The 57,671-nt window shown below is 50.1% G+C and carries 42 protein-coding genes and 2 pseudogenes (1 of these 44 running past the window's edge); 22 read left to right on the forward strand and 22 right to left on the reverse strand.

Annotated features, from left to right (window positions below; all coding sequences use genetic code 11):
- From FW767_RS08905 to FW767_RS08925, 5 genes are all read right to left on the reverse strand, one after another.
- A partial coding sequence (locus FW767_RS08905) for a DUF4906 domain-containing protein (RefSeq protein WP_150980531.1) occupies positions 1 to 1,363 on the reverse strand: 1,363 nt, incomplete at its 3' end.
- 62 nt (positions 1,364 to 1,425) lie between these two features.
- Complete coding sequence (locus tag FW767_RS08910) at positions 1,426 to 2,499, reverse strand: hypothetical protein (RefSeq protein WP_121699811.1); 1,074 nt, start codon at positions 2,497 to 2,499, stop codon at positions 1,426 to 1,428.
- A gap of 12 nt (positions 2,500 to 2,511) precedes the next feature.
- The gene (locus FW767_RS08915; RefSeq protein ID WP_121699810.1) at positions 2,512 to 3,384 is read right to left on the reverse strand and encodes a FimB/Mfa2 family fimbrial subunit; all 873 of its coding nucleotides are present in this window, start codon (positions 3,382 to 3,384) and stop codon (positions 2,512 to 2,514) included.
- 21 nt (positions 3,385 to 3,405) lie between these two features.
- Entirely contained in the window at positions 3,406 to 4,674 is a 1,269-nt protein-coding gene (locus FW767_RS08920) for a hypothetical protein (protein ID WP_147438802.1), read from the reverse strand.
- Between the two features lie 86 nt (positions 4,675 to 4,760).
- Positions 4,761 to 5,456, reverse strand: coding sequence for a DUF3575 domain-containing protein (locus FW767_RS08925; RefSeq protein WP_205523880.1), 696 nt, complete (start codon positions 5,454 to 5,456; stop codon positions 4,761 to 4,763).
- Between the two features lie 376 nt (positions 5,457 to 5,832).
- Between FW767_RS08925 and FW767_RS08930 the strand changes: the two genes are divergently transcribed.
- Positions 5,833 to 6,810, forward strand: a complete 978-nt coding sequence (locus FW767_RS08930; protein ID WP_121699807.1) for a DUF5106 domain-containing protein — start codon at positions 5,833 to 5,835, stop codon at positions 6,808 to 6,810.
- Between the two features lie 79 nt (positions 6,811 to 6,889).
- Positions 6,890 to 9,136 (forward strand): alpha-L-rhamnosidase-related protein, encoded by a 2,247-nt coding sequence (locus tag FW767_RS08935; RefSeq protein WP_121699806.1) that lies wholly within the window; start codon positions 6,890 to 6,892, stop codon positions 9,134 to 9,136.
- 173 nt (positions 9,137 to 9,309) lie between these two features.
- On the opposite strand, the gene FW767_RS08940 is transcribed toward FW767_RS08935, so the two are convergent.
- Both FW767_RS08940 and gap read right to left on the reverse strand, forming a co-directional pair.
- The gene (locus tag FW767_RS08940; RefSeq protein ID WP_121699805.1) at positions 9,310 to 9,753 is read right to left on the reverse strand and encodes a DUF6291 domain-containing protein; all 444 of its coding nucleotides are present in this window, start codon (positions 9,751 to 9,753) and stop codon (positions 9,310 to 9,312) included.
- Positions 9,754 to 10,273: 520 nt separating this feature from the next.
- On the reverse strand, positions 10,274 to 11,284 hold the full coding sequence (gap, locus tag FW767_RS08945; RefSeq protein WP_121699804.1) for a type I glyceraldehyde-3-phosphate dehydrogenase: 1,011 nt from the start codon (positions 11,282 to 11,284) through the stop codon (positions 10,274 to 10,276).
- 166 nt (positions 11,285 to 11,450) lie between these two features.
- On the opposite strand from gap, the gene mscL reads away from it, so the two are divergent.
- Positions 11,451 to 11,882, forward strand: a complete 432-nt coding sequence (mscL, locus tag FW767_RS08950; RefSeq protein ID WP_121699803.1) for a large-conductance mechanosensitive channel protein MscL — start codon at positions 11,451 to 11,453, stop codon at positions 11,880 to 11,882.
- A 42-nt stretch (positions 11,883 to 11,924) separates the two neighbouring features.
- The gene (locus tag FW767_RS08955; RefSeq protein ID WP_121699802.1) at positions 11,925 to 13,130 is read left to right on the forward strand and encodes a saccharopine dehydrogenase family protein; all 1,206 of its coding nucleotides are present in this window, start codon (positions 11,925 to 11,927) and stop codon (positions 13,128 to 13,130) included.
- A gap of 96 nt (positions 13,131 to 13,226) precedes the next feature.
- On the opposite strand, the gene FW767_RS08960 is transcribed toward FW767_RS08955, so the two are convergent.
- Both FW767_RS08960 and FW767_RS08965 read right to left on the reverse strand, forming a co-directional pair.
- Positions 13,227 to 14,624, reverse strand: coding sequence for a sialate O-acetylesterase (locus FW767_RS08960; RefSeq protein ID WP_121699801.1), 1,398 nt, complete (start codon positions 14,622 to 14,624; stop codon positions 13,227 to 13,229).
- 7 nt (positions 14,625 to 14,631) lie between these two features.
- Positions 14,632 to 18,357, reverse strand: coding sequence for a glycoside hydrolase family 2 protein (locus tag FW767_RS08965; RefSeq protein WP_121699800.1), 3,726 nt, complete (start codon positions 18,355 to 18,357; stop codon positions 14,632 to 14,634).
- Between the two features lie 313 nt (positions 18,358 to 18,670).
- Here FW767_RS08965 and FW767_RS08970 point away from each other — a divergent pair, with 313 nt between their 5' ends.
- The 8 genes from FW767_RS08970 to FW767_RS09005 all read left to right on the forward strand — a co-directional run bounded on the left by FW767_RS08970 (position 18,671) and on the right by FW767_RS09005 (position 33,487).
- Entirely contained in the window at positions 18,671 to 20,092 is a 1,422-nt protein-coding gene (locus FW767_RS08970) for an efflux transporter outer membrane subunit (protein WP_121699799.1), read from the forward strand.
- 11 nt (positions 20,093 to 20,103) lie between these two features.
- On the forward strand, positions 20,104 to 21,231 hold the full coding sequence (locus FW767_RS08975) for an efflux RND transporter periplasmic adaptor subunit (protein ID WP_121699798.1): 1,128 nt from the start codon (positions 20,104 to 20,106) through the stop codon (positions 21,229 to 21,231).
- Between the two features lie 28 nt (positions 21,232 to 21,259).
- Positions 21,260 to 24,427, forward strand: a complete 3,168-nt coding sequence (locus FW767_RS08980) for an efflux RND transporter permease subunit (RefSeq protein ID WP_121699797.1) — start codon at positions 21,260 to 21,262, stop codon at positions 24,425 to 24,427.
- Between the two features lie 583 nt (positions 24,428 to 25,010).
- Entirely contained in the window at positions 25,011 to 28,328 is a 3,318-nt protein-coding gene (locus FW767_RS08985; protein WP_121699796.1) for a SusC/RagA family TonB-linked outer membrane protein, read from the forward strand.
- Between the two features lie 21 nt (positions 28,329 to 28,349).
- Positions 28,350 to 29,945, forward strand: coding sequence for a RagB/SusD family nutrient uptake outer membrane protein (locus FW767_RS08990; protein ID WP_121699795.1), 1,596 nt, complete (start codon positions 28,350 to 28,352; stop codon positions 29,943 to 29,945).
- 45 nt (positions 29,946 to 29,990) lie between these two features.
- Positions 29,991 to 30,893: a zinc-binding metallopeptidase gene (locus FW767_RS08995; protein WP_121699794.1), complete on the forward strand. Its 903-nt coding sequence runs from the start codon at positions 29,991 to 29,993 to the stop codon at positions 30,891 to 30,893.
- 20 nt (positions 30,894 to 30,913) lie between these two features.
- Positions 30,914 to 32,242 carry a DUF4302 domain-containing protein gene (locus FW767_RS09000; protein WP_205523881.1) on the forward strand — a complete coding sequence of 443 codons (1,329 nt, stop codon included), beginning with the start codon at positions 30,914 to 30,916 and terminating at the stop codon, positions 32,240 to 32,242.
- A gap of 12 nt (positions 32,243 to 32,254) precedes the next feature.
- Positions 32,255 to 33,487: a BACON domain-containing protein gene (locus FW767_RS09005; RefSeq protein ID WP_121699792.1), complete on the forward strand. Its 1,233-nt coding sequence runs from the start codon at positions 32,255 to 32,257 to the stop codon at positions 33,485 to 33,487.
- A gap of 69 nt (positions 33,488 to 33,556) precedes the next feature.
- On the opposite strand, the gene FW767_RS09010 is transcribed toward FW767_RS09005, so the two are convergent.
- Complete coding sequence (locus tag FW767_RS09010) at positions 33,557 to 33,745, reverse strand: hypothetical protein (protein WP_121699791.1); 189 nt, start codon at positions 33,743 to 33,745, stop codon at positions 33,557 to 33,559.
- 1,083 nt (positions 33,746 to 34,828) lie between these two features.
- On the opposite strand from FW767_RS09010, the gene tnpA reads away from it, so the two are divergent.
- A complete protein-coding gene (gene tnpA, locus FW767_RS09015; protein WP_147438800.1) occupies positions 34,829 to 35,419 on the forward strand; it encodes an IS200/IS605 family transposase in 591 nt (196 codons plus the stop codon).
- Positions 35,420 to 35,934: 515 nt separating this feature from the next.
- Here the strand turns inward: tnpA and carB are convergent.
- The gene (carB, locus tag FW767_RS09020) at positions 35,935 to 39,138 is read right to left on the reverse strand and encodes a carbamoyl-phosphate synthase (glutamine-hydrolyzing) large subunit (protein WP_121699785.1); all 3,204 of its coding nucleotides are present in this window, start codon (positions 39,136 to 39,138) and stop codon (positions 35,935 to 35,937) included.
- A gap of 581 nt (positions 39,139 to 39,719) precedes the next feature.
- Between carB and FW767_RS09025 the strand changes: the two are divergent.
- The 3 genes and pseudogenes from FW767_RS09025 to FW767_RS13415 all read left to right on the forward strand — a co-directional run.
- Positions 39,720 to 40,646 (forward strand): annotated as a pseudogene (locus FW767_RS09025) (ammonium transporter); the annotation flags it as partial.
- 124 nt (positions 40,647 to 40,770) lie between these two features.
- A pseudogene (locus FW767_RS13410) lies at positions 40,771 to 40,836 on the forward strand (hypothetical protein); the annotation flags it as partial.
- Positions 40,837 to 40,842: 6 nt separating this feature from the next.
- Positions 40,843 to 40,977: a hypothetical protein gene (locus FW767_RS13415; protein ID WP_262714008.1), complete on the forward strand. Its 135-nt coding sequence runs from the start codon at positions 40,843 to 40,845 to the stop codon at positions 40,975 to 40,977.
- Between the two features lie 360 nt (positions 40,978 to 41,337).
- On the opposite strand, the gene FW767_RS09030 is transcribed toward FW767_RS13415, so the two are convergent.
- The 7 genes from FW767_RS09030 to FW767_RS09060 form a co-directional block, all read right to left on the reverse strand.
- Positions 41,338 to 41,892, reverse strand: coding sequence for a 4'-phosphopantetheinyl transferase family protein (locus FW767_RS09030; protein ID WP_121699783.1), 555 nt, complete (start codon positions 41,890 to 41,892; stop codon positions 41,338 to 41,340).
- Positions 41,889 to 42,470, reverse strand: a complete 582-nt coding sequence (locus FW767_RS09035; protein ID WP_147438799.1) for a hypothetical protein — start codon at positions 42,468 to 42,470, stop codon at positions 41,889 to 41,891. Before FW767_RS09035 ends, FW767_RS09030 begins: the two co-directional genes overlap by 4 nt.
- Entirely contained in the window at positions 42,467 to 43,771 is a 1,305-nt protein-coding gene (gene gldE, locus FW767_RS09040) for a gliding motility-associated protein GldE (RefSeq protein WP_205523882.1), read from the reverse strand. Before gldE ends, FW767_RS09035 begins: the two co-directional genes overlap by 4 nt.
- 171 nt (positions 43,772 to 43,942) lie before the next feature.
- Entirely contained in the window at positions 43,943 to 44,395 is a 453-nt protein-coding gene (rpiB, locus tag FW767_RS09045) for a ribose 5-phosphate isomerase B (protein WP_121699780.1), read from the reverse strand.
- A gap of 29 nt (positions 44,396 to 44,424) precedes the next feature.
- Positions 44,425 to 46,254, reverse strand: coding sequence for an ABC transporter ATP-binding protein (locus FW767_RS09050; protein WP_121699779.1), 1,830 nt, complete (start codon positions 46,252 to 46,254; stop codon positions 44,425 to 44,427).
- Positions 46,255 to 46,346: 92 nt separating this feature from the next.
- The gene (locus tag FW767_RS09055; RefSeq protein WP_121699778.1) at positions 46,347 to 47,897 is read right to left on the reverse strand and encodes a hypothetical protein; all 1,551 of its coding nucleotides are present in this window, start codon (positions 47,895 to 47,897) and stop codon (positions 46,347 to 46,349) included.
- A 21-nt stretch (positions 47,898 to 47,918) separates the two neighbouring features.
- On the reverse strand, positions 47,919 to 48,368 hold the full coding sequence (locus tag FW767_RS09060; RefSeq protein ID WP_121699777.1) for a hypothetical protein: 450 nt from the start codon (positions 48,366 to 48,368) through the stop codon (positions 47,919 to 47,921).
- 232 nt (positions 48,369 to 48,600) lie between these two features.
- Between FW767_RS09060 and FW767_RS09065 the strand changes: the two genes are divergently transcribed.
- From FW767_RS09065 to FW767_RS09080, 4 genes are read left to right on the forward strand one after another with little or no spacing between them, the layout of a single operon-like run.
- Positions 48,601 to 49,992, forward strand: coding sequence for a leucine-rich repeat protein (locus FW767_RS09065; RefSeq protein WP_148464299.1), 1,392 nt, complete (start codon positions 48,601 to 48,603; stop codon positions 49,990 to 49,992).
- 57 nt (positions 49,993 to 50,049) lie between these two features.
- Positions 50,050 to 51,006 carry a 4Fe-4S binding protein gene (locus FW767_RS09070; RefSeq protein WP_121699775.1) on the forward strand — a complete coding sequence of 319 codons (957 nt, stop codon included), beginning with the start codon at positions 50,050 to 50,052 and terminating at the stop codon, positions 51,004 to 51,006.
- On the forward strand, positions 50,990 to 51,784 hold the full coding sequence (locus FW767_RS09075) for a thymidylate synthase (RefSeq protein WP_121699774.1): 795 nt from the start codon (positions 50,990 to 50,992) through the stop codon (positions 51,782 to 51,784). Before FW767_RS09070 ends, FW767_RS09075 begins: the two co-directional genes overlap by 17 nt.
- The gene (locus FW767_RS09080; RefSeq protein WP_121699773.1) at positions 51,781 to 52,290 is read left to right on the forward strand and encodes a dihydrofolate reductase; all 510 of its coding nucleotides are present in this window, start codon (positions 51,781 to 51,783) and stop codon (positions 52,288 to 52,290) included. Before FW767_RS09075 ends, FW767_RS09080 begins: the two co-directional genes overlap by 4 nt.
- A 17-nt stretch (positions 52,291 to 52,307) precedes the next feature.
- On the opposite strand, the gene era is transcribed toward FW767_RS09080, so the two are convergent.
- Positions 52,308 to 53,198 carry a GTPase Era gene (gene era / locus FW767_RS09085; protein WP_121699772.1) on the reverse strand — a complete coding sequence of 297 codons (891 nt, stop codon included), beginning with the start codon at positions 53,196 to 53,198 and terminating at the stop codon, positions 52,308 to 52,310.
- Between the two features lie 281 nt (positions 53,199 to 53,479).
- Between era and FW767_RS09090 the strand changes: the two genes are divergently transcribed.
- Positions 53,480 to 54,190, forward strand: a complete 711-nt coding sequence (locus FW767_RS09090) for a response regulator transcription factor (protein ID WP_394349340.1) — start codon at positions 53,480 to 53,482, stop codon at positions 54,188 to 54,190.
- On the forward strand, positions 54,168 to 55,655 hold the full coding sequence (locus FW767_RS09095; RefSeq protein ID WP_121699770.1) for a sensor histidine kinase: 1,488 nt from the start codon (positions 54,168 to 54,170) through the stop codon (positions 55,653 to 55,655). Before FW767_RS09090 ends, FW767_RS09095 begins: the two co-directional genes overlap by 23 nt.
- A gap of 166 nt (positions 55,656 to 55,821) precedes the next feature.
- Here FW767_RS09095 and upp read toward each other — a convergent pair whose 3' ends face one another.
- From upp to FW767_RS09110, 3 genes are all read right to left on the reverse strand, one after another.
- On the reverse strand, positions 55,822 to 56,475 hold the full coding sequence (upp, locus tag FW767_RS09100) for a uracil phosphoribosyltransferase (protein WP_121699769.1): 654 nt from the start codon (positions 56,473 to 56,475) through the stop codon (positions 55,822 to 55,824).
- A 12-nt stretch (positions 56,476 to 56,487) separates the two neighbouring features.
- Positions 56,488 to 57,108, reverse strand: coding sequence for an HAD family hydrolase (locus FW767_RS09105; protein WP_121699768.1), 621 nt, complete (start codon positions 57,106 to 57,108; stop codon positions 56,488 to 56,490).
- A gap of 86 nt (positions 57,109 to 57,194) precedes the next feature.
- Positions 57,195 to 57,671, reverse strand: partial view of a SurA N-terminal domain-containing protein gene (locus tag FW767_RS09110; protein ID WP_121699767.1) — the final stretch only. It continues 1,596 nt past the right edge of the window; the window shows 477 of its 2,073 coding nt (coding positions 1,597-2,073); the start codon falls outside the window, past its right edge; it ends in the stop codon at positions 57,195 to 57,197.

Consider the following 57,671-nt stretch of genomic DNA (forward strand, 5'->3'; position numbering starts at 1 on the left):
TGTCATCGTTGACCCATATGTGCCATGACCATACAATTTCATTGGCCTCGTTGTAACCCGCTATCACGGCATTGCCGGCAGTAGTGAGCGACTTCACGTGCACACGGTTGTACTCGTCGAGCCACACGCGGCGGTCGTCAGGGTTGGTGTTGTCGCCTATGACGTTCTGCTCCTGCCACAGGACTTTGACTTGAGCTATTTTTTTTGCGGGGTCTTTCTTGTTCACATAGTCGGAGTATTTCCATCCGCCGCCGGTTTCGGTGCGGGTATACGGGTCAAACATGATTTCCTCTTTGAAGCCGAGCACGAAGCAGTTGGCGGGGGCTGCGAGCACACGGTCGTCGCGGTTTTCCGATTTTATATTTAGCGTTATGTTGTAGTTGTGGTTGCGGCGTAAGTTGAAGTCGTTATAGTCGTTCTCGCCGAGATATATGGTGTACAGATAGTTGGACCCGTTGGTTTTGGACGATACGAAGAGCTGTACATAGAGCGCTTTGTCGGGAGCGTCGTTGTTTTTCAGTTTCGGATCGGTGTTTGAGGTCTTTCCTCGTCGGTTGGCCGGCATGTAGAAGGTGTATACGCTGCCTGATACAAGCTGCTTGTCAAGAGTTACGGAGCGCGTGGCAAAATCATCGCCGATAGGATAATTCTCCTCCTTTGGCGTCTCTTCCATGCGCATGTCCTCGGGCATGTTGTTGATTATGACGCGGTTCACGACCAGTCCTTTTGCAGCTTCTGCCGTCACGTACTTGAAGCTTATCTTTGCCATCATTCGCGTCAGGTGTATGTCTATCGGGTCGAGGTCAGTCTCTTTGCGTATGGTGTCTTTTACGGAGCCTTCCATGAGCAGATACTCGTCTTCTCCCATCTCTACATTATCCTCTGTGAAGGGGTACTTGTAGTCTATGAATTTTTCCTGAGTGGATAGGTCCTTGTCCTTGGCCCATTCCGGGTCGCATGTGTTGGCGAGGACAAATACGCGGCTGTCGTTTCCTTCTGCCAGACGTATGTTCAGTTTTCTGATCTCTGTCGATGTCACTTCATAATATCGAGGGGCAATGAGCTGCTTTCCGTTGTCGTCGTACTGGAACACCCATATGTCGTGCAGCGCTTCCTCGGCCGCTTTTTCTGGGTCATCGGCAGTGTCATCGCCTTCGGCGCGCGACGGAATGTCGTTGACGAGGGGCTTGCCTATGAGGGTGGGCTTGTCGGTGTGTAGCCGCAGAGGTACCTCAAAAGTTGCGGCGTTGTCACCCGGCATAATGTCGGGCTGATCTGCAATATCAATAAGATTGTCATCGGTGCATGCTGACAGTGCCAGCACTCCTGCGGCAAGTATAAAAATACGATTGAGCATTTTCATTATGTAGTGATACAGGCAGTATAAAAAATATTCCGGGACCCGGAGGCCCCGGAATGTTGTTGTTATCCGATTGTAAAATCAAGGCTTGACGGTTCCCAAGGTTCGACTATGATGTGGCCGACCTTGTCAGGGTATACCGTGATGAATATCTGGTACAGGTGTCCGGCTTCGAGACCCTTGTAGTTGTCGGGTTTCATAAGCTCGGGCATGTCAAGCGGATACCAGTCGTAGTCAGCACTGCCTTTGAACCGGAGTCCCACTTCAAGACGTGCGTTGGTGTCGGTGTGGTATGTGTACAGGGTGGCCAGCGGAGTGTCCTCCTTCACGTTTTCCGCGACCCAGTCGCCGAATAGCTCGTCGTCTTCGGTCACAAGAGTCATTTTATCGGAAATATTGGTGAATGGGGCTAAGACCACGGTCTCCTCGGGAGGACGGGTAAAATCCCAGTTCAGCGACGGTGAAGCGTGGGTTACTCGTATGGCGGCATCAACCACGCGGGACTTCTCGGCAGGAAGACAGCGTGCATGTAAATCCACACGGGCTATGGGAGCGCTTAGAGGCAGCTCCACAGAATCGGTTTTGTCCTCGTTATCTTCTATGACCACGGTCTTGTTGTGAATAAGCAGCATCTTGCGGGAGTCCTGTACTCCTTTTAGACAGTTGCTGTCGAGCGTGATTGAAGATGCAAGGGCGGCATAGGTATCGTGTACGGGCTTGATGTAGCGCTTCACGGGTTCTCCCTTGTAGGTAACCTGATTGCCGTATTCGTCATATACATACTCATCGCAGTATGTGGCGATTTTGGAGCGGAATTCAACCGTGGGGTTTATTATGGCCACGATGCGCTTTTCGCCCGGTTCTACATGTACCGACAGCTTTTTTTTGGCCGGGTCGATTTTGTCGCCGGTCTCGTAATTGCCATTCTTATCGTAGATGAGCACTATGCCCTCACTGATCTCGAGGTCGGCATGCAGCTTGTTGGCATCATCTTCGCCGCGCGGACTACGCGCCTCGATGGTGACCGCCACAGGACCTGATGCTTTAACGGCAGGCTCGTCTGACGATGAACAACCTGTCGACAGGAGTGCCGATATGCCGCATAGCAAAGCCGTTATGTTATGCAATTTTCTGAACATTTCTTTTCAGTTTTAAATGCCCGGATAGACGGGTCTGGGTTTCCATCCGGGGAATTTGATTGCAACATTCGTGCCTGATATTGAGATCAGAACGTCTATCACAGCCTCTTCGACTCCGGTGATTTTGATACCGTTGGCCGATATGTAATCGGCCAGAGTCACCGAGGCCACACGGGTTCCTGACAGGGCGCTGAACACCTCGAGTATGGCCTCCGTGTTTTCATCGAAGCGTGGAAGCCATGTCGTAGACTCGATCATACCGTTCTGTCCGTTGACAAATTTTGGACTGTATACCTTTGCCGGACCCAGTATGTCGCCGTTGTTGGACACACCAGTGGCAAACTCGCCGATTCTTATAAAGTAGTCGGAGGCGTTCTCGTTGACAGTTGACTGTATGAAAGCATTGAGTGTGACGTGAACCGAGTGTAGCGTAGCCACCCACTCATGGCGTCCGTCAGTGCTTTCGAGGTCGAAGTCAAGAGTACCGAGGTACAGTCGGTCGAAAGTCACCGGCATCTCGGAGTTGACGACTACTTTACCGGTGGTAAGCTTGTTGTGGGCTTCAAGCACACAGTCGGTGCCGAAGTTTCCCCATGCTACAAGCCTGTAGGCTCCGGTGTTCCATAGACGTATCTTTAGTCCCTGAAATTCGTCGAGGCGCCCCTTGTCGAGTGTTGCCTGCGTCACAATCTTGCCTTCGCCGTCATAGATGCAGTAGGTGACGGAAGTGATATAGTCGGGGAAGACATCATCTTGACCGTCAGCAAGATATTCAAACCGTATCACGGTGTTGTTGCACGCTCCTACATCGACTTCCGTTATACACGCCTGACACAGCAGCGACAAAAATATCGGGATAAGGATTTTATATAATACTTTTGACATGAGGCAAAGTTGTCAGAAAGATTAAATCTGGGGATATACTTTTTTGATTGTCCAAGGCTTGATAGAGACGGTGAGAGTTACGTCAATGTCAGTGGGCATGATCTTGTCGGAAAGGTTCTGAGTGGTGATCTCGAAGTTCTGTACCTGATATACGTTACCGTTGTAGAACTTGATGGGGTCAGCCTGAGTGTTGTGGTACTCATCTACGAAGCCGTTGATATTGAGGTAGCGTATACCGGCTTTTTCGGCAGGCACCTTGTTGTCAAGGTCATACTGTTTTACGTCGCGCTCCACGCGGTTGCCGTGTGAGTCTACCATGTATACCTTGAGGCCCGATACCTTTACGATAAGGCGCAGTCCGTAGTGTTCTTGGTTTTCACGTTTTTCGTACAGTCCGAAGAAAGGATAAGCCCATACTTTGCCATCTTTTTCCGGATAATATGCAGTCACTTCTTTTGTAGTGGCGCTTTCGCCCTCGCCGACAGTCAGGTTTTCTTTTACGGCCTTGATGTCGGTATTACGCATGTAATCGTAGGCGGCATAGAAACTGTTGAGGGCTGCGTTGGGGTCTTCGGAGTCATAGTCGGGGGCTACCCAGTCGGTGCGCTCGCAAGTCTGCTCGATGAATGACTGCTTGTAGAAACCGGCGAGATAGATGCCTTCGACAGTGTATTCGATAATGTCGGGACCGGGGATGATCTTGGGTATTTCAAGGCGTGCGCACATGGGCTTCAGCTCAAGTGTGGCGCTCATGGTGCCGCCGTTGGCTGTACCTTTGAGTTCCTGCATGTCGTAAAGGGCCACGTGCGACATGTTGTCGCTGTATTGGTTGCGGATCTGGATTTTCTTGGCGAGCACTTCGTTGAACGAGCGGATAGTACCGTTGTGGAATTCTTCGGGATTAAGTTCGTCCTCGGTGACATTGGCTATGATCGATACGTTGGTCACGTCGCCGGGTATGCCTTCGAAAGTCTTGCCGCTGCGTAGTTCGTCAAGAAGCACCACATGGTCTGTCTTGTCGACAAGAGCGGGGTCTGATACTATCTCGTAATGTTTGCGTATAGCCGATTTGGGAGTACCGAAAATGATGAACCCGTTGCGGAGTTCGGTCACATCCTTGTCGGTCTTGGGGTCTTCGGTCATGCGTGAGCCGGGGCTTGCAACGTTTTCGAGTCGTACGAATACACGTCCTGATTGGTTGTTGTCATCAAAGTCATTGTTGTCAGATGAACATGCGCCTAATCCGAAGAGCATCGAACCGAGCGCCAGCATTGAAATGAAATTTCTCATAACTGTTGATTGCTACTGTTGATTGGTAAGTTTAGATATTTGATTTTTTTGTTTTGCGTGTTCAGGTACTACGTAATATGCCTGATTTAAAAACGCCAAGAGACATTCAGGGCGAAGCCGGTGAGTGCGAAGACATTCTTGTCTATGCGCTGGCACAAGCAGCGTGTGCCGGCATCGTTGTACACGTACTTTTTGATTTCCGTGGACCGGTAGCCTGCACGTACGTTGAACTCTAAGGCAAGTCCTCTCCATACGGGGTAGAGATATCCCGCCGACAGACCCGCACCCCAGAAGTGGCCGGTGTATTTGCGGTCGGGGTCGACGTCGTTGTAGTCGCCAAGCTGGCCGTAGATGCCGCCGAAGAAGCCTCGGAAAGTAGCATCTTTGCGCAGCCAGTAACGGGGCTCGACAACATATGACGTGAAGCCTTGGAATTTCTCTCCGTGAGAGTAGTGGTGCTCGCTGTAAGCGGCCGTAAGTCTTACGGAAAATTGTTTTTTGAAATAAAATTCACCATGTACGTTGGCTCCCCATGTCGTATACTTGAGGTCGGGCATCACGCCTATCCATTCAAGTATGTTGGTACCGACATTCCATTTCGGATGCTCTACAATACGGGTGGCTGTCGTGTCGACAGTAGCGATGGCATGCGTTGAGCCGTCAGGTAAGTCACCTTTGGCCGGTGTTTCATGTACCGGTCTGTTTTCGTTGTTAGGTTGCTCACAAGCCTCTGTATTTAACGGAGCGAGAACTATGTAAGCAAGACATGAGGCAATTGCCATTCTTTTTAGGAATGCACGCTTGGTTTGCATAATGTAATGTTACTTTTAATCTCATGATACAAGGCTACGCGCTTTCGTGGTAGTCGTTTGCACAATTTTCGGAGCGCAAAATTATAGTTTTTAATATATGTACGAATTTATTTTGTTAAATTTTTACAATTACCCCCCCTATTTAACTTATTTTAACTAAAGATTTGATTACGATAATACTTAACCAAATGCCGTCATGTAATGATTTAGCAGCTTTATAACGGCTGTACGACAGTGTTTGCAGGCCTCTGGACCTATTGGCGTGGATTGTTTAAATGTGTATGTAATCATTAAAATTAAAGTATATATGTTAAATTGATTCGATATTATTTATCTTTGCGGTATTATGAAAAACTATTCTCTTAAATATGTGGCGGCAACGATTTTCAGTGGGCTTGCTGTTGTATCATGTACCGGTAAAAAGGACGCTTCCGTAGCGAATGCTACTGTTGCGGAAGTAGATATATCGTCGGACGATTGTGTGTCAATATCTGATTATAGTCTGCAGCTACCCGATGTACCGGCGGCGATAACCGATGAGGAAGCTGCGGCTGCGTATATGGCCGTGCATTATTGGGATTACATGGACTTTAATGACACTGTTCTTGTGGCGAATGACGGTTTTATGGACCGTACATTTGCCGGATATTTTTCGATTTTCCCTTATATATCGCCGGCCGATGCCGCCCAAGCTGCCGATACGCTTATGAAGCGGGCCGAAGTCAACCGCTCTTCTTATAATAGTGTCATGGCTGTCGTGGAGCGTTTTCTTACAAGCCCTAATTCCGCTATGCGCGACGAGGAGACCTATTATCTATTTCTTCAGGCTGTCGACAAGTCTGATTTTATTGACGATGCAAGGCGCGAAAGAGTAAGGGCGCATATAAAGGATGTGCTTAAGAACAGGTGTGGCACTAAGGGTGCGGATTTTGCGGTGACCGACAGCCGCGGACGTCGTACGTCGCTTTACGGAGAGGCGGCTCCGGGACAGTATCGCGTGGTCATATTTTATGATCCCGAGTGTAGCCACTGCCACGATATAATAGAGACCCTTAAGGCTTCGGAAGAGCTTTCGGCGGCCGTGGCTTCGGGCCGGGTTAAGGTTATGGCGGTGTATGCCGACGGTGACAGCGAGGTGTGGGACAAGGCGCGTGGGTCGATGCCTGACACATGGCTTAACTGTGTGTCGCCCGGAGGTGAGGTTGCAAACCGCGACATATACTCTTTGCCGGCCATGCCGGTCATATATGTGATGGATTCAGACAATACGGTGGTGCTTAAGGATGCCTCGTTGCCGCAGCTGGTTGAATGGCTGTCATATTGAAGTATAAGTCGTTAAACTCTCTAAAATATGATACATATACATAATGTATAGTTAACTTTATTCGTTACTTTTGTAAGTTATGAAACAGATTATACCTTATGCTCTGGCTATGTGCGCGGCCGTGCCCGCACAAGCCGGCGAAATAGTGAGGACCGACGCCTATGTGTGGCACGGCGATACGGTTACCCAAGGCGAGTATATGGCCACCGCACCCAATGACTTCGAGCTTGTGTCGACGTACTCGGCGCAGCCCGGATACTTCATGCCCGTAGAGAAGTCTTGGAAGTTGAAAAACGACATATCGTCCTATCCCGGACTTAAATCGTCGAACCGCCTGCACAATGCCGTCTACAACATGGGCCTTGACGAGATGATCAATGCCGTGGAGCCTGACACAACCCTGCGTACCGGCAAGGAATGGTCGGGGGTATGGACCCGCGATGTCAGCTATTCGATACTTCTGTCGATGGCTTATCTTCAGCCCGAGGCATCCGAGATATCGCTGACGAAGAAGGTCAACCCCAACGGGCGCATAGTTCAGGATACAGGTTCGGGCGGAGCATGGCCTGTAAGCACTGACCGCATGATATGGGCCGTAGCCGCATATGAGCTTTACAAAGTGACGGGCGACCGCAAATGGCTTGAGTACATATATCCTGTCATAAAGAATTCTATTGACGATGACTTGGCCACCGTGTATGATGACCGGACCGGTCTGGTCAAAGGCGAGACTTCGTTTATAGACTGGCGCGAGCAGAGCTATCCCAAGTGGATGCAGACCGTAGACATATCACAGAGCGAGGCCCTCGGCACCTCTGTCGTGCATATGCAGGCCCTTAAGGTGCTTGCCGACATAGCCGGCGAGCTCGGCAAGAAGAAAGAGGCTGAATTTTATCGTGAGCGTTCGCTTGCTCTTGCCGAGGCTATCGACAGGGAGCTGTGGCTTGACGACAAGGGGTATTACGGCATGTATCTTTACGGACGCGACAATCTGATAATGAATCCCCGGGCCGAAACCCTCGGCGAGTCTTTGGCCATATTATGGGATGTGGCCTCGCCCGAGCGGGCTGCCAAGATTACCGAGAGCAATCCTACCACTCCGTTTGGTGCCGCCATATTCTATCCGCAGATTTCCGATATGCCCGCCTATCATAACAATGCCCTGTGGCCGTGGGTGGGGGCATGGTGGACCATAGCCAACGCCAAAGCCGGCAACGAGCAGGGTGTGCTTCAGGGCATAGGGTCGGTGTTCCGTCCGGCGGCTCTGTTCTGTACCAACAAGGAAAACTTCAATCTCGACAACGGCGACATAGCCACCGAGCTTAATTCGTCCAACATGCTGTGGTGTCTTGCCGGAAATATAGCATTAACCCACCGTGTGCTGTTCGGCATCGAATTTGAAAAAGACAGGCTTGTATTTCACCCGTTTGTGCCTGAAGCCATGGCCGATGTGCGTACTCTGACTGGTTTCAGATATCGTGATGCCGTTCTTGACATAACCGTTTCGGGATACGGTGATAGAATCAAGTCGTTTACTGTCAACGGCAAAGAGCATGCGCCGTTTATCCCCGCCGATGCCAAAGGACGATATGACGTGCAGATCGTCATGGCCGATAATGCCATAGAACCGTTGAAGGTCAACAATGTGCCCAATGTCAAGGCTCCGGTGACTCCGATCACATGGATTGAGGACGGTGTGCTCAACTGGAATCCCATAGAGTATATCAACCACTATGTGGTGCTTCGCGACGGAGAGCGTATAGCCGAAGTCAATACCACCACATATGATGTATCGCAGCCGGGTGAATATCAGGTTATCGGTGTGTCCGATGGCGGTGTGGAGTCATTTGGTTCCGAGCCGCGTTCGACCCGGGCCTCATTCTCGTTCGAGATGCCGGATGAGGGAGTGGCCATGACCTCTTCGGAGATTTCATATCAGCCGGCTCATCCTATAAAAGGCTATTCGGGAAAAGGCTTTGTCGAACTCGACCATAACACTCCGGCGCTCAAAATACCTGTCAGGGTAGCTGAAGGGGGTAGTTATGCGCTTACATTACGTTATGCCAACGGCAACGGTCCTGTAAATACGGAGAACAAGTGTGCGGTACGCTCGGTATTGGTTGACGGCAAGAAAGCAGGTGTGGCGGTTATGCCTCACCGTGGACGAGGCAACTGGGATGACTGGGGGCGCACCAACTCCATCGCTGTAGACCTTACTCCCGGCAGTCACGTGGTAACCGTGTTGTTTGAGCCTACCGATGAGAATATGAATCTCGGCACGAATCATGCCGTTGTAGACCGCCTTACTCTCACACGTATCCGTTAGATACAGTTGTTTCCGTATCCTCGCATATGCGAGGCACGTTTCTTCATATAAAGAGCCGCCGTTTTCCTGAAAAGCAGCGGCTCTGCTGCTATATGCTCAGGGAAAACAAACATATGTTGATGCGGTTAATGCTGAAAATCAGCGCATAAAAGGCAAAATACGGTTGCGGTGCCTTATGATGCGGCGAGGTGCTGTTCGAGGTATTCCTTGTATGTGCTGACGGGTATGCGGTCTATGCCGTTGTCGGCAAGCATGGCTGATACACGGTCAATCTCCGACTTGATGCGGCAGTGGACAAGGTTATAGCGCTTGGCTATGAGGCGTATGTACCTGCGGTCCTGCTTGACGAGGTGTCCGGTATCGGCGGTGGCGGGCGCTCGCTGCACTTGGGCCTCGGCCTCGCGGCGCCGGCGCTGATAGGAAGCGGCCTTGGCGCGACGGTCGATAACAGGCTTCAGCAGGTTGAACACACATTGAGCTGTCGGATGAAGCCCGGCCGGCTCTGTGCCGGTCGTCTGATACTCCTTGATGGCTTCGACGAGCGGTTGCCGGAGTTCTGCGGGAAGCATGGCTATGGACTCGCTCCATAGCTTGTCAAATTTCGGTCTGCGTTTCATAATACGATATAGGTTTGACTGTCGTTTCTCGCAAAGATAATATGTCACGATGGCGTTTTTATGTAGAATCGGGCATTAACAAATTCGTGTAATCCCCAACCCTCTGGCAATCTATCGCTTAATGCGCCATTTTATGAATGTTAATGAGAAAATGACATCAATGTTAAAATACACTCGTCCGGCATATGCAAACCATCGGTGCTATATAAGAGATTGCGGATGAGTCAGTGTAAACAACAGGTTAAATTATATCTGGATTAACTACCCGTAGGTATCGACATGTAGTATGTTATGTTTTTAAACCTGAAGGTGCGGCTTTCGGATGCAATCCTCTCCGGCGGCATGGAACAATTATATTTCCATCCGGTGATAACGCAGTCACTGCCGTACGGCCATATTTCAGTGCCTGAATTATGTATGGAGAGGTCGTGTTTCAGCCTGTTGTGTTGGATGGCTTTAGATAAAAAATCAGCGGCCCTCTGTGGAGGACCGCTGACGTTTATGAAAAATATGCGGTTTATTAGCCGTTTACTTTCTTCATGTGGGCGATGAGGTCGAGAACCTTGTTAGAGTAGCCGATTTCGTTGTCGTACCAAGATACAACCTTAACGAAAGTCGGAGTCAGCTGGATACCGGCCTTTGCGTCGAAGATAGAAGTGCGGGCGTCACCGAGGAAGTCGCTTGATACGACTGCATCTTCGGTGTAACCGAGGATACCCTTGAGTTCGCCTTCAGAAGCTTCCTTCATAGCGGCGCAGATTTCGTCGTAAGTAGCGGGCTTGGCGAGGTTAACGGTAAGGTCAACAACTGATACGTCGAGAGTGGGGACACGCATAGACATACCGGTAAGCTTGCCGTTGAGTTCGGGGATAACTTTACCTACAGCTTTGGCAGCACCTGTAGAAGAGGGGATGATGTTGCCTGAAGCGGCACGGCCACCACGCCAGTCCTTCATAGAGGGACCGTCAACTGTCTTCTGAGTGGCGGTAGTAGAGTGAACTGTAGTCATAAGGCCTTCAACAACGCCAAACTTGTCGTTGAGCACCTTGGTGATGGGAGCCAAGCAGTTGGTGGTGCAAGAAGCGTTTGACACGAACTGAGTGCCCTTTTCATATTTGTCGAGGTTAACGCCGCATACAAACATGGGGGTGTCGTCCTTAGAGGGAGCTGACATAACTACATATTTTGCTCCGGCTTCGATGTGAGCCTGTGCTTTTTCCTTGGTAAGGAAAAGACCGGTTGACTCAACAACGTATTCTGCGCCTACAGCACCCCAGTTGATTTCTTTCGGGTCGCGGCATGCGGTAACGCGGATTTCCTTGCCGTTTACGATAAGGATGTTCTTCTCGGTGCAGTAGTCAACAGTGCCGTCAAATTTGCCGTGCATTGTGTCATACTTAAGCATGTAAGCCATGTAGTCAACGGGAAGAAGGTCGTTGATAGCGACAACTTCGATGTCATCTCTCTTGGTGGAAGCACGGAATACGAAACGTCCGATGCGGCCAAAACCATTAATACCTACTTTAGTCATAGTTTTAATTAATTATTGGGTTATGTTAATCATCTACCTTTTGAGGCATACAAAATTACTACTTTTTTTTCAATAAACTCGTAATGCACATAAAATAAAGGAAAAAATTCTTTAATTTTGCGTGAAAATGCATCGTAAAGCGTTTTACAGAAAAAAAGAATAGACTATGGGTAAGTTTTTAGAAGACTTCAAGGCATTTGCCATGAAAGGCAATGTGGTTGACATGGCCGTCGGTGTTATTGTCGGCGGTGCGTTTGGTAAGATTGTTTCGTCGCTTGTCAACGATGTGATCATGCCGGTTATTTCAGTTTGTACCGGTGGCCTGTCGTTCAAGGACATGAAGTATGTCATCACGCCGGCTCAGGCTGCTGTCGAGGGGGTAAGCCCTGAAGTGGCCGAGGTAGCTGTGAATTATGGCATGTTTATTCAGAACATAGTTGATTTTCTTATAATAGCTTTAAGCATATTTGTGGCGCTTCGTGTCATCCTGAAGTTTAAGAAGCGCGAGGAAGAGGCCCCCGCAGCTCCCCCCGAGCCGACCAAAGAGGAAGTGCTTCTGACCGAGATCCGTGACCTGCTCAGGGACAAAAATAATTAAAACCGTTCTTGTCGTTAAAGATTCATTTTAAAAGATATTATAATGTCAAAAGTCATAATTATAGGAGCGGGCGGTGTCGGCACTGTCGTCGCTCATAAGTGTGCGCAGAATCCCGGGGTTTTTACCGAGATAGTGCTTGCTTCGCGTACTAAAAGCAAGTGTGACGCCATTGCTGATGCCATAGGTGCTTCCAACATAACCACCGACTGTGTTGACGCCGACAGCGTAGAGGAACTTGTGGCTCTTTTCCGCCGTCACAAGCCCGACTTGGTCATAAACGTGGCTCTGCCTTATCAGGATCTTACTATAATGGATGCCTGTCTGGAGTGTGGCGTAAACTATCTTGATACGGCCAACTATGAGCCTAAGGATGAGGCTCACTTCGAGTACTCTTGGCAGTGGGCTTATCGTGAGCGTTTTGAGAAAGCCGGCTTGACCGCGATACTCGGTTGTGGTTTCGACCCGGGAGTGTCGGGAGTGTTTACCGCTTACGCGGCCAAGCACTATTTTTCTGAAATGGAGTATCTTGATATTGTGGACTGCAACGCCGGCGACCATGGCAAGGCATTTGCCACCAATTTCAATCCCGAAATCAACATACGTGAGATTACCCAGAACGGACGCTATTATGAAGAGGGCAAGTGGGTGGTAACCAAGCCCCTCGAAATACATGCTCCGCTCAATTATCCTAATATAGGCCCGCGTGACTCTTATCTGCTTTATCATGAGGAACTTGAATCGCTGGTCATAAACTTCCCGACAATCAAGCGCGCACGCTTCTGGATGACTTTCGGACAAGAGTATCTGACACATCTGCGTGTCATTCAGAACATAGGCATGGCGCGTATAGACGAAGTCGAGTACAACGGTACTAAAATCATACCTCTGCAGTTCTTGAAGGCCGTGCTGCCCAACCCGCAGGATCTCGGCGAGAATTATCACGGCGAGACCTCGATAGGCTGCCGCATATCGGGCAAGGACAAGGAGGGCAAGGACCTGACGTATTATATATATAACAACTGCAGTCATGAGGCCGCCTATAAGGAGACCGGCATGCAGGCTGTCAGCTACACGACCGGTGTGCCGGCCATGGCAGGAGCCATGATGTTCCTTACCGGCAAGTGGGTGAAACCCGGCGTACACAATGTCGAGGAGTTTGACCCCGATCCGTTCCTCGAAGTCATAGCCGCACAGGGACTGCCGTGGCACGAAGTATTCAACGGCGACCTCGAAGTCGACAAAATCTAAATAAACATAGATTATAAAATAAATTATCTCCGCTTGGTAACTTAGGCAACGGTACCAAGCGGAGATAATTGTATATACACGCAGGATGATACTGCGTTACCGGTTGTCGGAGCGGAAGGAGGAGACGGGAAGACCCCAGAAGTTGAAGAGTGAGCCGTCGACGTAGTCCTTGAACCCGTAGCGTACGGCTACAGGGTGGGGCACTTCAGGGCTGGAGACTACGACAGTCTGTCTGCCGTTGCCGATGTATGCGTCGGCGGGATGAAACACATAGTCTTTACCCGCTACTTCAAACCCTGTGAGCGGTTTATGGAATGAGGTAAGGCCCTTGCCCACTCCGTCAAATGTTACTATAATTTTGTCGTCCTCGGTTACGGCCGATTTGTATACGGGTCCCGAAGAGGGGAAGCCCTCCAGTCCGTATGTGTCAGACAGTGCCAAATATGCGAAGCGGTTGCCTACAGTCAGCTTCTCCATAGGGTGTATGCTTACTGGGTCGCCTATGTCAAGCAGCACTATCATGCCCGACGAAGGGATGAGCCCGGTGCATTTCAGCTGTGCCTCGCGCAGGTATGCCGAGTTCTCGCCTTTGCCTTCGCCCTTGTTGTAGTTGTACGGTGCTATCTGTGCGTAGTAAAACGGAAATTCGCCCATATCCCAGCGTTTGCGCCAGTCGGTCACCATGGCGGGCAGCAGCTTTATGTAGTGGTCGGGTGCGTCCACGTTGGCCTCGCCCTGATACCATAAGCATCCTTTTATGCCGTAGCCGAGTATCGGAGCCAGCATGCCGTTGTACAGTATGGACTCGTCGTGCACTTCAGGCACTCCTTGGTAAGGCGCCACGCTTTCGGCACTCATCCATGCCTCGACTCTTGACCCTCCGTAGCTGGTGTGTATTATGCCTACGGGCATGTGCAGCACGTCATTGAGTTTGCGGGCAAAGAAGTAGGCGGCGGCTGAAAATTCGGGCACAGTTGCCGGCGATGCTTCTTCCCATTGTCCCTTGCAGTCGGTCTGTGGTTCGGAAATGAGTTTGTGGCCTACTGTAAACATCCTTATGTCGGGATTTTCGGAAGTCACAGTGGCTTCCAGCGCTCCTATGACCGGGTCGCCGTATTGGCCGTCGACACGCATGTCCATGTTGGATTGACCTGAACACAGCCATACTTCGCCGAGCATAACGTTATCTATTGTCACGGGGCTGCCGTCGCTGACGCTGACGGTATAGGGTCCTCCATAGTTTCCGGTTTTCACTTTGAGCCGCCAGTAGCCTTGTGCGTCGGGCATGACGGTGTAGGTGCTGTCGTTCCACGATGTCTTTACTTCAACAGCCTTGCCTTTTCTGTCGGTAGTGCCCCACAGAGCCACGCTGCTCTGCTGCTGTAGCACCATGCCGTCGGAAAATATGGCGGGCAATGTCACTTTGGCCGATGCCTGCGACGGCATAAGAGCGAGCAGCCCCGCGGCAGCGGCTATTTTTACGATGTTGTTCATGATAGGGTTATTTTGTCGTTATAAGTTCATTTATGAGGTTTACGAGAAGGCGTCCGGCTATGGGGTCGGTCGTGGCTTTTTCCGTACACATGGTCGATACGATGGCGTCGCCTTTGCCGTCACGAATGCCGAGCAGAGTAAGTCCGCGCATAGATTCTATGCGTTCGATCCTGTCTTCCGGTTTGCCGCCGTCTATGTAGGCGTGGATTTTCATCTGGCTTGCCAGTTCGGTGACATTCTGATGGCGTACCGCTTTTAGCGCGGCGTTGCAAACCAGCGGTATCTCGCGGCGGTTGTTGTTGAAGTATCGAAGTTCGAGTACGTCTATGTCATCGAATACACCGGCGTCAGGACGTTCCATGACGCTAATGTCGCCTTCGGTGGGTATGATCCATCCGGTTATGTATTCAGGATATATTTTGCGTGCGGTTTCTTTGCTGTCAAGTATCAGCAGTTTGCCCCCGGCCGACTGGTAAGCGCGTAGCGCTGCGGCCTCGGCATCGCTGCATTCGGCACCCCCCGATATTATGCACAATGATTTTTTGTGCTTCGACTTCAGAAGGTCGCTTGCCGAAGTTATCGGAGTCGTTTTTATGCCGAGATGGTTGAGCACATCGGTCATGCCGTTTCGGTCAAGTATGAGAATGGGGGTACTCTTGTCGGTCAGCACTTTGCCGGAGTTCCAGTCTTTTCGGGCGAGCAGAAGGTCATATTCGTTTTCAGAGAGTACGGAGTCTTTGCCTGTAAGTCTTAATTTGAGTTTGGATTTTACCTTGTCGGCCGGCAGGGTCTGCGGTAGTGCTATGTCGGGTTCTATGTATCGACGGCCGTAATAGGGTACTTCGGGAAATAGCTCCGTGCCGCTTGCAAGAGTACGGTCGTTATCGTCTGTTATGCGCCACTCGAGGGTGGTCGCGGGAAGGTCGCGTCCCTGTTCGTCGTCATTGACCGTATAGATGCGTACCGGAAGTCTTTCACCGGCGTACAGATTGCGGCCCCAGAGCTCTGCGCTGACAAGCACCGGCTGCAATGCGCGTTTAAGCGCGTGATATGTAGGCCACGGGGTTATGGCTTTGTGGTCGTAGCACTGACGGAACCATGTCATGTATGCGAAGTGCATGATGCCCGATACCTGATCGCCGGTACGGCGCAGCGCTTCGGCCAGTTCGCCGGTGATAAATGACTGTACTTTAAGGAAGGAGGCGGGGTCGGCCCAGTCATATGCTTCGTAACCGATAAGCGTATAGGGATTCTGATGAATAAGCTGGTATGAGCGGGTGGGGTGGCCTGTTTCGCCGTTTGGATAACCTGTGCTCATCTCCTGACTTATAAGCGGGCGTCCCGGAGTTTTGAATTGCTTCTGAAACTCTCCGTTGAAGAAGCGGAAGAGCGAGAAGTCGTACCAGTTGTAATAAGCGTGGTTGTCATCTATGTCGCCGTCATCGACCGTGGCCATGAAGTCGGATCCGAAGCGGTTGAGTCCGTTGCGGCGTATGTAGTTGGAGTCGAAACTGACGGGGCGCGTGGGGTCGAGTGCGCGCATTCGTTTTACCACATCCGAGATTATGCGGAATTTCTGCATGGCTCGCTCCTTGTCGGCATCAAGGTCGTAGAACTTCATTTCGTTGTTGACGGTCCATAGCACCAGTGACGGGTGATTTTTGTACTTGTTCATTACTTTAAGCCATTCGTCGGCCCATAATTCGAGAACACCTTTGTCCGGTATCGGTGTGGAGTGGATCATGAGCCATGACCATGTGCCCTCGAAGCTGACGGCTATGCCGTTGCGGTCGGCGGCGGCCATCCACATTTCGTTCCACGGAGTTGTGTGAGTTCGGGTAGAGTTGACGTTGCCTTCGCGCATGAGTTGCATGAATGTGTCGGCCAGTTTCTCGTCGTTGGGGCATATGGCAAACGGTATGTGGTTGCCTCCGCGCAACCAGTAGCGCCGTCCGTTGAGATACAGGAAGCCGTCATTGCGTGCCTCGAAGGTGCGGAAGCCCGATGTTATGGTCGTGCGGTCTATCTCCTTGCTTCCTCCATCAGATACAAGACTGAACGTGAAGTCATAAAGATTTGGAGTGGCGGGTTCCCACAGTTTCGGATTCAGACCGTCGACGCGGTATGTGTATGTGGCGCTCTGTCCTGCGCCGAGTGAAAGCCCGGAGTGTAGTGTCGCGCTGTACAGGGTGTCACGGCTCTGCCGGTCTACAATATCTGCCCTGACAGCAAATTTACGCTTTCCTTTCAGGCTGCTGTTTTTGACGGTTATGTCAAATTCCGCTCCGTCAAGAGCCGGTTTTATAAATACATCTTCTACTTTAAGCGGGTCGCTTATAGTTAGCTTGACCGGTTGCCATATGCCCGCCGGATTATCGCCATAGAAGCCGTGGGGTATGTCGGTGAGTACAGTTTTGTTGGCCTGAGCGTCGTCTTTGTTGTCCTCCACATCCTTGCGCACCGAAGAGTAGTAATTTTCCATCGCATCGCTTGTCTGTGCGGCGGTGTCGTTTATGTCGCGGGTCACCTTTACGGCGATGAGGTTGCGGCCCGGGTGCAGATATGGAGTGGCATCCAGTACAATTTCGCCGAACATGCCCACATGTGTGGCTGCCTGCCGGCCGTTTATATATATTTCAGCGGTTTTTGACACCGCATCGAAGGTCAGTGTCATCTGCCGGCCTTTCACGTCAGCCGGAAGTTCGAGCCATTGGCGGTACCAAGCGGCTCCGGTTTTGCGATAATCGAATGTGTAGTTCTCGCAGCGGTCGGTCTCGCGTTGGTAGTATGTGTCGCTGACTCCCTTGTGCTGCTGTCCGCGCGGCGAGGGCATTGTCTCGCCGTGGAGCCATATCCGTATCGGATTCCAAAAGTCAGGCACAGTCATCACGTGCCAGTTGCTGTCGTCGGCAGCGGGCGAGGCTGCCGATAGCTCGTCGTCACACTCGTAAACTGGCATGAACAGCCAGTTGCCGTCGAGTGATATATCGGTGCGGCTGCCGTTGAGTCTGCCGGCTTTTATGGGGTGGTAAGCGGCCCGCTGCTCCCGGCGCATATTCTCTTTCTGCACGGGGGTGAGCCGTTGGCAGTATTCTGTGTCGGCTATACCGTCCAAGGCATTGTCATTCAATGGCGTTATGACGAGGTCGTCAAACTCGGTCTCTATCCATGCGCCGCCGAGCGATACTTCTCCCGAAGGAGTGAGGGCTTCGCCGTTAGAATCTGTAACGTCGATGTAGGGCAGCGGTTCGTCGCCTACGAATACACGTATGCGGTTGCCGCATGCCTCTACTCGCAGAGTGTACCATTCCCCCGGTACGGGATGAAAATTCAACGGGCGCACACCCATGAACTCATCGGTGCCCATATAGCCGGTACGCATCAGATACACGTCATCCTGAAGGCCTCCTTTTATGCCGACCATGTAGCGGTCAAAGCGGTTGCTGTTACGGAACCCTCCCCATATCTGCACTTGCTCTGCTTCTTGTGGAGCACGTGCCTTGAACGAGAATGAATAATTTTTCATATCGGGTGAGCCAAACAACGCATAAGCTCCCTGAGAGCGTAACACTCCGTCGGTAACGCTGCACGAGCCGCGTCCTACGGTTGTAAGCGGTAGTGCGGAGTCTGAAAAGTCATAGCTGCGGCAGTTGTCGCCATTATTTCCCGAATAGACTGACTGTGCCGGTATGAGGGCGGCACATGCCAAAAGATACTTGATTGCCTGTGTCATGATGATTTTAGGTTACATCGTTTTATAACTACAAAAGTAGCGCTGTGCGGTTAAATTAATTATAACATGCCGCTTAATATCTGATTAATTTTTGAATTACATTATAAGATGGAGCTTAGGGTGTGTCATAATGATCTGTCCACTGCATCGGGCGCTAATTTCTTAGACTCCTTCGCTGATGATTGCGCCGTATTTATTTGCGTTGAATGTCTGCTTTCGCCATGCCGGGTTAAAAATGATTAAAATGTGATTATATAGCTAAACGCGGAGAGTCATTCAACGGTTATGAATAGATATAAACGTATTATTTGAGATGAGATCTAGTTTAGCCGTTTTTATGACACTGACGCTTTTTATAGCGTGTCCGTTTAGGATGCCGGCTGCGACTTTGCCCGGTGATCTGCTCAACGACTCGTTGCCTTCGCAATGGGTCTATGACGAGCATTTTGATCAGTCGCTACCTACCGATGACCGTTGGTGGAACTACTTTGACGATCCGGTGCTTGACTCTCTGATAGTCATGGGTGTGGAAAACAATTACAACGTGCTGATGGCAGCCCGCCGGATTGAAATGGCGCGTCAGTCGCTCAATAGTGCGAGGTCAGGTTATTTCCCTACGTTGAACTTGAGCGGCGGATGGAATAAAAACCGCACTTCGGGCATGATGGCCGATGACCATGGACATGCCTCGACGATAGACTACTTCTCTCTCGGTGTGAATATGAATTGGGAGATAGACGTATTCGGCAAGATCACCGCGCGGGCAAAACAGCAGAAAGCGTCGTTCAAGGCCACGCGAGCCGAGTATGCGGCTGTGATGACCTCTCTGTGCGGCAACATAGCCAAAGCCTATATAAACCTGCGTGTATATCAGGCCGAACTGGCGGTGGCCGGCGAGCACATAGCGTCGCAGGAGAAAATAGTGAAGATCACCGAGGCGCGTCATGAGGCGGGTCTTGCTTCGATGCTTGACGTGTCGCAGGCCAAAGTCGTATATTATTCCACGCAGGCTTCTGTTCCGGGACTCCGGTCGGCCATACACCGCACAATCAACGGCTTGGCTACGCTGGTAGGCGTATATCCCGAAGAACTGTATCCTAAACTCGATGTAGCGGCTCCGCTGCCTGACTATAATCAGATAGTGCCGGTGGGCATACCTGCAGAGCTGTTGCGCCGGCGTCCTGATATCGTGCAGGCCGAGTATGAACTTGCCGGCTATGCCGCCGCGCTCGGAATAGCGAAAAAAGAGTTTCTTCCCACCTTGTCGATCAGCGGTTCTATAGGTACATCGGCCCATCGTCCCGGAAGTCTGTTCAAGTCGGAGTCACTGACCTACAGCATAGCTCCCACGCTTTCATGGACTATATTTGACGGTATGGCCCGAAAATACAATGCAGCCATAGCCCGGCAGCAGATGGAGATAGGCATAGACAACTACAATCTTGCGGTGATGACGGCTGTACAGGAGGTGGACGATGCGATATCGGCCTATGTAAGCACTCTGAAAAACATTGATGTGCTTGAAGAGGTGATAACGCACAGCGACAAATCGCTGGAACTGTCGCTTGACCTGTATAAACGAGGACTGAACCCGTTCAATGATGTGGTCACGGCACAATTGAATGTGCTTGAGAATCAGAATTCGATTATAGTATCCAAAGGCAATGCTTTGGCTGCGCTGGTGAACCTGTATGAAGCCCTTGGCGGAGGGTGGGACATAAGTCAACTTGAATAAAAATTATAGCGATGAGACACCTTACTATTTTGCAATATGCGTGTGCGATAGCGGTTACCGCTGTGGCGGTATCATGCGGACGCAAGCCCGATCACAAAACCGGTGACGAGGTTCCGTCAGTCGATGTGGCGTTACCTGTCGTAGACTCCGTGACCCTCTACAAGACCTACCCCGGATATGCCATAGCCAATCTTACGGCTCAGGTGGTGGGGCGCGTCAACGGCACGCTGCTGTCCAAGAACTTCGAATCGGGTTCGTTTGTCACCAAAGGACAGGTGCTTTTTACAATTGAGTCGACCAAATACCGTGATGCGGTGGCGCAGGCGCAAGCAGCATTGACAACCGCCAAGAGCGAGTATGCATACGCATCAAGGCAATACGAGGCCCTCAAAAAGGCATTTGAGAGCGATGCGGTGTCGCAGATGGAAGTCATTCAGGGGCAGAGCAATATGGAGCAGGCGCAGGCTGCCATAAAAAATGCGCAGGCTGCGCTGGGTATAGCATCGACCAATCTGGCCTACTGTACCGTAAGGGCTCCGTTTTCAGGCCATATCACATCGGGCGCGGTCGATGTGGGCAACTACATAAACGGCGAGGGCACTCCCGTAAAACTTGCCACCTTGTATGATGACTCTTCGGTGATCATAGCGTTTTCAATCGAAGATGCGCAGTATGAACGTATGGCAGGAGCCAAAGGTGACCCTGAGAAAGAGGCCCTTTACCGCAATGTACCGTTGTCATTTTCCGAGCCGCTGCCACATGAGTACACCGCTGACCTGTCCTATACGTCGCCGGCGGTAGACAAGTCCACCGGTACGCTTGACATACATGTCAGGCTCGATAACTCTTACGGCGAGCTGCGTCCCGGTATGTATGCCACCGTCAACCTGCCTTACGGCAATGAGCCGGAAGCTATTCTTGTAAAAGACGCGTCCATAGGTACCGATCAGCTTGGCAAGTATCTGTATGTGGTCAATGACTCCGACAAGGTCGTGTATACTCCTGTCGAGGTCGGTGGCCTGTATCATGATTCATTGCGCGTCGTTACCAAAGGCATCACTCCCGGCACCCGTTATGTGACATCGGCGCTTCTTAAGGTGCGCGACGGAATGCCAGTCAAGCCTGTGACGGTAAAATGAATTAATGACAATATAAAAAGTTGAGGCGATGTTTTCGAAGTTCTTTATCGACCGACCTATTTTCGCTACGGTGCTGGCGATCATAATGGTGTTTGCCGGTCTGCTTACCATAAAATCATTACCTGTGGCCCAGTTCCCCGACATCACACCGCCTACGGTGAGCGTCATGGCCACTTATCCCGGTGCCAACGCACAGACTGTCGCACGCACTGTGGGCGTGCCTATAGAGGAACAGATAAACGGAGTGGAAAACATGCTGTATATGAGTTCTAACTCCGGCAGTGACGGCAGTTACATGCTCACGATAACATTTGAGCTCGGTACCGACATAGACGAAGCAGCCATCAACGTGCAGAACCGTCTTAATCTTGCGGAGCCGACATTGCCCACCTCTGTCAAGCAGCAGGGCATATCGGTCAACAAGGAGTCGACCAATATAGTGCTGTTCTGCTCGCTGGAAGGCGACAGCACAGGGCGCTATGACGCTCTTTATCTTACCAACTACGCCAATATCAATCTTGTCAACGCACTTACCCGAGTAAAAGGAGTGGGTGGCGTTCAGGCATTCGGCGGCGGCGACTACAGCATGAGGATATGGCTTGATCCGGAACTGATGAGGGCACGCGGACTGACACCTTCGGATGTATATGCGGCCATTCAGTCACAGAACATGACCGTGTCGGCCGGTGAAGTGGGCGGAGCTCCCAATCCCGATAAGGATGCCTTTCAGTTTACCCTCACGTCGCAGGGCGAATTGAGCACTGCCGAGGAGTTCGGCAACATCATAATACGCTCTGACGGCAACGGGCTGTTGCGCCTGCGCGATGTCGCCAAAATCGACTTAGGCAGTATATCATACTCGGCCACGACATTCGTATCGGGCAAGGAGGCCGCTCTGCTCGGTATAAAACAATTGCCCGGGGCCAATGCGTTAAAGGTGTCCAAGGCGGCCCGTGAGGAGCTTGACCGACTGAGCCAGTACTTCCCGCCGGGAGTCAAATATAACGTCGTTCTTGATACGTCGGACTTTGTCAACGCATCTATCGACGAAGTGCTGGTGACTTTTGTCGAGACGTCTCTTATCGTGATGATAGTGATACTCTTATTTCTTCAGAACTGGCGCGCGGTCATCATACCGATGCTTACTATACCGGTGTCGCTGATAGCTACGTTTGCCGTGATGAAGCTAATGGGGTTCACTATAAATACGCTTACACTCTTTGGCCTTGTGCTTGCCATAGCCATTGTGGTCGATGACGCCATTGTAGTGGTGGAGGACTGCTCGCGACTTGTCGACGAGGGCAAGCTGTCGAGGCGTCAGGCTGCGGAGAAGGCCATGAACGAGCTGACAGGTCCTGTCATCGGCGAAGTACTGGTGCTGCTGTCTGTATTCATACCCACGGCCTTTGTCAGCGGCATCACGGGTCAGCTTTACAAGCAGTTTGCGCTTACTATAGCGGTGTCTACCGCCTTTTCGGGCTTTAATGCGCTTACATTTACTCCGGCCATGTGTGCACTCTTCCTGACTCCGCGCAATAAAAACGTCAAGAATGTCATTTATCGTGTGTTCAATAAGGGTTATGCGGCTGTCGAGAATTTTTACAAGGCCACGATAGGACACATGCTTCACAAGGCCGGACTGTCGCTTGCCGTATTTTTTGTGATTGCGGCGGCCGGCGTGGCTGTGTTTCTGATGTGGCCCACAAGCTATGTGCCCGAAGAGGATCAGGGCTACTTTATGTCATCGATACAGCTTCCCGAAGGTGCTTCGCTCGAACGCACCGAGAAAGTGGTGAACGACCTGTCGGCGCGCATAAGACATGAGCTTCCCGAAGTGGCCGATGTCATGTCCATATCCGGCTATTCTTTTATGGGCGGCGGGGCATCGTCCAATATGGGATCGCTTTTTGTAGTGCTCAGACCGTGGAACGAACGCAAAAAGGCTTCACAGAGCGTATATGCCATAATAGACAGCGTAAACCGCATGGCTCAGAGCTATCAGGAAGCCATAATATTTTCGGTGAATCCGCCTACCATACAGGGCCTTGGCATGTCATCGGGGCTTGAGATGCAGCTGCTTGACATAAATAATCTCGGCGCCACAGAAATGATGAAGGCCGTGGCGAGTCTTCAGGAGGCTGCGAAGACGGAGCCGGCCATTGAGTCGATAACCAGCCTGTATCAGGGCGTAGTGCCGCAGTACCGACTTGATATAAACCGCGACAAGGTAAAACTGCAGGGCCTGTCTATGAGCGATATATTCAGTACTTTGAGCGCTTACATGGGGGGCAGTTATGTAAATGATTTTACCGAATTTGGCCGTGTCTATCAGGTGACTCTGAAAGGTGACGACAGCGCGCGCGGCAATATCGAGGATGTGCTTAAACTGAGTGTGCGCAACGCTTCCGGCGACATGGTGCCGTTTGCTTCGTTTACCACTATAGCTCAGACGATGGGCGAACCTACCGCCTCGCGTTATAATATGTATCCCACGGCGTCGATAACCGCCAATATCGCCAAGGGGGTGAGTTCGAGCGACGGTATAAAGGCTATGGAGCGCCTTGTTCATGACACCTTGGGCAGCAACTACTCGTTCTCATGGACCGGACAGGCCTATCAGGAAACACAGTCGGGTACTACGGTAGCCGTGGTGTTTATCTTCGCCATCATACTTACACTGCTTGTACTTGCCGCTCAGTATGAGAGCTGGACCGATCCGGTGGCTGTCGTTCTGTCGATGCCTGTGGCCATTCTCGGTACTGTGCTCGGCTGCTTGTTTATGAATCAGAGTATAAGCATATACACTCAGATCGGGCTTATCCTCCTTCTGGGACTGTCGGCGAAAAACGCCATACTTATCGTGGAGTACGCCACATATTTCCGCAAGTCGGGTCTTCCCGTCAGGCAATCGGCGCTTAATGCGGGCGTGATACGTTTCCGTCCTATCATGATGACCGCCATAGCTTTTATTTTCGGCGTGATGCCCATGATGTTTGCTCACGGGGCCGGTGCCGAAAGCCGTGTGTCGCTCGGTTCTGCCGTCGTGTTCGGTATGTTGATGAATGCTGTTCTGGGCACGCTTTTCGTTCCTAATTTCTGGGAGCTCATGCAGAATTTCCAAGAAAAGGTGCTCGGTAAGCTGTTTAAGGATGTTGACACCGTGCCATCCTCGCCCACCGATAAACCGGGTGTGTAGCGGCAGGTCGGAAAGATCTAAATTACCCAAACCTTGCGGTAATGGCGTGAGTCTTTCAGGCTCGCAATAATTGAAGTAGCGTTAGTCGGGTGCAGAGTGCCCGGCTAACGCTATATTTGCTATTTTGCAGTTGCGTCTTGAGTATCCGGCGCTACGGGGTGTGTTGTCTTGTGTTTTTAGATATGCGTATCGGCCTTTCATGCGTATGAGGGGCTCTGTTATCTCTATTTTTTTGAAAATTATATAAAATTAATACATGTATGCTGTGTTAGCTCTATCAAATTGATGATATCAGCCGTGTATTTGTGTTGTAATGTAATTGAGGTTGTGTTAAAAACGATAGTTTATTAACGTGGCTATAGCTAATTTAGTTAAAATTCTATAAAATGGGGGGGGGGTAGTTAATAAAGTTTAAACAAATAATTATATCTTTGAGCATGTCAAATTTGAATTTTGATACAGAAGTGCTGATGTTTTTGAAATTTTGCTATTGTTTCTCGTAATTGATGGCGTTTATGATTTTGAAAAGTTGTTTTTGTGTCATTTTGCAATTTAGAGTTTAATCAATCATATTAACTAATTTATGGAAAAAAGATTATTGCTGTTATTGTCAGGTCTGATCATCGGCATAGGACTTTTCGCCCAAGTCAAGGTGACGGGTGTGGTCCTTTCCGCTTCCGATGATGAGCCGCTGATCGGCGCAACCGTATCGGTCAAGGGTACCAAGACCGCGGTTGCCACGGACCTCGATGGAAAGTTTACTATCACTGCTCCTTCCACCAATTCCCAGCTGGAAGTGAAGTATGTGGGAATGAAGACAGTCACTGTTAAAGTACAAGGCACTCCCATGCACATCGTCATGGAGTCGAGTTCGCAGGAGCTTGAGGAAGTGGTGGTGACCGGTATGCAGAAGATGGATAAGCGCCTTTTCACCGGTGCGGCCACGAAGGTTGACGCACAGCAGGCGCGCATAAGCGGTATGGCCGATATATCGCGTTCGCTCGAAGGTCGTGCGGCCGGTGTGTCGGTGCAGAACGTGTCGGGTACTTTCGGTACCGCTCCAAAGATACGCGTACGCGGTGCCACATCTATCTACGGTAGCTCCAAGCCGCTGTGGGTTGTCGACGGTGTCATCATGGAGGACGTACTTGAAGTATCGGCCGACGAACTGTCGTCAGGTAACGCAGAGACCCTTATATCATCGGCCATAGCCGGACTCAACGCCGACGACATCGAGAGCTTCGACATACTTAAGGACGGGTCGGCCACATCTATATATGGTGCGCGCGCTATGGCGGGTGTGATTGTCGTTACTACCAAGAAGGGTACCGCCGGACGCAATTCCATCAACTATACCGGCGAGTTCACCATGCGTCTGAAGCCCAGCTACAGCACCTTCAACATCATGAACTCGCAGGATCAGATGGATATTTATCAGGAGCTTGCCAAGAAAGGTTATCTCAACTACGCCGAAATAGCCAACGCATCGTCGAGCGGTGTATACGGTAAAATGTATCAGCTGTTGTCGGAATACGACGCCACCACCGGCCAGTTCGGACTACCCAACACTCCTGAAGCCCGCGCCGCTTATCTGCGCGCCGCCGAATACCGCAATACCGACTGGTTTGACGAACTTTTCTCTACCTCTGTCATGCAGACTCACTCCGTCAGCATATCGTCAGGTACCGAGAAGGCGCAGCACTATGTGTCGGCCAGCGCCATGTACGACCCGGGATGGTACAAACAGAGCCGCATCCAGCGCTACACCGCCAACCTCAACTCTACGTTCAACATCTCCGACAAGGTGTCGGTCAACCTTATAAGCAACGCCTCGTTCCGTAAGCAGCGTGCCCCCGGTACACTTGGAAGCGACGTCGACATGGTGTCGGGTGAGGTGAAGCGCGACTTCGACATCAACCCCTACTCATACTCGATGAACACCTCGCGTACTCTTGATGCCGGCGAGTTCTACACACGCAGCTATGCCCCGTTCAACATACTCCATGAATTGAAAAACAACTACATGCAGCTTGGCGTCAATGACTTCCGCCTTACCGGTATATTGACTTACAAACCCATACGTAAGGTTGAGCTTTCGCTTCTCGGCGGTGTGCAGAAGACCACCACACAGCAGGAACACTTCATCACCGACGACTCAAATCAGGCACAGGCCTATCGCGCCATGCCTACGGCTGCCATCCGTGACAAAAACCCGTTGCTATATACCGATCCCGACAATGTATATGCACTTCCTGTCACCATTCTTCCTAACGGAGGTATTTATGAACGTGCCGACCGTGACATGTTCAAGTGGGACATGCGTGCCGCTGCCCGCTATAACGACGTATTCAATGAAGACCATATCGTCAATCTCTACGCCGGTATGGAGACAAACTCCGTAGACCGTCACTCTACATGGTTCCGCGGCTGGGGTATGCAGTACAGCATGGGTGAGATACCTAACTATGCTTATCAGGCATTCAAGCGCGGTCAGGAGGAGAATACTCCATACTACTCGCTTACCAACGCCCATCAGCGAAGCGTCGCTTTCTTCGGCAACGTTACCTATTCTTACAAGAGCCGTTATACTTTCAACGGCACACTCCGTTACGAAGGCACCAACCAGCTCGGCAAGAGCCGTTCCTCGCGCTGGTTGCCAACATGGAACATATCAGGTTCTTGGAACCTCCACAACGAGTCATGGTTTGAACGCTTCGTGCCTACTTGGAGCCACATGACCCTCCGCGCCTCTTACTCATTAACCGGTGACCGTCCTTCGATCAGCAACGCTTACTCCATTCTCATGGCGGCCAATCCGTGGCGTCCGTTTGCAGGCGTTGGTGAAAGCTCGTTGTACATAGATGACCTTGCCAACGGCTCTCTTACCTACGAGAAAAAGCACGAACTTAACCTCGGCCTTTCGACAGGTGTGCTCGACAACCGCATCAACCTTGAGTTTGATTGGTACAAGCGCAACAACTTCGACCTTATCGGTGTGGCTACCACACAGGGTATCGGCGGTCAGATAACCAAGCTCGGCAACATCGCCGAGATGAAATCGCACGGTGTCGAACTCTCGCTTACCACCCGCAACATCGTCACACGCGACTTCACTTGGACCACCAACTTCATATACTCTTACAACAAGAACGAAGTGACCAAGCTGGAGACATCCAAACGCATGTTTGACCTTATATCAGGTAACGGTTTCGCACAGGAGGGCTATCCGGTACGTTCGCTCTTCTCCATTCCGTTCAAGGGACTTAACGAAGAGGGTCTGCCTACGTTCCTCGATCAGGACGGCAACATCTCCACCACCGGTATCTACTTCCAGACTTCCGATCCCGAGAAACTTAAGTTCCTCGAATATTCGGGTAGCATTGATCCTACCGATATCGGTTCGTTCGGCAACATATTCCGCTACAAGGGTCTTACTCTCAACGTGTATATCACTTACTCGTTTGGCAATGTCATTCGTCTTGATCCTGTGTTCCGTAACGAATATGACGACCTTACAGCTACTCCCAAGGAATTCAAAAACCGCTGGGGTGTGGCCGGTGATGAAAACCGCACCACTATCCCGACAATTGCTTCAAAGCGTCAGAACAAGAACGACTCCAATCTTTCTTATGCGTATAACGCTTACAACTACTCCACAGAGCGTATCGCAAAGGGCGACTTTATACGCATGAAGGAGATATCGGTAAACTATGACTTTCCACAAAAGGTGCTTAATGCACTTCGTCTTGCTCGTCTTAGCGCCAAGCTACAAGCAACCAACATGTTCCTTATCTACGCCGACAAAAAGCTCAACGGACAGGATCCGGAGTTCTTCAACACCGGCGGTGTAGCCGCTCCTACTCCCAAGCAGTTCACGCTTACTGTTAACTTAGGTTTCTAAAAAAGAAAATAGAATACAGATATGAAAAAATATATGAAATACGTTTCGGCGCTTGCGTTGGTCACTGTAGCTCTTACCGGGTGTGATGACTATCTGGACACAATGCCCGACAACCGTGCAACGCTTGACACTGAAGATAAGATAAAGGCGATGCTTACGTCAAGTTATGTTGAAAACGACTATGTACTTGTTGCGGAGTTGTCATCTGACAATACCGACAACATTGGTGACAATATACCTTATACCAATCGCTTTTATGATCAGACCTATTCATGGACTGACGAGACAGAGAGCAATAACGAATCACTCGAACGTTTCTGGTCAGGAGCTTATATAGCGATAGCATCCGCTAATGAGGCGTTGGCTGCAATTGAGACTGCCGCTCCTTCCGCCACTATTGACGAGTGTCGTGGCGAGGCGCTTATAAGTCGTGCCTACAATCACTTTATGCTTGCATGCATGTTCTGTCAGCCATGGACTCAGGACGCAGCCGGCGATCTCGGTCTGCCCTATATGGAAGCCCCCGAAACCGAGCTTATGCCCCAGTATGAGCGCGGCAATCTCGCCGATTTCTATAAAAAGATAGAAGCCGACATCGAAGAAGGTCTCAAATATCTTGGCGACTCACACTACACTGTCCCAAAATACCACTTCAATGTCAAGGCCGCTTATGCTTTCGCCACCCGTTACTATCTATACACCGAGCAGTGGGAGAAAGCTATCAATTATGCTAACAAGTGTCTCGGCTCACAGCCCAAGACAATGCTTCGCGATTGGAAGTCCATGGCGTCCATGACACAAAGCATTGATGCCATATCAAATGAGTATATCAGTGCCTCGTCCAATGCTAACCTGCTTTTGTTGACTGCCTATTCTTCTATGGGTGTTATATGGTCTAATTACTACGGCACTTGTAACCGTTACAACCATAGTCAATATCTGGCAAATAATGAGGATATGAGCGCTCAGAATATATTCGGTACGGGTACAACATTGTGGCATACACCCAAGGCTTACATCGGAAATACAACACGTGTCATATTTTGGAAATACGGCAACCTCTTTGAATTCACTGATCCTGTGGCCCAAGTCGGTTATCGCCGTGCCGTATATCCGGCCTTTACATCCGATGAGGCCCTGCTCAACCGTGCCGAGGCTTACATAATGCTTAAGCGCTATGACGAAGCTGCCGCCGATCTTACCACTTGGATGCAGAATTTCACCAAGAGCACCAAGACTCTGACTCCCGACAATATTCAGGAGTTCTATAAGCCTATCGGGTACTGTTACGACAAAGACCCGAAAGACGATACGGACAACGGTCTTCGGTCGACTATCAAGAAGCATCTTAATCCTGCTTTTGCCATTGATGCCGAAGGATCCGTTCAGGAGTGCATGCTGCAGTGTATGCTTCAGTTCCGTCGTCTTGAGACAATGCATGCGGGTATACGTTGGTTTGACATCAAACGCTATGGTATAGAAATCGTACGCCGCACACTTAATCCTGCCGGTCAGCCAGAGACACGTACCGACTTTCTCGGCAAGGATGACCTGCGCCGCGTCCACCAGATACCTCAGAAAGTGCGTGACGCCGGTTTTGAAGCCAATCCACGCTAATGCGTACCCATTAAGTTTTTTGACAAAGTATAAAGAAAGATTATAATGAAAACAAGCAAAATATTAAGTGTAGCGCTGTTGGCGGTGTCGGCTGCGGCTTTTATCGGCTGCTCGTCCGATGACCCCGATACAAGCATCAGCGTCATCACGCCCGACAGTACCGATCCTACAGAACTTGATACTTGGCTGCTCGCCAACTTCAACAAGCCCTATAACATCGACTTCAAATATCGCTACGAGGATATAGAGGGTGACTTCGACTACTATCTTGTTCCGGCACGTTACGAGGATGCCGTGACTATGGCCCATCTGATTAAATACCTGTGTATCGAGACATATAACGAAGTGGCCGGTACTGACTTTACCTGCCGCTACTTTCCCAAGATGTTCTATACGGTCGGCGAGTGGGAGTACAAAAATAACGGCACGTTTATACTCGGTACCGCCGAGGGTGGCCGCAAGATATTCCTTGCAGGTCTCAACTATCTGCCGCAATGTCTCGGAAATGCCGCACAGCTAAACCACTATTATTTCAAGACCATCCACCATGAATTTACTCACATCCTTAATCAGACCAAGTCTATACCGGCCGATTTTCAGTTGGTGACCGGGTCGGGGTATGTGGCCGATATGTGGAGCGAGTCTCCGTTCAATCAGGAGTATATTGACAATGGCTTTATATCCTCTTATGCGCAGCACTCCTATCAGGAGGACTTTGCCGAGATGATGTCAATCTACGTAACAAACAGCACGGAGGACTGGAACGCTATGCTGTCTGAAGCTTCTTCATCAAGTCGTGAGCTGATACTGCAGAAACTCGATATCGTACGGACCTATATGGAAGAACACTTCAATATAGACATGGATGACCTCCGCGCCACGCTTCAGCGTCGTCAGAACGACGTGGTCAGCGGTAAGGTTGATCTTTCCGATTTAACAGTGGATTAACCTATTAAATGAACGAAATTATGAGATTTAACAGAATATTACCGGCAATGCTGATAGCCCTATCGGCTACACTGCTCCAATCATGTCTTAAAGATCAGGAAGATATATTCGATGAACCGACATCACTCCGAGTGCAGGAGGTGCTCGACAATACCAAGAAAGTGTTGACAAGCTCCGATAATGGCTGGGTATTTGAGTACTATCCCGACCGTAATATAAAATATGGAGGCTATATATATACGGTCAAGTTTGACGATGCTCAAGCTACAGTGGGTTGTGAACTCGCTCCGGGTGTTTTTGAAACGAGTCTTTATAAGATGAAAGGTGACAACGGTCCTACGCTGACTTTTGATTCCTACAACACTCTTATGCACTTCTTTTCCACTCCTTCGTCAGGACATTATGAGGCTTATGACGGTGACTTTGAATTTGCTATCATGGATGTGACCGACAATGTCATCAAACTGCGCGGGAAGCGTACCGGCAACATCATGTACATGCGCCGTCTCGAAGGCGATGCCGCGCAGTACATAGATGCGGTAGCCGCTATGTCCGACAACATGTTCCTGACTTCGGCTTCAGGTACAGTCGGCTCTGCCGCCGTTGAAGTGGGCATAGATCTTGACGTACGTTATATGGCAATCGCTTGGGGTGAGGGTGAAGACCAGTATGACGGCAACTACTTTCTGCCTACGCCCACCGGCATACGTTTTATGTCGCCTGTGACGGTCGGCGACGCCACTGTCGAGGAACTTGTCTATGACCCGGACAACATGGTATACAGCGGTACCGACTCCAAAGGCAACGCTGTATCGTTAGCTGGAACTCTGCCTGCTACCTACACGAAATTTGAGGAGTATGCAGGCGAGTTTACCATTTACTTCAATCCCGGTGGTGACCCTTCGACAGTAGACGTGACTTTGGTGCCTGATAAGGCAAATAACCGTTATCTGATTAAAGGATTGAATGATAACTATGATGTGGTGGCGACGTTTAAGAAGTCGTTGGGCGTACTTGAAATCTGCTCTCAGCAGGTAGCGGTCGATGATAGCAACGGACAGCTTATATGGTTCTGTGCATGGGGAATAAACCCGGCTACCGGGTCGGGTTCGATCACATGGGATGAGACCGCCGGCATGTACATCATAAAGGATCCGGAAACCCCCGGAGCGTATGAATTTACGTCTAACGGATATGCAGAATTGGGCTACCCGCCGAATTCATTTGCAGCCTATTACTTCACCGGAACGGTAGGTGGACAACCGAGAGGTCAGGCCGCTCGTAAATGGCGTGTAAATGGAGGCGACGGCTATCAGATGACTTATATCGAAACTATGGTTAAAAAGTAAAATAACGCATATATGAAAAAAATATTCAATATACTTATGATAGCCATCATCGCCGGCGTCGCTTTCACGGCTTGCGATGACGATGATGACAAGTGGGTCGGCGACGGTACCTCGACATTGTCGATATTGAGCCGCGAGACCTCATTTCCGGCCGCTGCTTCGCAGGGCTCTATAGTGGTCGATACTACCGATCCCGTGACAGTCACCTCATCCGATCAGGGATGGGTGACCACCGCGGTGAGCGGCAATACCATATCGGTTAGTGTTACAGAAAATACGTCACTTGACGGACGTTCTTCCACTTTGACGATAAAGGCCGGCAGCAAGACTGCCGAAATCTCGGTAATTCAGTCGGGACTTATATTTGACATGGGCGGTGTGCTCAATATCGGCTCAGGTGACGACGCCACTACCCTTACATATCCGTTTAAGACCAACGCTCCGGTAACTGTAACTACCGATGCCGACTGGTGTACGGCCTCAATTGTCGATGACGCGCTTGTAGTGAGCATGACCGAGAACAGCACCGGACATGTACGCCGATGCAATATATTCTACAAAGTAGGCACTATAGAGGACCGCATACCGGTTGCGCAGTGCGACTTCGACAAGGATATAGCCGGCGAGTGGATGTTCTTCTTTACTGATGCTAATGGTGCGGATAAGGGGTATTATGTGGATATTGTAAAGGATGGTTCGAATCATTATCTTCAACTTAATGAGAAAGATTTGATACCTGTTGTTTATAATGCCGTTACCGGTTCGATATCAATCAAGGGCGGTCAGTTTATCCGTAACTTTATTAATGGGGGTAAAACATATTATCTGCATACTATAATATGGGATACTATCGAAGGTTATCTTACATGGAGTAAATCGGCCGGCATGGCTGCCGAGCTTACGTATAGTGTGCTTAGTGACGGTACGCCGGTGTCAGTCGGCTTCTTTGAAGATGACGGTATGTGGGGTAGTTATGTATCTACCGCTATACGTCTTGAACTCTTTACTTCAAAAACGACTGTTGACAGCAGTACACGAGCTAAATTGGTTTATCTCACGATGATAGAACCGTATCTACTTCGAATAGAACCAACGGCAGAGGCTGCTTCGGCGGCAACTCCGTTGACTATATCGGCTCCGTCACGCAATATGGCGTCTACCTTGAATATGGGCAGGGAGCTTCAGCTCCGCAATGCGGAGAAAGTTGTGAGCGTCGACGCCACAACAGCACGAATAGTGCGTTAATCCCGGCTACAAAAACAGCTTTATACTACAGAACGGAGGGTGTACCTGTGAAGGCGCACCCTCCGGCTTTTACGCACCGTCCACATACTTGTCGGTAGGTAGGCCGATACCACGGTATCCGCCTACGACCCGCATGGCCCTCGCACTGTTTGCCGTGTTACCGGGACATCCGCGGAGTCCGGATGCTGTCCACATTGTCCACGCTCTGTCGTTTGCCGTGGTACCGGGACATCCGTGGAGTCCGGCTCCCGTCCACATTGTCCTCGTTCTGTATGTAGTGTTACCGGAGCATCCGCGGAGTCCGATAAGGACTCCTGCCAAATGTTAGCCGGGGACAAGCCGTCGTCTGAGTATCTGCGTCTCCGCCCCAGCGGAGCCTGTGAAGGCTCCTGCCCTGACATTAACCTTGCTTTTCCCCTATATCGCCATTCCTCAAAAAAGACTGATGTTTGGCAAGAGTCTTTGCAGACTCTAAAATGGCCGTAATCTCGATACCGGGCACTTCGTACCCGGCTAACAAACAGCAAGCGACTTTCAGTCGCCCAATCCGCTCCCACACTCTGTCGTTTGCCGTGTTACCGGGACATCCGTGGAGTCCGGCTCCCGTCCACATTGTCCACGCTCTGTATGTAGTGTTACCGGAGCATCCGCGGAGTCCGATAAGGACTCCTGCCAAATGTTAGCCGGGGACAAGCCGTCGGTAGACGGCGCAGTCTCCGGTATCTGCGTCTCCGCCCCAGCGGAGCCTGTGAAGGCTCCTGCCCTGACATTAACCTTGCTTTTCCCCTATATCGCCATTCCTCAAAAAAGACTGATGTTTGGCAAGAGTCTTTGCAGACTCTAAAATGGCCGTAATCTCGATACCGGGCACTTCGTACCCGGCTAACAAATAGCAAGCGACTTTCAGTCGCCCAATCCGCTCCCACACTCTGTCGTTTGCCGTGGTACCGGGACATCCGTGGAGTCCGGCTCCCGTCCACATTGTCCACGCTCTGTTTGCCGTGTTACCGGAACATCCGTGGAGTCCGGCAAGGACTCCTGCCAAATGTTAGCCGGGGACAAGCCGTCGGTAGACGGCGCAGTCTCCGGTATATGTGTCGCCGCCCCAGCGGAGCCTGTGAAGGCTCCTGCCCTGACATTAACCTTGCTTTTCCCCTGAATCGCCATTCCTCATTTGGCAAGAGTCTTTACAGACTCTAAAATGGCCGTAATCTCGATACCGGGCACTTCGTACCCGGCTAACAAACAGCAAGCGACTTTCAGTCGCCCAATCCGCTCCCACGCTCTGTCGTTTGCCGTGTTACCGGGACATCCGTGGAGTCCGATAAGGACTCCTGCCAAATGTTAGCCGGGGACAAGCCGTCGGTAGACGGTGCAGTCTCCGGTATATGTGTCGCCATCCCAGCGGAGCCTGCCAAGGCTCCTGCCCTGACATTAACCTTGCTTTTTGTTTGTGTGTTATCAAACTATTCGTTAAATTTGTCCATGAGCTTCACTCAATTGAACTATCATATTATTTTTAGTACTAAAAACCGTGTAAAGTCAATTGCACCACAGGTAGAGAGGCGTATATATACGTTACTCTATGTCCTGTCGCTTGATAAAAAAGCGGTTGTGCATCGCATCGGCGGTTACGAAGACCATGTTCACATGCTTGTCAGTTTACCTTCCGACATATCGCTATCTGAATATATTAAATATATAAAGCAAAATTCCAGTCGGATAATCGGTGGAGAGATTTGTATCGGATGGACCGGGTGGGAAGAGGGCTATGGAGCTTTTACTTTGCGCAATTCCGATATTGATACGGTAAAAGAATACATAGTCAGACAGAAAGAACATCACCGTCATGTTCCCTTTATCGAAGAATACAGGAATTGGTTGATTGAACAAGGCATTTCCCCTGAAGAGCCCTTTTTTCCAAAAGTCTGATGTTTGGCAAGAGTCTTTGCAGACTCTAAAATGGCCGTAATCTTGATACCGGGCACTTCGTACCCGGCTAACAAACAGCAAGCGACTTTCAGTCGCCCAATCCGCTCCCACGCTCTGTCGTTTGTTGTGGTGCCGGGATATCCGCGGAGTCCGGCTCCCGTCCACATTGTCCTCGCTCTGTTTGTCGTGTTACCGGGACATCCGCGGAGTCCGGCTCCCGTCCACATTGTCCTCGCTCTGTTTGCCGTGTTACCGGAACACCCGCGGAGTCCGGATCCCGTCCACATTGTCCTCGCTCTGTTTGTTGTGTTACCGGGATATCCGCGGAGTCCGACAAGGACTCCTGCCAAATGTTAGCCGGGGACAAGCCGTCGTCAGACGGCGCAGTCTCCGGTACCTGCGTCTCCGCCCCTGCGGAGCCTGTGAAGGCTCCTGCCAGCCGCATGGCTCCAATAAAAAACATTCCCTGTCGCGATGATGCGCGGCAGGGAATGTATATAGGTTGAGTTGGTATTTTATTTGTATTCTTGCCACGGGGTGATGCCGAGAGCGGTAACTGGCTTGTTGAGGAATGCCTTTACGTAGGCTCCGGCAAGGCGCGCGTTGGTCAGCAACGGTATGTTGTGGTCAATGGCCCAGCGGCGTATGCGGTAACCGTTGGTAAGCTCGCGCTTGGTATGATTTTTTGGAATGTTGATCACGAGGTCAACCTTGTGGCCGGCTATGATGTCGAGCACATTCTCGCCTTCTTCGTCAGGCCAGCATACGGCGTGGGCCTCGATGCCGTTGTTGTTGAGGAACTTGGCTGTGCCTTCAGTAGCGTATATCTTGTAGCCGTGTTCGTCAAGCAGACGGCATGCGTCAAGCATGTCGACCTTGCCGCGAACGTCGCCGGAGCTGACAAGCACTCCGGTTTCGGGCACATGGTGTCCTACCGATATCATGGCGTTGAGCAGAGCTTCGTCAAAGTCTTTGCCGAGGCATCCCACTTCGCCGGTCGACGACATGTCGACTCCAAGCACCGGGTCGGCTTTGTGGAGACGGGCAAATGAGAACTGTGAAGCCTTTATGCCTATGTAGTCGATGTCAAAAGTCGAGGTGTCTACTTTCTCTACCTTCTCGCCGAGCATGATGCGGGTGGCGGTTTCGATGAAGTTCTTTTTCAGTACTTTGCTGACAAAGGGGAACGAACGTGAGGCACGCAGATTGCACTCGATGACCTTCACGTCGTTGTCTTTGGCGAGGTACTGGATGTTGAACGGGCCCGATATGTTGAGCTCGCGGGCTATCTTGGCGCTTATGCGTTTGATGCGGCGTGCTGTGGCGAGGTATATTTTCTGTGCGGGGAACACGAGAGTAGCGTCGCCGGAGTGTACGCCGGCAAATTCGATATGTTCGGAAATAGCGTACTCCACAATCTCACCGTTGCGGGCTACCGCGTCAAACTCGATCTCCTTGGCGTTCTGCAGGAATTCAGATACGACAACCGGATACTCTTTGGACACCTTGGCAGCCTGATCGAGGAAGCGCGTCATTTGTTCGTAGTCATAACATACGTTCATGGCGGCGCCGGATAGCACATAGCTCGGGCGTATCAGTACGGGGAAGCCTACTTCTTCGACAAACGACTCGATCTCGCTAAGCGTGGTAAGTTCTTTCCATCGGGGCTGGTCGATGCCAAGCTGGTCGAGCATGGCAGAGAACTTGTGTCGGTTTTCGGCGCGGTCGATTGACACGGGCGAGGTGCCGAGGATGGGCACGTGGCGGCGGTGCAGCTTCATGGCGAGGTTGTTGGGTATCTGTCCGCCAACGCTCACGATGACTCCGCGGGGCGCTTCAAGGTCGATGATGTCCATGACACGTTCGAAGCTCAACTCGTCGAAATAGAGCCGGTCGCACATGTCATAGTCGGTCGACACAGTCTCAGGATTGTAGTTTATCATGATTGACTTGTAGCCGAGTTTGCGGCATGTGCTTGCTGCATTGACCGAACACCAGTCAAACTCAACCGAACTGCCTATGCGGTAAGCCCCGGATCCGAGCACTACAATATTGTTGCCGGCATTCATGTCGTAGGGTATCGAGTTCTCGTCGGCACCGTAAGTGACATACAGGTAATTGGTGAGGTCGGGATACTCCGAAGCCACCGTGTTGATGCGCCGAACGCGTGGTGTTACTTCAAGGGCCTTGCGGTGATTGCGCACACGGAGTATCTCCGGCTCCATGTTGCCTGACGGATTTTCCACGAAGCGTGCTATCTGGAAGTCGGAGAAGCCGAGACGTTTGGCTTCTTGCAGTACATCCTTTGGCAGGTCTTCTATCTTGTCATAGCCCTTCAGCACTCCGGAGTAGCGTACTATATTGTTGAGGCGCTCGATAAACCAGCGGTCAATCTTGGTCAGGTCTTCGATACGTTCTACCGTGTAGCCTTTTTCAAGAGCCTGAGCAATGGCGAAGACGCGCAGATCGGTGGGGTGAGACAGTGCTTTGTCGAGGTCATCGAAACGGATGTCGTTGTTGCCGACGAATCCGTGCATGCCCTGACCTATCATACGCAGACCTTTCTGTATTATTTCTTCAAATGACTTGCCTATAGACATGATTTCGCCTACGGACTTCATGGATGAGCCGATTTCGCGGTCGACACCGACAAATTTGGTGAGGTCCCAGCGGGGTATCTTTACAATCATGTAGTCGACTGACGGAGCTACGTAAGCAGAGTTGGGAGTGCCCATTTCGCCTATCTGGTCAAGTGTGTATCCGAGAGCGAGTTTTGCGGCTACAAAAGCCAGCGGATAGCCCGACGCCTTTGACGCGAGAGCTGACGAACGGCTGAGACGGGCGTTGATTTCGATGATGCGGTAGTCGTTGGTCTCGGCGTTAAATGCATACTGGATGTTGCACTCGCCCACGATGCCTATGTGACGCACGACCTTTGTGGCTATGTCCTCGAGCATCTTTATCTGCTCTTTGGTGAGTGACACTATGGGGGCTACGACAATGGACTCGCCGGTGTGTATGCCCAGAGGGTCGAAGTTCTCCATCGGCACTACGGTGAAGCAGTGGTCGTTGGCGTCGCGGATCACTTCAAACTCAATCTCTTTCCATCCTTTCAGCGACTCCTCGACAAGTATCTGCTTGGAGTAGGCGAGAGCGCTCTCGCAGTGTTTGGTAAATTCCTCGTCGTTAGTGCATATGCCGGAACCGAGACCGCCGAGCGCGTAGCCTGAACGTACCATCACGGGATATCCGATACGGTGGGCGACTTCTACGGCTGCATCAAGGCTTTCCACAGCCTGCGACACGGGCGTCTTTACGTCAATCTCATTGAGCTTTTTCACGAACAGGTCGCGGTCCTCTGTTATCATGATGGCCTCGACCGATGTGCCGAGCACCTTGACGTCGTATTTGTCAAGCACGCCGCTCAGGTAAAGCTCCGTACCGCAGTTGAGTGCGGTCTGTCCACCGAAAGCGAGCAATATGCCGTCGGGACGCTCTTTCTTGATGACTTCTTCGACGAAGTACGGGGTGATTGGGAGGAAATACACTTTATCGGCCACGCCTTCCGAGGTCTGGATAGTGGCGATGTTGGGATTGATTAACACTGTTGAAATGCCCTCTTCGCGCAAAGCCTTGAGTGCCTGCGATCCTGAGTAGTCAAATTCGCCCGCTTGCCCTATCTTAAGAGCGCCGGAGCCGAGAAGCAATACTTTTTTCATCTGTTTCCACGAGTCGTAAGTTGTGCAAAGTTACGATTTTTTCCAATATCGGCCCAAATTAAAGGAAGTGAAATTGCTCTCCGCGGCTCATACAGTCATTTATTGTCAAAAAGCGATATGGATTACGGAGATGAAAATTGCAATATCTGTTGGGTCGGATATAATAAGCATTTTCGGCGCTTCATATTCGGACAGGAGAACGTAATAGGGCTATCGGAGGAATAATTAAAATATTTTAAAGAAAATTACCAAATAATTTGCATATTTGCTTACTTATTTCTTATTTTGCGGCAGATATGATTGCTTTTTGCTTGATATGCTTGCGTGTTGACGGCTGTTTGCTATTATGTCAGCACCCCGTGGGCGGGTGTCATAAGGTTTTGTTAACTTAATTTGTTTGTTGTATGACTATTCGAGGGAGAAGGATCAGTTACGGATGGCTGTTTACATTTATTGTTATGCTGGCCGTCAGTGTTTTGGGTTTGTTTGTGACTCCGGCTGAAGGCATCTTTGATATGCCTAACGATCACTTGTTTGCTAACGTGGCGTGGATGATTACGGCCACGATTTTTGTATTGATGATGACGCCGGGTCTGTCGTTTTTCTATGGTGGAATGGTGCGCGTCAAGAATGTGATTTCCACTATGTTGCAGAGCTTTATAGTGATGGGCTTTGTGAGTGTGATATGGGTGGTGTTTGGTTTCGGTCTTGCTTTCGGCAATGACATAGGTCATGTGATAGGTAATCCTGCCGACTTCTTCTTGTTCAAAAATGTGGGAGTCGGTAACGTGACCGGTGCCGGTGACCTGTCGCAGATAGGCATTGCCACGACTACTATACCGCTGGCGTTGTTTGCCTTGTTTCAGATGAAGTTTGCCATTATAACTCCGTCGCTTATCACCGGGTCGTTTGCGGAGCGTGTGCATTTTGCCGGCTATCTGCTGTTTATGGTGCTGTGGGTCGTTGTGGTGTATTGCCCGCTCGCCCATTGTACATGGCACCCCGAGGGGCTGTTCGGCATGATGGATGTGCATGACTTCGCCGGAGGCATAGTGGTACACGCCGCGTCGGGTATCGCCGCGCTCGCGGGAGCTTTGTTTCTCGGTCGGCGTACACCTTCGCAGGAGGCTGCCAAGCCGGCCAATGTGCCGTTTGTATTACTCGGCGCCGCGCTGTTGTGGCTCGGGTGGTTCGGCTTTAACGGGGGTAGCTCGCTCGCTGCCGACGGTATAGCCGTAGCCGCGTTTCTCAACACTAACACCGCCGCCGCCACGGCTATGATAACATGGGTGGTGTTTGACGCCCTGCGCGGCCGCAAGCCGTCGGCCATGGGTGCCGCAATAGGCGCGGTAGTCGGTCTTGTGGCCATCACTCCGTGCGCGGGCTGGGTTACGGTCGGACAAAGCATATTCATGTCGTTTGTCATCACCATATGCTGCAACATGGCCGTGTCGTGGAAGGGTTACAGCCAGATGCTTGACGATGCTCTCGACGTGTTTCCCACTCACGGTCTGGGCGGTATACTCGGTACGGTGCTGACCGGAGTGTTTTCTTACGACTTTTTTTGCCGAAAGCAATCCCGACATGATATCGCACAGCACTTTTTTCTGGAACCACATACTTGTGCTGCTGATGGTGTTTGCCTACACATTTGCCATGAGCTACGGACTGTATTGGCTGACCAACAAGATTATACCTCTGCGTGTGTCGCGCCGCAGCGAGGAGATAGGGCTTGACAAGTCGCAGCACGGCGAGGAGTACGGTTACGAGGCCGGTACCGGCTTGGCCGAGGATACTCCGACTGTCGATGACTGGTTTCGCGGCATGGAGCAGAGTTGAGCCGGACTGACCCTGCTTCCGGACGACGGCAATCCCCCCCGGTCCGATATGACATATGGGTCGGGGAGCCTTTTGGATCAATGTAAAAGTACGGTTGTTAAACTGCCAATCTGCTGCTGACCCGTTTTTAACATGCGGTTTCGGTCGCGTCGGTGAACCATCGGGCCGTCTGCGCGGTTATCAACTTATATTGTATAACGATTCAAATATAATTAAAGATGGGGAAGCGATTTTTTTGTAAAGTGTTGATCGCGCTGGGGCTGGGGCTGCTGATGATGAACCCGTGCTCCGAAGACGACTCCATGACTGAAATGCTGGGGCTTTTTGAAGACTGACATGCATGGAGCGGCTTACCGTTGATTATTCGGCGGCAGGAAGCGCGACGGAAATAATGCAGTCATCGTAAACGAACGATGATATTTTATAGGGGACGGCTATGCCGTCCTTTTTTGCATATGATGTATGGGGGCTTTCCGGCGTGGGCAGTACAAGGCCGTCGGCTAATGAAATGCCCGGTGCTGCAGCCGCTTTGTAGAGGGCCTCCTTTATGGTCCATGCTCTCAAAAGCTCTTCGGTGGTGCGTAAGCGCTTCATTTCGTCAGCTGACAGAAACTTGCGCGTGACCCTCTGCAGAGTGGCGCGTGGCCGTTCTATGTCTATGCCGAAGCGCGCTCCGTCGTATAGTCCTACGACGGCATAGCCCTTGCAGTGCGATATCGACACTTCACGTCCTATGCCGTCAATGTAGGGTGAGCCGTCATCGCGGTGCATGACGGCGGTGTCACGTCCGAGTGCGTACAGGAGCAATCGTGCCACGGCAAGACGCTGCGCGCCGATCTGCCCCGCCGCCTCTTCTTCAGGGGTAAAACGGGTAATGTAAATTTCAGCAGTATCGATTGTGAATTTGTCTATCATTGTTTTGTGGAAAGGTTTTTTGCCGCTTCCAAAACATCGAGTGTTACCGCTTCGATTATCGGCCGCGTCTCTTCCGGGTCGGTAACTTCATGCAGTATTTCAAGGCTGCCGTAGACAAGAGTGCCTTTGCCGTCGGAGGCTATGTGCTGCAACGGTGTTACGGTAGCGTCCGGAGTGACTATGACGGTCGACGAGAATCCTCCGGGAGAGGTAAGCTCGGTTATCTCCGATGGCCGGCCTCCGGTATTTATTGATGCGCGCTCAATGCGGTTGGCCAATGCCTTTTCTGCGGACTGTTTTGTACCCTGCACAAGCGTGTAGCGCAGAACCGCGCTATAGCGCCGGTAGGCTACGTCGATCCATGTGTTGCCGCCGGAGTATTTTGTCGTGATATCGGCCTGAGCGTTCAGCATCAGTTTTACCGGCAGATTATCGGCTTGTCGGTACACGGTGTCGTAAGGGGTTATGCGGTGATATGCCTCGGGACGGGGTATCGCGTTGTTTTCGGCACACCCCGTGCACATACATGATACCGTGGCTGAGAATATTAAAAACGATATGACATGCAGGCGCATCATCGGTTTTCTTCGTCTTCGGGCATCACCTTTACGCGCACTCCGGCTATACGATGGCGTTCGATGGTAAGCACAAGAAAACGGCAACGTCCGTATACTATTGATTCTTTGGCTTTGGGGAAGTCGCCTTTTATGGCGAGCAGCATGCCTGCAAGAGTGTCGCAGTCTTCGGTTACTCCGGCGTAATCCTCTTCATTTAGACGAGTCACCCGGAAGAAATCGGTAAGTAGGGTCTTCCCGTCAAATATATATGTGTCGTCAGGAAGACGTTTGTAGGTCACTTCCTCCTCGTCATATTCGTCATTTATGTCGCCGACAATCTCTTCAAGAACATCCTCAAGGGTTACAAGCCCCTGTGTGCCTCCGAATTCGTCGACTACGATGGCCATATGTATTCGTCGGCGGCGGAAGTCTTCGAGCAAGTCATCGATCATACGTGACTCCGGCACAAAGTATGGTTCGCGGACGAGTTTCTGCCATTCGAAGTCGTGGATGTCCTTGCCTATGTAGGGCAACAGATCGCGGCTGTAGAGCACGCCCTTGATATTGTCATCGGTACCGTCATATACAGGCAGGCGCGAAAAGCCGCTTGAAAGTACTATGTCCATCACTTCGTCAAAAGTCGAGGAAATCTCAATATCGGTCATGTCTACGCGCGGTGTCATGATTTCCGAAGCCGTGGTGTCGCCGAATTCAAGTATGCCTTCGAGCATCTCCTTCTCCTCGACAGCCTTCACATCGGTTATCTCAAGAGCCTGCGAGAGGTCGTTGACCGATATGTTCTCTGCTTTTTTAGTGACTATGCGGCTGACAATGCCCGAGCTTTTCACAAGCATTGATGATATAGGAAACAGAAGTCTTACGGCCGTGCTTATGCCTCCTGTCGCCATTTTCGCCCATTTCACGGTATATGTGTTGGCATACAGTTTCGGCAGTATTTCGCCGAAAAGCAGAATGAGGAACGTGAGCACCACACTCTGAAAGATGAAGTTGAGCACTCCGCTATGGAATACAAATATCTGATTGAAAGCGAAGTTACAGAGTATTACGATAGTGACGTTGACAAGATTATTGGCGATAAGTATCGTCGCCAGCAGTCTTTCAGGTGCTTTGATAAGCCGGTTGATAGTCTCGCCTTTAGGCGACTCTCCAAGGCTTTCGAGTTGGGAGGGTGTAAGAGAGAAATATGCGATTTCACTTCCTGAGACGAAGCCTGACATAACAAGCGCTATCGCGGCGAGTATCAGAGCTATTATACTTCCGGCGGTGGGCGCCGCTACGTCCACCATGTTTTCGGCTGCCATTATTATCATCCCCGACAGAGGGGATGTAGCCGGTAACGGGTCTATATCCAATTGAAGAAATATTAGTTAAACAATATGTCATCTTTTGCGATGACGTGTAGTAGTCACCGCAAAATTAATCCATTTGCCTCAAATGTACAAATATTGACTGTATAATCAATAGCGATACCGCTATTTTACAGGCATTTTTGCTATGCGTTTCTCGTGGCGGCCGCCGTCAAAAGGAGTTTTAAGGAACTCGTCGACTATGGCTAACGCAAGAGTCGGTTCTATGAACCGTGCCGGTAGCACAAGTATGTTGGCGTCGTTGTGGGCGCGTGCAAGTCGTGCCAGTTCTACATTCCAACAGAGAGCAGCCCGTATGCCCTGATGCTTGTTGAGTGTCATGCCGATACCGTTGCCGCTGCCGCAGATGCCGATGCCGGGATAGTCGCGGCCCTCTTCTACGGCACTGGCGCATGGATGTGCAAAGTCTGCGTAGTCGCAGCTCTCGCCGCTGAAAGTGCCGAAATCTTCACACTCGATACCTTGTGAAAGCAGGTAGCCTTCTATAACGCTTTTGAGTTCATATCCGGCATGGTCGCTGCATATGGCGATCTTCTTACCGGGTTGCAGGATAGACATGATAAATATAAGATTAATGATGAATGTTTTTAAAATTTCTGCATGTCGACGAGGCGTTTGTAGTAGCCGTTTTTAGCTATTAGCTCATCATGACCTCCGGCTTCGACTATGCGTCCGTCGTGCATCACGCATATTATGTCGGCATTCTTGATTGTCGACAGCCTGTGGGCTATGACTATGGTGGTGCGGTCTTTCATCAACCGGTCAAGAGCGCTTTGCACGAGCTTTTCGTTTTCGCTGTCAAGAGCCGATGTAGCTTCGTCAAGTATTAATATAGGCGGGTTCTTTAGTATGGCCCGGGCTATCGATATGCGTTGACGCTGTCCACCCGACAGGCGGCATCCGCGGTCGCCTATATTGGTATCGTATCCGTTTTCCGACGCCATTATAAAGTCATGGGCGTTGGCTATCTTGGCCGCTTCTATGACTTTCTCCATCGAAGCCTCTTCGACTCCGAAGGTGATGTTGTTGTAGAAGGTGTCGTTGAATAGTATGGCCTCTTGGTTGACATTGCCCATGAAGCTGCGCAGATCCTTGACTTTCATGTCTTTGACGTTGATGCCGTCGATGGCTATGCTGCCCTTGTCGATGTCGTAGAAGCGCGGCAGTAGGTCGGCCAGAGTCGATTTGCCTGAGCCGCTCTGTCCCACAATGGCTACAGTGGCCCCGGCAGGTATGTGCAATGACACGTCCTTCAGCACCGGCATGGTGCCGTAGGAGAATGTCACATCATTGTAGTCGATGGTGCCTTCTAACCTGTCGATTTTTTTTGGTTCGGCCGGGTCTTTTATCGGATTTTGTGCATTCAGTATGCGGTCTACGCGTTCCATCGATGCAAGACCTTTCTGTATCGAATATACGGCTTTTGACAGCTCCTTGGCCGGGTTGATGATGCTGTAGAAAATCACCATGTAGTAGATGAAGAAGCCGGCGTCGAGCGAGTAGTTGCCTACCAGAATGAGCGTACCGCCGAACCAAAGTACGATGGCTATGGTGAATGTGCCGAGAAATTCGCTCATGGGGTGGGCGAGCGATTGACGGCGGGCTATGCGGTTGCTGATTTTATAGAATTTCTGGTTTTCGCGCTTGAAGCGGCTACGAACTTTGTGCTCGGCATTAAATGCCTTTATTATACGCAGTCCTCCAAGGGTCTCTTCGATGTTTGACATGAGCAGTCCCCATTGGTTCTGTGCTTCAAGCGACTGGCGTTTGAGCCGCTTGCCCACGCGCCCCATGACGAGGCCGGCCAACGGAAGAAGTATCAGTACAAACACTGTAAGCTGCCATGATATGGTAATCATCATAGTAAGGCATACTATGATCATGATAGGATTCTTGAAAAACATGTCAAGCGATGACATGATGGAGTTTTCGATTTCGGCAACGTCGCCGGTCATGCGGGCCATGACGTCGCCCTTGCGCGAATCGGTAAAGAACGATATAGGCAGACTTACTATTTTATTGTACATGTAGTTGCGTATATCGCGCACTATGCCTGAACGCATAGGTATTATGAAGTAAGAACTGAGATATGTGGCGCCTGTCTTAAGGGCGGTCATGAATACGAGCATGGCTGCGAGCCCGGCAAGAGCGCCCGAAGGTCCCCAGTCGGTGATCATGAGCTGGGTGTAGTAATAAAAGTTGTTTATAGCTACATCTTTAAGCGAGTTACCGTCGCCGGTGTGCATCGGAGTATAGGCCATCTCCTCAATGCCGAACAGCATTTCGAGTATCGGCACTATGAAAGCGAACGAGAACAGCGTAAGAAACGCCGCCAGTATGTTGAATATTATATTAAGCGCCAGATACTTCTTGTAGGGAGGCACAAAGCGTTTGATGATCTTGAAAAAGTCGTTCATGACGCAAAGTTAATGAAAATTCGTTAAGAGAGCCATAAGCCGCCTTACAAATGTAATATTTATGAGATATGACATTCGTGATTAATATGCGATTATTTTGATTCTACGTGTAGCGAATACGTATCATCCGTGTACTCTGTCGCCGGCATGTGTACAAGTAGTATGCGGGTTGATGCATTTTCGTAAAACTCTACGGGCTTTGCTCCGGAGGGCAGGCATGTGAATATCTCATCTGCCGTCGATAAATTCAGGTGACCTTTTTCTATGCCGTTTTGTGGGAGCAGATGTTGTAATCCCGCTTTGGCCTTCTCTGCTGAAACCGGGTGGGAGTTGTCGGCCGGAATTACTGAAATTGAAAGCCACCGGGTATTGTCTTTCTGTAATGTATGTGTCACTGCGTATTCATACATGCGGTCAAGACGATTATATACGCATGAACTTCCTCCGGTCAACGACACATTGCCTTTCGTCCAGTCAAAACACAGAAAATCGCGGTTATAAACCATGATTTTTGTTGAATCGACGTGAATGACCTTGTCGTTTTTATACCCTTTGAGGTAGTTGGTTATCTGTCCTTCATGATAGAAATAGGTACTGAACTTCCGGGTCAGTTTTTTGCCTTCTCCGTCACTGTCGGTATACTTGCTGTACACTTTGTATGTGTCGGGCAACTCCTTTGCGCTCCACACTATCGAATCGTATGGCTCTATAAATGACGGCATATCCAGCCCTACTTTGTCATTGGCGTAGCCGTCGGTTATGCGAAACGACACAAGATCGAGCGGGGCCGCTAACGTATAATCCTCGCCCATGAGTGTCGTGGGGCGGCTTGTCGGTTTGATTTTGAACCGGTATGATTGCGACAGGTTGTTTATGTCAATTGTCACTTCATCTGAATAAGTGTCGGTAACATTAATCTCTTTTATATCGCTGACCGGGGTGTAGCCCATAAGAGGCTCGTTATTGCGGTATACGATTCGGAGTGAGTTTTTAACGCCCACGGCAAGCGGGACCGTTATGCAGTGGTTCCCGGTTTTGTCAATCGTTATCGGCTCGTATGTAGTGACACTGCTGTTGTCCTTTGCCCCTTCGTAGGATATTGACTGCCAGTTGTCGCCATACGAAAATGTATTGGCCACGGCATATTCACCTTCTGTAATGTTGAAACCGTCATTGACAATGGTTATTTCGGTCAGCTTTTTACGTGGTATTGTTATATTGAGTTTCAGGGTCTTGCCCTCCTTATTCCAGTCTGATATAAAGAACTCGAGTTTCCGGTCTGGGAATGGCATGATGTGTTTGTCCGGCGATATGCTGCTCAAATCCACTCTGAGGTAGTGGAGCCCCCTCGCGTCTCCGATGTCTTCGCCAATCTCAAAGAATATGCGGTATTTACCGTCTTTATCGGTTGTGCCTTTCGCTTTATGTTTTAACAACGAGCCGGTGATATCTCGCCATTCGTAATCCACGCTGACCGGTATGTCGGCAAAAGGTGTGCCTTCGGGCGTGCATATTCGGCCGGTTATGATGGTGCTGGTAGCGGTCGGCTCCTTGATGAAATCATCCTCTTCCTTGTCGCAGCTTGCTAATGATGCCGACAGGATAATGATGCATATCAGTTTTATAAATGGTGTGGACTTCATAAATTAATGGGTCTTGAAGGTTTAGGCTATCTGTTTGGCTACATTTTTCAAGGCGCCCCTCATATCGGCTTCATGACTTATTCCGAGACTCGATGAAGCTCCGCGGCATGATGCTATGGGGCGTCCCGACAGATAGTCAATGAAATTGACTGTTATTATTGTCTCCTCATCGGTTACGTTTACCCCGTATTTGACTATCAGAAGTCTTTCCTGCTGTTGCGCCGACAGCTCGTTGATGCGCCAGTCGCTGATAAGTTTCAACCCGGAGCCTTCGACGGCGTCAAACAATTGAATCTCATACTGCATCAGTTCGGCCGGTATGTGATATGTGTCATTGTTTATTATGGCGGCATACTCGTACTTGTTCAAGTTTACATTGCTTGATACGACCGACTTTGAAGTGGTGCACGATGACAGGAGGCATACAATACATATGATTAGGAATGTGATAAAAAGAGTGGTTTTCTTCATGTCAAACTGCGATTTTTCCGTTCAGGTTCAATAATGAGGTTAATAAATGAATGGACATAATTTTCTCATCCATAGTCAAAGATATACAAAAATAAGCGCAAAAACAAATTATTTGTAATTAATCAGCTTGTTTTATAATGAGATTCCCTATTTTGTGTATTATCTTTGTGATAGATAAAATATATACTCTTTTAAAATAAAATCTGATTGTTATGAAAAAACATTTCTTTCGGTGCTTCTTATCGCGTTGTTGGCTATGGTTGTGTCTTGTGACAAGGACTCCGGCGTGTCTCTGGAGCTGGCTCCGGAGAGTGAGGCGGCCGTCAAGGAGGGCTTGTTGTTTAATTCGGAGGGTGGAGAGGTCAATCTTCATTTCTCCACTTCGGAAGACTTGGAGCCTGTAGTGTCGGTTGTTTACAATGATAATGAGAGCTATCAGTGGATTATTACGGATAGTTATCTGGAACAGGGGCACGGATGTGTTACGATAAGGTGCGACAGATCCGATGACTCCAATACACGTGAGGCTTTGGTAACCGTAGTTGTGGGCGATGCCGGCTTTTCGGTTAAGGTCAGCCAGTCGCCGGTAGGGTATGTCACGACTTCGCGTGATGAATATGTGTTTGGCAGCGCTGGAGAGTCGGCGGAAATAGAACTGGAGACTAACGGTACGCTTACGTGTCGGTTTAAGTTTTCTACAATAAAGTGGATTAAGCATGAACTGGTGAAGAAAGAGAAGGGATATGCTCTGTCGTTGAACGTTGACGCTAATGAAGGTTTTGGGCGAGTGGCTTTTGCTGATATTTATGTTGACGGGGTCAAGTGCCGCACAATAAGTCTGCGGCAGCAGCCTGCAAAATTTTCAGAGAATACGGTTATAGTCACCACCGGTGCCGGTCAATTGTATGTACTGCTTGGCGATGATGAGGATAATCTCGGGAATATAAGAGCACTTGAACTTGTGGGCCGTATCAATGCTCTTGACCTATATGTACTCGCGAAACGGTTATTTAAGTCCGGAGCGGTGTCGCAGCATTATCCGCTGGAGCTGGACTTATGGAATGCATCTATTGTGCCGGGTGACAAACCGTATGACCCGGAACTGTCAATAGACATGCCTGAACAAATACCGACGGTCGATTATGCAACATTGCCGGATTACTATTTTGACGGGGCCGCCAATATCGTATCGTTGAGGATACCGGGCAATACCGAGACTATAGGTTCTTATTGTTTCCGCAATTGCAGGGGATTGGATCGTATCGAAATTCCCGAGGATGTCATAACTGTCAAGAATGGTGCTTTCAAGGGTTGCCTTAATCTCGTCGATATAGTCATCGGTCCGGAATCGAGGCTTAAGTCCATAGGCAATTATGTGTTCGACACCGGTAGCCGCATTAACAGTCTGTATCTTCCTTACGGTCTGTCGGATATCTCGCATGATGCTTTTAAGCGGTGCAAGGTCGTTGATCTGTATGTCGGCTGGGATGTGCCACCTGTTCTGGAGGTAATGCCCGATGTCAAGGTGCTTTATGTGCCTGTCGGTACAAAATCGGCTTACGAGGCGTCTACCTGTTGGAGCGGAATTCCCGATATCATTGAATATAATCCTGAAATTGAATAGGCGGTTAGGTTAGTTTCGCGGTTTTTGTGTACCTTTGTTTCGCACAAGTTCAATGAAATGAGCCGTAACCGATTGAAAATAATACGCATTGTGGTGTCGTTGGCCATGTTTGTGGCGGCGACTCTGCTGTGGATTGTCTACAGCGACATATTTCTGCGTCCGCTCGGGTGGATAAGCCGTATTCAAGTTTTTCCGGTGGCAATGTCGCTTTCGGTGGCGTCATTGGTTTTCTGGATGGCGGTGTCATTTCTGTTTGGCCGCATATATTGCTCTTCCGTGTGTCCGCTCGGCACTTGGATTGACGGAGTGGCCCGTGTGGGTGCCGCTGTCAGGCGCAGCCCCTACCGTTATTCGCGTCCTTTTGATTTTCGGTCGTTTTTTCTACTGCTGACTCTGTCGTGCATCGCCGGTGGCATAGCCATAGTGCCTGTGGTCATAGAACCATATTGCATTTACAGTAAGTTTGTGGTGTCGGTGCTCAGGCCCTTGTGGGGAGCGGTGAATAATCTCATAGCTTATACGGGGACTGTCGCCGGAGGCTGGGATGTATACTACGTGGGCATCGTGAGGGCGTCGGTGTTCGGCATAATAATATCGGTGGTGACCATGCTTGCCGTGAGCATCCCGGCTTGGTTTTTCGGACGCACGTTCTGCAACACTCTTTGCCCGGTGGGTACGATGCTCGGTTATGCGAGCCGTTATGCGCTCTGCCGCATAGACATCGATACCGACCGCTGTACCAACTGCCGTAGGTGTGAGGATGTGTGCAAGGCCTCGTGTATAAATCTCAACGACCATGTGGTCGATGGGTCGCGGTGTGTCAACTGCTTTAACTGCCTGTCGGTGTGTAAGGATGACGCCATATTTTACCGCACATCGCGTAAGCGGCTGTCATGGCCGCTGATGCAGCGTCTGTCAGGCGCTAAAGTGGGTGAGGCTACGGCTTCGTCGGTCGGAGGAGTGGACAATCAGGTGAAAACAATAAAACAAGAAGATAATGAAGCAATATCTTGAACTGCTGCGCCATGTGCGTGAACATGGCATTGACAAGGGCGACCGCACCGGTACCGGTACAAGAAGCGTGTTTGGCTATCAGATGCGGTTTAATCTCGAAGAGGGCTTTCCGCTGCTTACGACCAAGAAGCTGCATCTCAAGTCCATAATCTATGAGCTGCTGTGGTTTCTTAAGGGCGATACGAATGCCCGCTACCTTCAGGAACACGGTGTGAGGATATGGAATGAATGGGCCGATCCTGACGGGTCGCTCGGCCACATTTATGGCTACCAGTGGCGTTCATGGCCTGACTACAATGGCGGCCATATCGACCAGATACAGGAAGCGGTCGACACTATAATTAATAATCCCGACTCCCGGCGTATAATAGTAAATGCTTGGAATGTGGCCGATCTGCCAAATATGAATCTGCCGCCCTGCCATGCCTTTTTTCAGTTTTATGTGGCCGACGGGCGCCTCAGTCTGCAGCTTTACCAGCGCTCGGCCGACATATTTCTCGGAGTGCCTTTCAATATAGCCTCTTACGCCCTGTTGCTGATGATGATGGCGCAGGTGACCGGGCTCAAGGCCGGTGATTTCGTGCATACTCTCGGCGATGCCCACATATACAGCAACCACTTCGATCAAGTAGATACCCAGCTTGCACGTGAGCCGCGCCGTCTGCCTGTTATGAAGATAAATCCCGATGTCAAGTCGATATTTGATTTCCGGTATGAAGACTTCTCACTTGAAGATTATGATCCTCATCCACACATTAAAGCCATTGTAGCCGTATGATTGCAGAACGACCTCAAGTAATATCGATAATTGTGGCCTGCGCCGGTGCAGGCGCCATAGGACGCGGAGGCGATCTGTTGTTTCATATAAGCGATGACCTTAAGCGTTTCAAACGCCTTACAATGGGCAAGCCTGTCATAATGGGCCGTAAGACTTTCGAGTCGTTTCCCAACGGAGCTTTGCCCGGTCGCCGCAACGTAGTCATAACCCGTCAGGCTGACTATAGCGCTCCTTCAGTCGAGACAGCTCAGTCGCTTGACGATGCATTGTCGATGTGTGCCGGTGCCGACGAGGTGTTTGTCATAGGAGGAGGGGAGATATACCGGCAGGCGCTGCCGGCAGCTGACCGTATTTACCTTACCGAGATAGATGCCGAAGTGCCTGATGCCGACACATTCATGCCGGAAATAGACATGACAAAGTGGTCGGTCACGGAAGCTTCGGCTTACATGACCGATCCACGTAAAGGCGTGCGGTATCGTTTTGTAGATATGGTGAGCCGTTAAAGGCCCCCTATAGGGCATTATTCGATGTAGCCGAACGAGCGTAATTTGTTTTCTCTGTTACGCCAGTCTTTCTCGACTTTTACAAACAGTTCGAGATATACTCTCTTGTCAAAGAATTTCTCGATATCCTTGCGTGCTTCTGTGCCGATCTTTTTGAGCATTGAGCCTCCTTTTCCTATTATGATGCCCTTCTGTGAGTCGCGTTCAACGTAAATGACAGTCATTATGTGTATGCTGTCTTCTTTTTCGTCAAATTTTTCTACAACCACTTCTACCGAGTAGGGTACCTCCTTGTCAAGGTTGAGGAGCAGTTTTTCTCTGATTATTTCGGTTACAAAGAAGCGGGCCGGCTTGTCGGTCAGGGCATCTTTGCCGAAATATGGCGGCGCTACCGGAAGCAACTCTACTATGCGTTGCATGAGCGCATTGACGTTGAAGCCGAGTTTAGCCGATGTGGGGTAGACTTCGGCGTTAGGCAGCAGTTCCTTCCATCGTGTTACTATCGCTTCCAGCTCTTCATTGCCTTTTAGCAGGTCTATTTTGTTGATCACGAGCAGTACCGGTACTGTCTCTTTGGCTACCTTTGCAAGGAAATCGGCGTTTTTTGTGGGGTCTTCCACGACATCGGTCACATATAGAAGCACGTCGGCATCGGTTAACGCACCTTCCGAGAAGTCTCTCATGGCTTCCTGCATTTTATAATTTGGCTTCAGTACTCCCGGGGTGTCGGAAAATACTATCTGATAGTCATCGGTATTCACTATGCCCGTTATACGGTGACGTGTGGTCTGCGCCTTTGACGTTATGATGCTTATGCGTTCGCCCACGAGGTCATTCATGAGTGTGGACTTTCCTACATTCGGGTTGCCTACGATGTTGACAAATCCCGATTTGTGGCTTTCGTTCATGTGCTTGAAATTTAGTTATTGTTTATATTTATAGTTATAACAAAAATCGGGCCGAAAATATCGTATGGCATAAAAATTACAAAGGGCGGGTCTCACGACTCACCCTTTGTAATTAACCTTAAATCTAATACCATGAAAAACACAGTGCAAATATAGTAATTATACCTTTAGAACATTTTGCCGGTCAAATGGTTCGATGCATTCTAATTTTTAACTTTCATTAACCATCGAGTACGCGTTTTCTAAGTAACTTAGCAATGTAAAAATTAAAACCGGTTATAATGAGAATTAAAATTCTGGTAGTGGACGATGAAGAGTCGATCTGCGACATTCTTAAGTACAATCTAGAACTTGACGGCTATGAAGTGGACTATGCTCTATCGGGAGAAGAGGCTCTTACCATGGATCTGTCAAGCTACTCTCTGTTCATTCTCGATATAATGATGGACAAGATAAGTGGATTTGATTTTGCTAAACGATTGAAAAACAACATTTCGACTGAAAATACTCCTGTCATCTTCTGTTCGGCTCTTGACGACGCCGATGATACCGTTATGGGTCTTAATCTTGGAGGCGACGATTATATAACCAAGCCGTTTGTGGTGAGCGAGGTGCTTGCGAGAGTACGTGCAGTGTTGCGCCGGAGCCATGTATCGCAGCAGTATGCCTACAATATATCGAAAGGCATACAAGAGCCCGACATAAATTTTAAAACTCTTAGAATAGACCGAAACGAAAAGGCCTGCTATCTTAACGGAGAGCCGGTAACCCTTACCAAGACCGAGTTTGAGATACTGCTGTTTTTCTTTACTCATCGCAACCGCATTTACTCGCGTGAGGAAATAATACGTGAGGTATGGCCCGAGGATGTCATAGTGTCCAACCGCACTATCGACACCAATATCACGCGTCTTCGTAAGAAAATAGATCCGTACGGCAACAATATTATCACTCGATTGGGCTTCGGATATGGATTTAAGGAGACCAATTAAGTATCAGTGGCGGCTGTTTCTACCGTTGGTTGTGCTCCTGTGGACGCTTATAGCTACACTTGCTATATACACTTACCGTAGCGAGAAAGAGTTTCGTGAGAAGCACCTAAACGAGGACTTGCGTCTGATTAACTCCCGTGTCATAAACGCTTATGAAAATGACATGGAGCTCAAGCCGTTTATGAACTTCATATCGCAGTATTATGAGAAGTCTGAGTTCAACGGCATAAGAATGTCGGTATATCAGGAGGACGGCACGCTCCTTTACTGTATAGGCACGCCTATACCCACTCATATAGACGGTGAGTATACGCCTGAATTTGCCAAGATGCTTGATAGAGGTTACGGTACCTCATTTCGCCGAAGCAGTGTCGAGGACGATAATCCTTACTATTTTTTCGGAGTACGCAAGAGTGCCGATGACAAGATATTTGTTCTTACGGCTATGCCTTATACCGAGACTCTTGTCAAAGCTATGGCCGTCGACAAGGGCATATGGCTTGTATTTGTGCCGGTAGCGCTGATTGTGACTCTATTTGCTTATCTGTCCACTCGTTATCTCGGTAAAAACGTGGCGCTTCTGCACTCATTTGCATCTAAGGCTGCGGCAGGAGCCGATCTTACCGATGACGAACAGTCATTTCCGCATGACGAACTGGGCGATATATCGCGCAAGATTGTATCCTTGTACAAAGACAAGACCGAGGCCATTGAGCGATCGGAGCGCGAGCACCGCATAGCTCTTAAGGCCAATGAAGAAAAATTGCGCGTCACAAAACAGCTTGCCAACAATATAAATCACGAGCTGAAGACTCCGGTGGGAGTGATAAAAGGTTATCTCGACACGTTGGCTGGCCATCCGGAAATGGATGAGGCGTCGCGTGAGCGCTTTATCGAAAAGGCGCAGGGCCATATGAGCCGCCTGTGCAATATGTTGAACGACCTGTCTTCTATAACACGACTTGAAGAAGGGGGCGCGGGAGTCATGAAAGAACGTGTTGACTTCTATGACCTACTCTCCAACGTGTCGGCTGAAATTGAGAGCATTAAGCTCAACAACGGTGTCAGGTTTGAATTTGATGTCCCGATTGATTGTTATGTGTTGGGCAACTACAACCTATTGTACGGCATGGTCGTGAATCTTATCCGAAATGCCGATTTCCATTCAAAGGGTACGATGTGTGCTATAAAGCTCATAGGCGATAATTCGCGCGAATACCGGTTCTCGTTTTATGATGACGGAACGGGTGTGGGCGAGGAGCATCTGCCTCATCTGTTTGACCGATTCTACCGCATAGACAAGGGTCGTTCACGCAAGGTGGGAGGCACAGGATTAGGATTGCCTATCGTGAAAAATACCATGCTTGTCATGGGGGGTACCATAAAGGTGCGCAATCGTCAGCCACACGGTCTTGAGTTTGTGTTTTCTTTGTCAAAATGGATGTCGGCTTCGGGCAAAGCCTGACCAAGTTCCTGACTGTTTGCGGTGCAATATATTGTTAAAAAACAGCCATGTCTGCAGGAATATCCGTACAACGGCATGCCTGCAGACATGGTTTGTTTTCGGCCGGTCAGCTGTGTCTTGCCGCTGATGCGTATTTAAAGGCTAAAATTCCTTTAAGATGATGTTGTCAGTCTTTTATGCCGTATGCGAGGTCGCCTGCGTCGCCCAATCCGGGCACTATATAGCTGTGTGAGTTTATTTCAGGATCAATGGCGCCTACCCATATGGTAGTCTTGTTGTCGGGAAACGTAGCTTTGATATAGTCTATGGCGGTTTGCGATGCTATGACTGAAGCTATGTGTATCTTGGCGGGTGTGCCTTTGGTCAACAGGGCACGATAGCTCAACTCCATTGATGCGCCTGTAGCAAGCATCGGGTCAACAAGTATGAGGATCTTTCCGTCAAGACGCGGCGAGGCTATATATTCGATAAACACGTCGAAATTTTCTTTTTCCTTATACTTGCGGTAAGCCGATACAAATGCGTTTTCGCTTTTGTCGAGAGTGTTGAGGAAGCCTAAATGAAACGGTATGCCGGCACGGAATATTGTTCCGAGGACTATGCCGTCGGCCACGACCTCACACTCTGCCGATGCCAGCGGTGTTGTTATCTCAATCTTTTTGTAGTCAAAAGTACGGCTTATCTCATAGGCCATCAGCTCGCCTATACGTTCAAGGTTCCGACGGAAGCGCAGCATGTCGTGCTGTATGTCGACATTTCGCAGTTCCATCATGTATTGGCTGATAATCGAGCGGTGCTCGTCAAAGTTTATAACGTCCATGATGTGTTATTTTCAGATTGATGGTGATTGTTCTATGAGTTCGTAATATTCAGAGCCGGGTGGCACGTGCAGTGTTCCGAAGCCGAGCTTTGAGGCCGCCTCGACGTTGGACTGAGAATCATCGAGAAACAGTGTCTCTTCAGGAGCGATGCCGAAGCGCTCGGTCACGGTAAGGAATATGCGAGGGTCGGGCTTGCAGCATCCGGCTTCGTATGAGGTGACAATGCCGTCGAAGTAGTCGTTGACCGAAAGGCCCTCCTGCTGAAAGGCTTTGCTTATGTCGCGGTCCCACATTATGGAGTTGGTGTTGGACAGCATGTATATGCGGTATTTCCGGCGCAATTCGCGTAGCTTTTCAAGGCGTTTACGCGGTATGCCTATGAGAAATTCGTTGAGGGCGCGGTCGATATCTTCATCCGTGACCTGACATGGTATATGGAGCCGTACCGCTTTGCGAAACTCCGACTCGCTGACCTTTCCGGCTTCCAGATCGGCAAAAGGGCCCTTTTGTCCGTAATCACCGAGAAATTCACCTATGTCGGCCATGCCCAATGAACGGAATGCCTCCTCGCAGTTCTCGCGGCGTATATCCATAATGACACCGCCAAGATCAAATAGCAGATTTTTTATCATAAAGCAAACTTACGAAAAATATATTAAAAAACGGGAATCACTTGCGCAATTCCCGTCATGTCATATCGGTATGACCTTCATGAAGGTCAATCGTTGTAGAACTGAAGAGTGTTGTTGACCACTTTGTTCTTCTTCATCATTATGTCAAAGAAGTTCTGGAGCACAGCCTGATTGCCGTACTGCTGGTCATAGCGGGCTGCATTTTCCTTATAGTCGTAGGGGCGTGACTGGCTGTCTATGTCATATACCTGATATACATAAACTCCGTTGGTGCCTTCTATCGGGCCTACCAAGGCTCCTTTTTCCGATACGGGTACCTGACCGAGAAGCACTGACTCCATGGCTCCCACGCCGGGTATGAACATCTGTCCGAATGTGACATCGGTAGAGTCTACGGTGGATTGCATCGCCTGAGCGTATCCTGCGAGGTCTGAAGCCTTGCCTTTGTACTGGGCGATGAGGTCGGCTGCTTTCTTTGAATTGCGTACTTTTTCCGTTACGGCCATGAGCACGTCATCATCGGAGAGTGGCATATAACCGGGTTTTATAACTTCATCGAGAGC

The organism is Heminiphilus faecis (assembly GCF_008728965.1).
Classification (GTDB): Bacteria; Bacteroidota; Bacteroidia; order Bacteroidales; family Muribaculaceae; genus Muribaculum; species Muribaculum faecis.

Coding starts and splice junctions, on each gene's coding strand:
- FW767_RS08965 (WP_121699800.1), bottom strand. CDS start 18,357: ATGACACAGGCAATCAAGTATCTTTTGGCATGTGCCGCCCTCATACCG.
- FW767_RS09070 (WP_121699775.1), top strand. CDS start 50,050: ATGAGCCGTAACCGATTGAAAATAATACGCATTGTGGTGTCGTTGGCC.
- era (WP_121699772.1), bottom strand. CDS start 53,198: ATGAACGAAAGCCACAAATCGGGATTTGTCAACATCGTAGGCAACCCG.
- FW767_RS09055 (WP_121699778.1), bottom strand. CDS start 47,897: ATGAAGTCCACACCATTTATAAAACTGATATGCATCATTATCCTGTCG.
- gap (WP_121699804.1), bottom strand. CDS start 11,284: ATGACTAAAGTAGGTATTAATGGTTTTGGCCGCATCGGACGTTTCGTA.
- FW767_RS09060 (WP_121699777.1), bottom strand. CDS start 48,368: ATGAAGAAAACCACTCTTTTTATCACATTCCTAATCATATGTATTGTA.
- FW767_RS09105 (WP_121699768.1), bottom strand. CDS start 57,108: ATGATAAAAAATCTGCTATTTGATCTTGGCGGTGTCATTATGGATATA.
- FW767_RS09035 (WP_147438799.1), bottom strand. CDS start 42,470: ATGATGCGCCTGCATGTCATATCGTTTTTAATATTCTCAGCCACGGTA.
- FW767_RS09010 (WP_121699791.1), bottom strand. CDS start 33,745: ATGTGGACGGGAGCCGGACTCCACGGATGTCCCGGTACCACGGCAAAC.
- FW767_RS08995 (WP_121699794.1), top strand. CDS start 29,991: ATGAAAACAAGCAAAATATTAAGTGTAGCGCTGTTGGCGGTGTCGGCT.
- FW767_RS09050 (WP_121699779.1), bottom strand. CDS start 46,254: ATGAACGACTTTTTCAAGATCATCAAACGCTTTGTGCCTCCCTACAAG.
- FW767_RS08925 (WP_205523880.1), bottom strand. CDS start 5,456: ATGGCAATTGCCTCATGTCTTGCTTACATAGTTCTCGCTCCGTTAAAT.
- FW767_RS08990 (WP_121699795.1), top strand. CDS start 28,350: ATGAAAAAATATATGAAATACGTTTCGGCGCTTGCGTTGGTCACTGTA.
- FW767_RS09000 (WP_205523881.1), top strand. CDS start 30,914: ATGAGATTTAACAGAATATTACCGGCAATGCTGATAGCCCTATCGGCT.
- FW767_RS08915 (WP_121699810.1), bottom strand. CDS start 3,384: ATGTCAAAAGTATTATATAAAATCCTTATCCCGATATTTTTGTCGCTG.
- FW767_RS08930 (WP_121699807.1), top strand. CDS start 5,833: ATGAAAAACTATTCTCTTAAATATGTGGCGGCAACGATTTTCAGTGGG.
- FW767_RS09075 (WP_121699774.1), top strand. CDS start 50,990: ATGAAGCAATATCTTGAACTGCTGCGCCATGTGCGTGAACATGGCATT.
- FW767_RS08935 (WP_121699806.1), top strand. CDS start 6,890: ATGAAACAGATTATACCTTATGCTCTGGCTATGTGCGCGGCCGTGCCC.
- FW767_RS08960 (WP_121699801.1), bottom strand. CDS start 14,624: ATGAACAACATCGTAAAAATAGCCGCTGCCGCGGGGCTGCTCGCTCTT.
- upp (WP_121699769.1), bottom strand. CDS start 56,475: ATGGACGTTATAAACTTTGACGAGCACCGCTCGATTATCAGCCAATAC.
- FW767_RS08980 (WP_121699797.1), top strand. CDS start 21,260: ATGTTTTCGAAGTTCTTTATCGACCGACCTATTTTCGCTACGGTGCTG.
- FW767_RS08970 (WP_121699799.1), top strand. CDS start 18,671: ATGAGATCTAGTTTAGCCGTTTTTATGACACTGACGCTTTTTATAGCG.
- mscL (WP_121699803.1), top strand. CDS start 11,451: ATGGGTAAGTTTTTAGAAGACTTCAAGGCATTTGCCATGAAAGGCAAT.
- gldE (WP_205523882.1), bottom strand. CDS start 43,771: ATGGCAGCCGAAAACATGGTGGACGTAGCGGCGCCCACCGCCGGAAGT.
- FW767_RS08910 (WP_121699811.1), bottom strand. CDS start 2,499: ATGTTCAGAAAATTGCATAACATAACGGCTTTGCTATGCGGCATATCG.
- FW767_RS08985 (WP_121699796.1), top strand. CDS start 25,011: ATGGAAAAAAGATTATTGCTGTTATTGTCAGGTCTGATCATCGGCATA.
- FW767_RS09005 (WP_121699792.1), top strand. CDS start 32,255: ATGAAAAAAATATTCAATATACTTATGATAGCCATCATCGCCGGCGTC.
- tnpA (WP_147438800.1), top strand. CDS start 34,829: ATGTTAGCCGGGGACAAGCCGTCGGTAGACGGTGCAGTCTCCGGTATA.
- FW767_RS08955 (WP_121699802.1), top strand. CDS start 11,925: ATGTCAAAAGTCATAATTATAGGAGCGGGCGGTGTCGGCACTGTCGTC.
- carB (WP_121699785.1), bottom strand. CDS start 39,138: ATGAAAAAAGTATTGCTTCTCGGCTCCGGCGCTCTTAAGATAGGGCAA.
- FW767_RS09030 (WP_121699783.1), bottom strand. CDS start 41,892: ATGATAGACAAATTCACAATCGATACTGCTGAAATTTACATTACCCGT.
- FW767_RS09090 (WP_394349340.1), top strand. CDS start 53,480: ATGAGAATTAAAATTCTGGTAGTGGACGATGAAGAGTCGATCTGCGAC.
- FW767_RS08975 (WP_121699798.1), top strand. CDS start 20,104: ATGAGACACCTTACTATTTTGCAATATGCGTGTGCGATAGCGGTTACC.
- FW767_RS08940 (WP_121699805.1), bottom strand. CDS start 9,753: ATGAAACGCAGACCGAAATTTGACAAGCTATGGAGCGAGTCCATAGCC.
- rpiB (WP_121699780.1), bottom strand. CDS start 44,395: ATGTCTATCCTGCAACCCGGTAAGAAGATCGCCATATGCAGCGACCAT.
- FW767_RS09080 (WP_121699773.1), top strand. CDS start 51,781: ATGATTGCAGAACGACCTCAAGTAATATCGATAATTGTGGCCTGCGCC.
- FW767_RS09095 (WP_121699770.1), top strand. CDS start 54,168: ATGGATTTAAGGAGACCAATTAAGTATCAGTGGCGGCTGTTTCTACCG.
- FW767_RS08920 (WP_147438802.1), bottom strand. CDS start 4,674: ATGAGAAATTTCATTTCAATGCTGGCGCTCGGTTCGATGCTCTTCGGA.